Origin of the sequence: Nocardioides sp. NPDC101246 (assembly GCF_044767415.1) — a bacterium.
Taxonomy (GTDB): domain Bacteria; phylum Actinomycetota; class Actinomycetes; order Propionibacteriales; family Nocardioidaceae; genus Nocardioides.
Map to the genome: position 1 here is coordinate 1 of NZ_JBIWNX010000017.1, position 55909 is coordinate 55909.

Below are 55909 nucleotides of genomic sequence, written 5' to 3' on the forward strand. Positions count from 1 at the left end.
CCACACCCGGGCCGCCGCCCCGATAGCCAGCCAAATCTTTTCTCGATCTGGTCCGGAGTCCAGGACCGCGAAGCGGCCGGCGAAGCCGGCGCCCGCAGGGCGTCCTTGACGCCGGCCCAGATCGAGAACACCCTCCAAGCAAGGGTCGGCGGCCCACCTCAACCACGAAAACAGCCGCGCCTATGTAAGCGCCCGATCAAACTGCTCCTCAGTGATCGCCGGAGCCCCAAAGGCAGACGGCGCATCCCGCCGAGTCCGGAGCCCATCGAGCATGAGCGTGACGTAGCGCTGCCACAGATCAGGCGCGACGTCCCGGGTGTGATGAGTGACCGCGCCGAGCATGAGCTGGATGAGCGGGAAGTCGACAGGCGCGAGATCGTCCCGGAGTTCGCCGGCCTCCTGCGCGCGGCTGATGAGGGCGGTGGTGGCCGGGTGGAATCCGTTGCGGGCGTCGACGAACGCGTCAGCGGTGCCGCGGTCGCGCTCGAGGACCAGCTCGCGGAGGCCGCGGTTCTCGGCGAAGTCGCGGGCGGAGGCGACGAAGAACTCCTTGAAGCCTTCCCAGGGGTCGGGGTTGGTCAGGGCCTGCTCGGCATGGTCGGCGAGGCGGCGTACGGCCCCCATGAGCACGGCCTCGATGAGCTCCTCGCGGTTGGCGAAGCGGCGGTAGACGGTGCCGACGCCGACGCCGGCATGGCGGGCGACGTCGTCGAGCGTGACGTCGATGCCTCGGGACGCGAAGAGCTCCTGGGCGGCGGCGATGAGCCGCTGCCGGTTGCGCTCGGCGTCGGCGCGCAGGGGCCGGGTGCGCGGGGTCGGGGACGTACTCATGGCTTCATCCTAACAAAATGGAGGGGTCATCTCCGGTTAGTGCTACGCTCGAGGTTAACCGGAGAAAGCGTCTCCGCTTGGGAGGAGAGATGACCATGGCACCACGTGTGTTGATCGTCGGGATGGGCATCGCGGGGCTGGCGACCGCGATGCGGCTGCGCGAGATCGGCTGGGAGCCGGTGATCGTGGAACGTGCCCCGGAACGGAGGGAAGCCGGCTACTTCGTCGGACTGTTCGAGACCGGACGCGCGACCGCGCAGCGCATGGGTGTGCTCGACGCGATCGGGAACCGTACGGACCGGGACGGGATGACGTACAACGTCGACCGTTCCGGCACGAAGCGCCGGCCGGGAATGGGCTACGCCGACCTGCCCGGCGACCCGCGTCTCATCCTGAGAGGTGACATCGAGTCGGCGCTCTACGACCAGGCCGTCGAGACGACCGAGATCCGGTACGGCACCAGCCCCGCCGCCATCGACGAGCATGCCGACGGGGTCGAGGTGATCCTGCGGACCATCGACGGCCACGAGAGCACCGAACGCTTCGACCTCGTCGTGGGCGCAGACGGCCTCCGCTCGACCGTACGCCGCCTGGTCTTCGGCCCTGACGAGGAGCTGATGCGGCCGCTGAACCACATCATCGGCGTGGCTCTCCTCGAGGAGCAGGTGCCGGGCTTCGGTCCCTCCGACGGCCTCATCCTCGCCGAGGAGGGCCGCTCGGTGTGGGTGTTCGGCTTCGCCGACCACACGCCGACCGTGATGTTCTCCTACCGGACCGACGACGAGAACGCCCAGTTCCAGGGTGCCCCGATCGACCGGCTCCGGGACGCCTTCGGCCCCGAGCAGGCCGGACCGATCCTGGAGAATCTCTTCGATCAGTTCGAGGCCGCCGAGGACAGCCTGTTCGACTCGGTCCACCAGGTCGTGATGCCGACCTGGCACACCGACCGCGTCGTCCTGGTCGGCGACGCGGCGTGGTGCCTGACGCTCTACTCCGGGATGGGTGCCTCGACCGGCATCGCGGGTGCCGACCTGCTCGGCACGACGCTCGCCCGTAACCCCGGCAACACCGCGCGGGCGCTGCGGGAGTGGGAGCAGCGCCTGCGGCCGTTCATCGAGGTGCAGCAGCGCTCGGGACGTACCGACGGGTTGGCCATGTTCGTGCCCCAGACCCGGCGCGACCTGATGATGCGCAACACGATGTCGCTGATCGGCGGCAACAAGGTCACCAGGGGTGCGTTCCGGTCGATGATCGCCGGCAAGTTCAAGGAGAAGGCGCTCGACGTCGCCGCGCCGTGACGCGTCGGGGTCAGCTCTTCCTGAGGAGCGCGGCGAGCAGACCGACCCCACCACCGACGATCCACGGCAGCGGGAGGAGCCAGCGGAGGTCCTCGATGTCGTGGATGACGACGGTGCCGCTGACGATCAGCGCCCAGACGACGACGAAGACGAGGAAGGCGAGGCCCATCACCAGGTGGCCGATGTTGACCGGGTGGCGACCGGTCGGCTTCTCCGCGGCCGCCTGGTCCTCGAAGCGCGGCGGGGGAGCGTAGTCATAGCTCACCGGATGCTCCTCTCGGGAGTGTCGACGAAGCGTACGGCTCGGGGGTCGCTCTCCTCGTAGACGTTGATCGCGCCGAGCTCAGCGGTCGCCGTCAGCCGAAGGTCCGCGTCCTCGGCGAGACCGGGCTCGCTGCCTTCCTCACCGGCCACGTGCGAACGGGTCACGACGAAGCCGCCGACGTCGCTGCGGGTCTCGTCGAAGACCTTCGCCTCGCCCAGGGCACCCATGGTGGCCTCGACCGAGACGGTGGCGTCGTCAGGGACGATCACGGTGATCTCCCCGAACGTGCTGGTGATGTCCAGGTCGCGGCCCTCGAGCGTCTTCGGGTCGATGGCGCTCATGTCCAGGACGATCGCGCCGGCGTCGACCACGTAGGAGCTCTCCAGTGCGCCGACGGTCCGCGGATGGGCCTCGATGCTGCTGCCGGTCTCGAAGTTCGACGGGTCGATCATCGTGAGCGGCAGGGCGACCAGAGCCATCAGGCCGAGGAAGATCAGTCCGCCCGCCCGGCCCCAGAACGCGCCGAGCACGAGGAAGCCACCGAAGACGGCCAGCAGCGCCGCGGGGTAGGCGCTGGTCGGGACCGGCGCCCAGTCGGCGACGTCGACGAGCCCCAGGACCCCCACGACCAGCGCGGCGACCGCGATGGCGCGCCCGAACAGCAGCGGCGAACGCCGACGGCCGGTCCGGACGAGGGGCGCGTTGGGATCGTAGGATCCGGGCGGCCACGGCGCCGGAAGAGCACGTGTCGGAGCTGCGGGAACGTCCAAGCCCGTGGATGCCGCCGACGCGGCAGGAGTCGGGAGCGGTCCGCCGCGCTTGCGACCCCACTTGCCGCGGTTGGCGTACCAGAGCGCGACCACCCCGAGCACCGCGAGCCAGAACCAGGGGACGTCGGTGTCGCCGAACGCGTCGCCGAGCAGCGAGATCGCCGCGATCCCGCCGGCGATCCAGAGCAGGAGGTTGCGGGCGGGTGGCCCGACGGGGATCATCCCGTCCTCGGCACCGTCCTCGGGCACCAGCACCCAGGCCGCGACGTACACGATCCCGCCGGCGCCGCCGAAGAACACCGCGACCACCAGCACCACCCGCACCAGCAGCGGGTCGACGTCGAAGTGGCGTGCGATCCCACCCGCGACACCGGCGATGTGCCGTCCCTCCGGAGAGGCATGGGTCGTACGCCGCAGGCCACTGAGGTTGCGCAGCTGCTCGCCACTGGGGCGGGTGCGCTTCTCGGAGACAGGCGATGGCGGCTCCGGGGTGGGAGGCAGGGGTGCCTCGGGCGGGATCGTCACACCCCTACTCTGACTCCTTCGCACCCCGCAGACCATCAGGGACGGCCCTGAGTTCTCGATGAGCAAGGATCAGGGTGAATCCTCATGGCATGTGCCCGCGCCAGGTGTGACGATGGTTGTCATCATGACGACGACCCATGCGACGACGGAGCTGCCGCCACCGCCTCCAGTGGTACGCCGCGCCTACCGAGACACCGACGCCTCGGTGATCGGCGGCGTGGCCGCCGGCCTGGCCGAGCACCTCGGCCTGCCGGTCCTGGCCGTGCGTGCGTTCTTCGTGGTGACCGCGGTCTTCAGCGGCTTCGGCGTGCTGCTCTACGCCGCCCTGTGGATCTTCATCCCCGCCGCGCCCCACCTGGAGCAGTCCTCGCCGGGTGGCGAGAGCGCCACTCGCGGCGGCCGCCGGCCCTCCTCACGCCCCGGGGGCGTCGACAAGGGCCCGGCGATCGCGCTGCTCGCGCTCGGATTCGGTGCCATCGTGCTCTTCGACGCGGTGCTCGGCGCCGGTGCGCTGATCTGGCCGGCGATGCTCGGTGTCGCCGGCGTCGCACTGCTGTGGCGCCAGGCCGACGCCGCCCAGCGCGAGCGCTGGATCGACGGCACCGGCCGCCTCGACCTGGTGCGGATGGTCTTCGGCAAGGGCGGCTGGCGGGCGTACGTCCGGGTCGGAGTAGGTGTCGGGCTGATGCTCTTCGCGGTGATCCTCGCCGGCGGCCAGCTCGACCTCGGCAACGCCACCGCGCTGATCATCGCGGGCCTGATCGTGCTCGGTGCCGGCTTCCTGGTCGCCGGTCCCTGGGTGCGTCAGCTCGCGAGCGACCTGGGCAGTGAGCGGGAAGAACGGATCCGGAGCCAGGAGCGCGCCGACATGGCCGCCCACCTGCACGACTCCGTCCTCCAGACCCTCGCCCTGATCCAGCGCAACTCCGGTGATCCCGCGATGGTGCAGAAGCTGGCCCGCGCCCAGGAGCGCGACCTGCGCGAATGGCTCTTCTCGACCCCCGCCGAGGCCGACGAGACGTTCGCGGCCGCGCTGAAGGCGGCCTCCGCCGAGGTCGAGGACGCCCACGGCGTGACCGTCGACGTGGTGGTCGTCGGCGACGGTCCCTTCGACGAGACCGTGCGCCCGATCGTCGCCGCCACCCGCGAGGCCGTGACCAACGCCGCCAAGCACGCAGGCACCGGCCGCGTCGACGTCTATGCCGAGGCGACCGACGAGGCCTACGAGGTCTTCGTCCGCGACCGGGGTGAAGGCTTCGTCCTGGACGAGGTCTCTGCCGATCGGCACGGCGTACGAGACAGCATCATCGACCGGATGTCGCGCCACGGCGGGTCGGCTGTGGTGAGATCGTCTCCGGGAGAAGGAACCGAAGTGCGGCTGAAGCAGCCTCGCACGAAGGAGGCTGGGCATGAAGAAGGCTGAGCTTGAAGGAGAACGGGCATGAGTGAGGTCAAGGTCGTCATCGTCGACGACCACGCGATGTTCCGCACCGGCGTACGCGCCGAGCTGAGCCGGTCGCCGGTGATCCGGATCGTCGGGGAGGCCGAGGACGTCGACACCGCGGTCAAGACGATCGCCGAGGGCAAGCCCGACGTGGTGCTGCTCGACGTACACCTTCCCGGTGGCGGCGGCGTCGAGGTGATGCGCAAGGCGCCCGCCGTCGACGGCTCGCCGCGCTACCTCGCCCTGTCGGTCTCCGACGCGGCCGAGGACGTCATCGGCACCATCCGCGGCGGTGCCCGGGGCTACGTCACCAAGACCATCACCGGCGCCGAGCTGGTCGCCGCGATCCAGCGGGTGTCCGGGGGAGACGCGGTCTTCTCGCCGCGCCTGGCCGGCTTCGTGCTCGACGCCTTCGCCGGCACCATCGCCATCGCCGACATCGACGAGGATCTCGACCGTCTGACCGAACGAGAGCGCGAGGTGATGCGCCTCATCGCTCGCGGCTACTCCTACAAGGAGGTCGCCGGCGAGCTGTTCATCTCGATCAAGACGGTCGAGACCCACATGTCCAACGTGCTGCGCAAGCTGCAGCTGTCGAGCCGTCACGAGCTCACCCGCTGGGCCAACGACCGCCGCCTGCTCTAAGAGATCGCGTGCCTAGGCAGGCTCCGGCGGGCGGGCCTCCATCAGGTGGGCGAGCTCGTCGGTCTCGGCGTCGGTCAGCGTCGTGAAGCCGTCCCCGCGCAGGATCTGCAGCTTCCCGTCGGAGATGTCCAGGAACAGCCCCACCAGACGTACGTCCCGGCCTTCCAGGATCTCCCCGAGACGGTCGATCATCACCGCGACGTTGACCTGCGACAGCTGGTCGACCTCGCTCCGGCCGGCGGCGGCAGCGGCGGCGCCGACCGGATGTCCGGCCCGCCACTCCTGGATCGCCGGGGCCGCGTGGCGCAGCCAGTCACCGACGGGTCCCGCGGAGACCTCCCCGGCCCGGGTGCTCGCCAGCGCCGAGGTCATCGCGCCACAGCTGGAGTGACCGCAGACGACGACGGTGTTGATGCCGAGGTCGTCCACGCCGAACAGCATCGGCGCCGCGACCGAGCTGTCCGGGCTGCCGGGCTCGGGCACGAGGTTGCCCATGGTGCGCACCGTCAGCAGGTCGCCCGGGCCGCTCGAGGTGATCAGGTTCGGCACGACCCGGGAGTCGACGCAGGTCAGGAAGACCGCGTGCGGCTCCTGGCCGTCGGCCAGCCCCTCGTAGACCGGGCGCAGCGGTGCCGCGTGGCGGCGGTGGTACTCCCGGACGCCGAGGGCCAGCGGATGGTGCCGGTCGGTGCGGTCGGCACGTACGTCCTGCCAGGCGCCCCAGGGCAGGAGCCCGCGAGGGCTGATCGGAGGCGCCTTGAGCGCGCGCTCCTGGCGGGGCGCCTCGACGCCGTGAGGTCCGGAGTGCTCCACGAGCACGGTGCCACCGGCGGCCTCGTAGCGGGCGCGCCAGTGGTCGAGCTGGTCGCGCCCGGCTGGGTCGAGGTAGTCGACCAGGAGGTCGAGCTCGACGACCTGGCCCTCCGGGATCTCGTCGAGCCTGCTCACCAGCGTCGGCGTCGCCAGGAACGAGAGGCTGCCGTGCACCTCGACCAGCCACTTCTCACGGCCGTCGGTGGCCTGGCCGGCCGGACGTACGTCGATCCGCACGTGGACCAGGCGCCACAGCACCAGGACCAGCGCGGCGACCAGGCCGATCAGGACACCCTCGATCAGGTTGAGCGCGAGCACCCCGGTGATGGTGAGGGCGTAGATCCACAGCTCACCGCGGGCCCGCGCCTGGGAGATATCGGCGGGCCGGACCAGGCCGGTGCCCATCATGATCAGCAGCCCGGCCAGGGCCGCGAGCGGGATCTGCTCGACCAGGCCGACCAGGACCAGGGCGAAGAGGAGCACCCAGACGCCGTGCAGGATCGCAGAGACACGGGTGCGGGCTCCGGCGGCGACGTTGGTCGAGCTGCGCACGATGACGCCGGTGACGGGGAGGCCGCCGAGACCTCCCGAGACGGTGTTGGCGAGCCCCTGGCCGATCAGCTCGCGGTTCAGGTTGCTGCGCGGGCCACCGTGGAGCTTGTCGACGGCGACCGCCGAGAGCAGGCTCTCGACGCTCGCGATCAGAGCCATGGTGAGCACCGCGCCGGCCACGGCGAGAGGCGTGCCCTCCGGGAGCGCGATCGAGCCGATCTCGTCGAGCAGGTCAGGGCCGAGGTGGACGCGCTCGGCACCCGGGAGCCAGACGGCCGCGAGCAGGGTGATCGCGACGATGGCCACGAGCTGCCCGGGCACGGCGCGGACCCGCTGCGGCAGCCGCGGCCAGACGAGCAGGATGCCGATCACGCCGAGCCCGGCCAGGACGGCGTGGATGTTGGGGTTCAGGGCGTTGCCCACGATGTGCTTGATGTTCTCGATCGCGCTCGCCTGCGACCCGCCGCCGAGCGCGACGTTGAGCTGGCCGAGGACGATCGAGATGCCGATCGCGGCGAGCATCGCGCTGACGACGGTCGGCGAGATCGCCAGTGCGTAGCGTCCTAGCCGGCTGGCGCCGAGCACGATCTGGAGGAGGCCGGCCATCAGGGTGATCGCGCAGGTCGCCTCCCAGCCGAACTCGGCGACCGTCTCTGCGACGACGACGGTGAGACCTGCGGCCGGGCCGCTGACCTGTAGTGGTGAGCCGCCGAAGAGGCCGGCGACGATGCCACCCGCCACGGCGGCGATCAGGCCCGCGGCGACAGGAGCACCGGAGGCGACGGCGATGCCGAGCGAGAGCGGCACGGCGACGAGGAAGACGACCAGCGAGGCCGGTACGTCGAAGCGAATGGTCTGGCGGAGCCGATCGAGTGGTCTGGACCCGCCGGTGGGCAGGGTCGGGCGAGGTGATGACACGTCAGAATCCTCCTTGCGGAGCCGAGAGCGATGGTGGCGGTCACCGTGAGAGTAGGCAGACAACCGAACATTCCCCAAGGCGAACGTGACCAAAATCGTGTGATCGTTCGAATACGTGCCTCGAAGTGGTCCCGTCTGGCGGCCGCCGAGGCGGGGGATCTAGTCTGTGCGCATGGAGATCGTGCGGCACATCCTGCTCGTCATTCACCTGCTCGGCTTCGCCGCGCTCTTCGGCGGCCTGCTGGTGCAGATCAAGACCCCTGACAAGGTGTCCAACGGCCTCATGCGCGACGGCTCCGGCACCGCGTTCCTCGCCGGTCTGCTGCTCGTCGGCGTCCTCGAGATGGGCGACGCTCCGGTCGACCACGCCAAGGTCGGCGTGAAGCTCGTGATCGGCCTGGTCATCCTCGGCCTGGTGATGTCGCAGCTGCGCAAGCCCAAGATCTCCGACGGGCTCTACTGGACGATCTTCGGGCTGACGATCATCAACGTCTGCGTGGCGGTCTTCTGGTCCTCCGCGCACGTCGCTGCCTGATCCACCTTCCTGATCCGCGTCTTGTCGGTGCTGCGCTCTAGGCTGGAGGCAGCATGAGTACGCCTGACCAGACCCCTGTTGCCACCATCCCGGGCCTCGAGGCCTTCGCCTCGGCGCAGCCGGCCGACGAGCCGCGTACGAAACCACGCGGGCCGAGCACCGAGGAGCTCCTCGACGGGCTCAACGAGCCTCAGAAGGCGGCCGTGCAACACCAGGGCGCGCCCCTGTTGGTCGTCGCCGGTGCGGGCTCGGGCAAGACCCGGGTGCTGACCCGCCGGATCGCATGGCTGATCTCTCAGCGCGGTGCCCACCCCGGCAGCATCCTGGCGATCACCTTCACCAACAAGGCCGCCGCCGAGATGAAGGAGCGCGTCGAGGCCCTGGTCGGCAAGCGCGCCCGGATCATGTGGGTCTCCACCTTCCACAGCGCCTGCGTGCGGATCCTCCGCAAGGAGATCGACAAGGTGGGACTGAAGTCCAACTTCTCGATCTACGACGCCCAGGACCAGAAGCGGCTGATGCAGCTGGTGCTCACCGACCTCGACCTGGACCCGCGCCACTACCAGCCCGGCCAGGTGCTCAACTGGGTCAGCGACCAGAAGAACGAGCTGCGCGACGTCGAGGCGGCCGAGAAGGACGCGCGCAACCACCTCGAGCAGACCTATGTCGCGGCCTACAAGGAGTATCAGAAGCGCCTGCGGCAGGCGAACGCCTTCGACTTCGACGACCTGATCATGTCGACCGTCGAGCTCTTCCGGGCCTACCCGGAGGTGCGGGAGGTCTACCGGCGCCGGTTCCGGCATGTGCTGGTCGACGAATACCAGGACACCAACCACGCTCAGTACGCCCTGGTCCACGAGCTCTGCGCGGACCGGATGGACGACACCGCGCTGACCGACTCCTACGCCGACGACGCCCCGCGCAGCGACCCCGCCGAGCTGATGGTCGTCGGTGACGCCGACCAGTCGATCTACGCCTTCCGCGGCGCCAACATCCGCAACATCCTCGACTTCGAGCAGGACTTCCCCAACGCGACCACGATCCTGCTGGAGCAGAACTACCGCTCCACGCAGACGATCCTCACCGCCGCCAACGCGGTCATCAAGCACAACAAGGGTCGCAAGGAGAAGGCGCTGTGGAGCGACGCCGGCAACGGCGACCGCATCGTCGGCTACGTCGCCGACGACGAGCGTGACGAGGCCCGGTTCGTCTCCGACGAGATCGACAAGCTCGTCGACGGAGGCCTCAAGGCCGCCGACGTCGCCGTCTTCTACCGCACCAACGCCCAGTCGCGGGTCTTCGAGGAGGTGTTCATCCGCACCGGCCAGCCCTACAAGGTCGTCGGCGGTGTGCGCTTCTACGAGCGCAAGGAGGTACGCGACGCCCTGGCCTATCTGCGCACCCTGGCCAACCCCGACGACCAGGTCTCGCTGCGAAGGATCCTCAACACCCCCAAGCGGGGCATCGGCGACCGCGCCGTGGCCTGCGTCAACGCGCTCGCCGAGCGCGACGGCCTGACCTTCTGGGACGCGCTGCAGAAGGCCGAGGACGCTCCCGGTCTGGCCACCCGGAGCCTGACCAACATCAAGGCCTTCGTCGCGATGGTCGAGGAGCTGCTGCAGATGGTCGCCGCCGGTGAGCGGGCCGACGTCATCCTGGAGACGGTGCTCGACCGATCGGGCTACCTCGCCTCGCTCGAGGAGTCCGACGACCCGCAGGACGAGACCCGCGTGGAGAACCTCGCCGAGCTCGTCGCCGTGGCCCGTGAGTTCTCCGACGACCCGGTCGCGGCTCCCAGCGCCGACCCGGCCGATGTGGACGCCGGCACGGTCCAGCCCGGTCTGGCCGACTTCCTGGAGCGGGTCGCGCTCGTCGCCGACACCGACCAGATACCCGACGACGAGGACGGCGTGGTCACCCTGATGACCCTCCACACCGCCAAGGGTCTGGAGTTCCCCGCGGTCTTCCTCACCGGCATGGAGGACGGCGTCTTCCCGCACTCCCGGGCCCTCGGTGACGGCACCGAGCTCGAGGAGGAGCGCCGCCTGGCGTACGTCGGCATCACCCGCGCCGAGAAGCGGCTCTTCATCTCGCGTGCGGTCGTCCGGTCCGCGTGGGGCGCGCCCTCGCACAACCCCGGCAGCCGCTTCCTCGACGAGCTCCCGGTCGACCTGGTCGACTGGCGGCGTACGGAGAAGGAGATGTCCTCGTGGGGCCGGCCCAACTTCGCCAACGACAGCTGGGGCGGTGGCCAGCGTCTCGGCCAGCCCACGGCCGCTGGACGCCGCAACTTCTCCTCGGCCGCGCTCCGTGCCGACGTCGCCGCCAAGTCGAAGCCTGCCCGTGAGGTGCCCTCGCTCGACCCGGGCGACCGAGTCACCCACGACTCGTTCGGTCTCGGCACCGTCGTCACCATCGAGGGATCTGGCGACAAGCAGGTCGCGAGCATCGACTTCGGGGACACCGGGGTCAAACGGCTGCTGTTGCGCTACGCGCCTGTCGAGAAGCTCTAGTCACGCCGAGTCGGCTCGTTGTGACGGGCCGACTCGGGGGGATGTAGGTGACTACGCGCCGAGTCGGCGCAACCGCGTGCCTCGCTCGCTTCGCTTCGCTCCAAGGCGCGCAGTTGCGCCGACTCGGCTCTGTGCCGAGCTGACGCGCTGCGCGCGTCAGCTCGGGTCTACGCCGTGCTCGTTGAGGGCGGCGTCGGGGTCTACGGCGTCACCACCACCGGGGCGGACCTCCACGTGGAGGTGGTTGCCGGTGGAGTTACCGGTCGAGCCGACGTAGCCGATGACCTCGCCGGGGGAGACCGTCTGGCCGACGGAGACGCCGTAGTCGCTCTGGTGGCAGTACCAGATCTCGGTGCCGTCCTCGAGGGTGATGATCGTCCGGTTTCCGTACGCCCCGCCCCAGGCGGTCTCGGTGACCGTGCCGCGGGCGATCGCGTGGATCGGCGTGCCGTAGGGGGCCGCGAAGTCGAGACCCGTGTGGGTGCTGGACCAGTTGGAGCCCGAGGAGCCGAAGGTGCCGGTGATGCGGTAGACGCCCGCCGGGATCGGCAGCTCCCACATGTTCGACTTGAGGAACTTGTCCTGCTTGTCGGCCTGGACGTCGACGCCCTGGAGCGCCTTCTCGCGGTCGCTCGCCGCGGTGTCGGCCTCGGAGCGCTCGTCGTTGCGGGTGACGGTCGCGGAGCGGTCACCGACCACGACCATGTCGCTGTCGCCCCCGAGTGCGGTGGCTCCGACGAGGCGTACGTCATCGGCGGCGACCATCGTCGGACCGCCGGTCAGCGCGATGCCACCGATGGCGGCGGCGAGAGCGGCGGCGCCGGCGGTCAGCGGGACCGTCGGGCGGCCACCGGCCGCCGCGGCGGCGGCGCGCCGGGTGCGGGGACGGGTGGGGCCACCGATGCCGACCATCGTGCCGGTGGTCTCGACCGCCGGGAGGTCGTGCAGCTCGGGGCGGTAGGTCGCGATCTCGCTGATGCTCGGCAGGTCGATGCTGCCGGTGTCGGCGCGGAAGTAGGTCTCGGCCTGCTGCGGGTCGCGGTCGTAGCAGGCGGCGTAGTCGTCGGTGTAGTACGCCTCGTGAGCCTGCGGCTCCTCGTAGTAGGGCGCGTCGACGGTGTAGTTCTCGGCCGGGAGGTCGATCGCCATCGAGTCGAAGTCGATCTGCTGCGGCAGCGACACCGGCGGGGCCGGGAACGAGGTCGTGTCGATCTTGAACGACGTCGGCGGCGCGTCGAACGCCTCCTGGAACCCGCGGGGCTCCTGGATCTCCGGCTCGTAGGCCGGGGTCACCGGGGGAGCCGGGATCTGGCGGGCCTCGCGCACGGCGCGGATCTTGCCGGTCAGCGGCGCGAACGTGTTGGCCATCCGCAGCGGCTTCGGCGTGTGCGTCGGCTCGGGCGCCTGGAAGGTCGGCTCGGGAGCGACGGGAGCCACCGGCTCGGGAAGCGCGGGAGCCGCAGGAACAGCCGGAACACCGCGCGGAGGCGTCTTGGTCGAGACCGCCCTGCTCGACCTCGCCTTGCCGGGCACGGGCTTGGTCGGCTGGGTCAGGAACATGGTGAGCTCGGAGGTCGTCATGCCTCCGACGCCGAGGTCTTCGAGCACCTCGGGGGTGACCTTGTCCGGGTCGATGCCCATCGAGTGGAGCAGGTCGGCCAGGACCGGGTCGATCTGGTCCGCCCGGCGCTGCACGGGCACGATCGGGGTCGCCGCGGGAGGCGGCGGGGTCGGGAACGAGGCCGGGAAGGACGGGCCGTCGCCCTCGACGAGAGCACGCAGCTCGCTCGTCGAGATGCGGCCGTCGAGGGCCTCGTCGTCGCGCGGGGACCCGACGACCGGCAGCTTGCCGGTCTGCTCGAGCACCACGCGGTTGGGCCGGGCCTTGGCGACCGGCTCTTCGGGAGTCTCAGGGGCGGGGGATGGCTTCGCGGTCCCGACGGCGGGGGACGGCGCGGCGCGCCGCTTCCCGACGTAGGAGGTCGATCCGGTCGCTCGCGGGGCAGGCCTGGAGGCAGGGCTGTCGGTCGCCGGCGCTGCGCGCCGCTTCCCGACGTAGCTGCTGCTGCTCGTGGTTGCTCCGGGGGAAGGGGTGACCGAACGCGGACTGTCACTTGTGACGTCGGCTCGGTGGTTGCCCATCAGTTCATATCTCCGCTGTTCGGGGTCAGACGGCGAGCCATGACTGTAACGGACCGGAGGGCGCGGTCAAGAAATGTGGCACGCCCGTTTCGCTGATTTCACCTTCGGCGCCGGCCGAATCAGTCGCTGATCTGCGTATTTCCGCCAGATTCGGAACTCGATTGCGGAACATTCATGTCACCCGAAACGCGTGTCATCGGCCCATTTGGGCATCGATACGCCGTAGAAACCCGTCGGTCCTCGGACCGCGGGCAGCGTCGTACGGGGTCACACGGGGGTCGCTGCGTAGGGCTACGGACTGTTACCCGAGGTTGCCGATTTGTTGGTATGTGTCCGGTGTGTCCGGCCCCACGGCCCGCCAGTGGCGTACGTCACGTCGTGTGCCCTGGGCTCGTAACTCCGGCTCGGCGGGGTCTAAGGTGCTTGACGGACACATCTGAAGACGAGGGCGTCGACCGCTGATCCATGCGGTACGCCGCCCCGTACCGCAACACACAGACCAGGTGGATCAGTGGATCTCATGGAATACCAGGCGAAGGAACTCTTCGCCAAGCACGGCGTGGCGACCACCCTCGGTGTTGTCGTCGACTCGGCGGAGGCGGCCAAGGCCGCGGCCGAGGAGCTGGGTGGCGTGACCGTCATCAAGGCGCAGGTCAAGGCCGGTGGCCGCGGGAAGGCCGGCGGTGTCAAGATCGCCAAGACGCCTGAGGACGCTTTCGAGCACGCCACCAACATCCTCGACCTGACGATCAAGGACCTGCCGGTCAACCGCGTCCTCGTGACGCCCGCGACCCCGCCGGTGGAGGAGTACTACTTCTCCTTCCTGCTGGACCGGTCGAACCGGCAGTACCTCTGCATCGCGTCCGTCGAGGGTGGTGTGGAGATCGAGGAGGTCGCCAAGACCAACCCCGACGCCGTGAAGCAGATCGGCATCGACCCCGGCAAGGGTGTCGACGAAGCCAAGGCGCGCGAGATCGCGACCGAGTGCGGCTTCCCGGAGCCGGTCTTCGAGCAGGCCGTCGCGATGATCCAGAGCCTCTACACGGTGTTCACCGAGGAGGACGCGACGCTCGTCGAGGTCAACCCGCTGGCTCGCCTGGAGGGCGACAAGCTGGAGGCCCTGGACGGCAAGGTGTCGCTGGACGACAACGCCTCCGAGATCCGCCACGAGGACCACGAGGACTTCGTCATCCGTGACGAGGAGGACCCGCTCGAGGCGAAGGCCAAGGACAAGGGCCTCAACTACGTCAAGCTCGACGGCCAGGTCGGCATCATCGGCAACGGCGCGGGTCTGGTCATGTCGACCCTCGACGTCGTCGCGTACGCCGGTGAGGCTCACGGCGGCGTCAAGCCCGCCAACTTCCTCGACATCGGTGGCGGCGCCAACGCGCAGGTCATGGCCGACGGTCTCGACGTCATCCTGAACGACGAGCAGGTCAAGTCCGTGTTCGTGAACGTCTTCGGTGGCATCACCGCGTGTGACGAGGTCGCCAAGGGCATCGTCGGCGCGCTGGACATCCTCGGCAACGAGGCCACCAAGCCGCTCGTCGTGCGTCTGGACGGCAACAACGTGGACCTGGGTCGCCAGATCCTCAGTGAGGCCAACCACCCGCTGGTCACCATCGTCGACACCATGGACGGCGGCGCCGACAAGGCCGCCGAGCTGGCCAACGCCTGAGGCCGGGGAGAACTAACAATGAGTATTTACCTCAACAAGGACAGCAAGGTCATCGTCCAGGGCATCACCGGGGGCATGGGTGCGAAGCACACCGCTCTGATGCTCGACTCGGGTGCCCAGATCGTCGGTGGCGTCAACGCCCGTAAGGCCGGCACCACGGTCACCCACAAGGACCACGAGGGCAACGACGTCACCCTCCCGGTCTTCGGCACCGTCGAGGAGGCCATCAAGGAGACCGGCGCCAACGTGTCGGTCCTCTTCGTCCCGCCGGCCTTCACCAAGGCTGCCGCGATCGAGGCCATCGACGCCGAGATGCCGCTGATCGTGGTCATCACCGAGGGCGTCCCGGTCCAGGACACCGCGGAGGTGTGGTCCTACCTGCAGGGCAAGGCCACGCGGATGATCGGCCCGAACTGCCCCGGCATCATCACGCCGGGCGAGTCCCTGGCCGGCATCACCCCGCACACCATCACGGGCAAGGGCCCGGTCGGTCTCGTCTCCAAGTCGGGCACGCTGACCTACCAGATGATGTACGAGCTGAAGGACTTCGGCTTCTCCACCGCCATCGGCATCGGCGGTGACCCGATCATCGGCACCACCCACATCGACGCCCTCGAGGCGTTCGAGAAGGACGACGAGACCAAGCTCATCGTCATGATCGGTGAGATCGGTGGCGACGCCGAGGAGCGGGCCGCGGCCTACATCAAGGAGAACATCTCCAAGCCTGTCGTCGGCTACGTCGCCGGCTTCACCGCGCCGGAGGGTAAGACCATGGGTCACGCCGGTGCGATCGTGTCCGGCTCCGCCGGCACCGCGCAGGCGAAGAAGGAGGCCCTCGAGGCCGCCGGCGTCAAGGTCGGCAAGACCCCGTCGGAGACCGCTGCTCTCGCTCGCGAGATCCTGCAGTCCCTCTGACGTACGTCAGATCCAGACCGCCCCGCGACCGTCATGGTCGCGGGGCGGTCGTCGTCTTGGATGGGAATCGGTCCGAATACGCACGCCTGAGCGTCCGTACGGATTAATGTGACGACCATGGCCAAGCGAACGGCACGTTTGATCTCGGGTGCGGTCGTCATCGGAATCTCGGCTTCGGTCGTGTCGTTGGGCGCCGGTTTGAACACGGTCGCTGCGGCGTCGACCCACGGCGTGGATCGGAGCGTGGCTCACGCGGATCCCGCCCGGAAGACCCACACCGTCCAGCCGGGGGAGACGCTGTCGGGGATCGCCGGGAGGTACGGCGTCACGGTCACCGACCTCGCGACCTGGAACAAGATCGCCGACCCCGCCAAGATCCGGGCAGGCGCCGAGCTGGTGGTGAGCCCGCCCGCGAAGCCGGCCGAGAAGACCTACCTGGTGGTGCCCGGTGACACCTTCTCCGGCATCGCCGAGAAGTTCGGCGTCGAGGTGGGTGCGCTGATGGCCTACAACGGCTACGAGGATCCCACCAAGCTGCTGGCCGGGAGCAAGATCAAGATCCCCGAGGCCAAGCCGAAGCTGAAGAAGTACAAGGTCGTCGCCGGTGACACCTTCGTCAGCATCGGCAAGAAGTTCGGCGTCACCGCGGACGAGCTGATGAAGCACAACGGCTACGCGGACCCGACCAAGCTGCTCGCCGGCACGACGATCGAGATCCCGGCCGAGCCCGCCAAGCCGAAGCCCAAGCCGAAACCCGAGCCCGGCACCGGGGAGACGGTCTACACGACCGTCGCCGGCGACACCTACGCGAGCGTCGCCAAGAAGTTCCGCATCACCGAGGAGGAGCTGCGGATCTACAACGGCCACAGGGCACCCGACAAGCTGCCTGCGGGCTTCAAGCTCTACATCCCGCCGAGCTGACCTCAGACCGCACGCAGGGCGCCGGAGCGCCGGCGCCGCATCGCGTCGAGCGACTCGGCGGTCGCCGTGTCGGCCGGCATCAGCACCAGGATCTGCTGGTTGTCGGCGGCAGGGAGCTCGAGCTCCTCGACCTCGAAGCGCAGCTCGCCGGCGTCGGGATGCCGCCAGCGCCACACACCGCCGTGCGGCAGGTCGTGGCGGTTCAGGCGGTCGGTGAACTCTGGCCCCGCCTGGGGTGACAGCGCCTCGATCATCCGGCGCGAGGTGCCGGCGTTCGGCCCGCGGTAGAGGTTCGCGACCAGGTCGTCGGCGACGAGGTCCCAGTCGGGGAACGCTTCGCGGGCGCGCGGGTGGAGGAAGGCGTATGCGGTCAGGCTGGGCTCCGCGTGGTCGAGCAGCCCCAGGGGTCGGGCGAGCAGGTCGAAGGTCTCAGTGTGGGCGAGCAGGTCGCCGAGCCGGTTGGTGAGCACCGCGACCCCGGGTTCGAGCTGCTCGATGAGGGCGCGGGCGCCGGGGCGTACGTCACGACCCGATGAGTACGGCCCGACGCACTGTCCGCTCGAGGCCATCGCCAGGGTCCGCAGGTGCTCGTGGGCGGCGGCGTCGAAGCCGAGCGCGTCACCGATGGCCCGCAGGACCTGCGGTGAGGGGTGGCGGTCGCGGCCCTGCTCGATCCGCACCAGGTATTCCACGCTGATCCCGGCCAGCGTGGCCAGCTCGGAGCGCCGCAGACCGGGCGCCCGGCGGCGTACGCCCTCCGGCAGGCCGACGCTCTCGGGCGTGGTCCGGTCGCGGCGGTCCCGGATGAACGAGCCGAGGGCTCCCGCGTTGGCTGGCATGTCACCAACCCTACGGTCCGGCCGGGCGGTCATGGTGGCCCTGCTGGGGCCAGCCTCGGCTCGGTCTCCCGCCGGCTGCTGATCGGGACGAACCTGGCTGACATGAGCACACCACTACGTATCGCAGTCATCACCGCCAGCGTCCGGGAAGGCCGCGGTGGCCCGATCTTCGGCACCTGGATGGCCGAGCAGGCCGAGGCGTACGGCGGTCTCCAGGTCGAGCTGATCGATCTGGCCGACCATGAGATCCCGTTGTCCCTGCCCGCAGAGTCGCCGAAGGCCGCCGGCGCCGACTATCCGAGGCCCGACGGTCAGCGCGACCTGACCGAGGCGCTCGAGGCCGCCGACGGCTTCGTCGTCGTCACGCCCGAGTACAACCACAGCTATCCGGCCTCGCTGAAGTCGGCGCTGGACTGGCACTTCACCCAGTGGCAGGCCAAGCCGGTCGCGCTGGTCTCCTACGGTGGCGACAGCGGCGGCCGCCACGCCGCCCTTCACCTGGAGAACGTGCTCACCGAGCTGCACGCCCACCCGCTCCAGGCACGCCTCGCCTTCCCGCGCTACTGGGAGCGCCTCGACGAGAACGGCCGGCCAGACGACCCGGACTCGGTGGTCTACGCCAAGGGCATGCTCGCCCAGCTCACCTGGTGGGCCGAGGCGCTGCGCGCCGCGCGAGCGGACGCGGCCTACCCGGGGTGACATGTCACCCCGGATAGACGTCAGGCGGCGACCGTCTCCTTGACGGGCTCGTCGTCGGCGAGCAGCCCGGCCGCGGAGGCGGAGCGGTAGCGGTCGACGTCGAGGATGCTCTCGCGCTTGGCCACGATGGTCGGCACGAGCGCCTGCCCGGCGACGTTGACCGCGGTGCGACCCATGTCGAGGATCGGGTCGATCGCGAGCAGCAGGCCGACGCCGGCCAGCGGCAGGCCGAGGGTCGAGAGCGTGAGGGTCAGCATCACGACGGCGCCGGTGAGGCCGGCGGTGGCGGCCGAGCCGACGACCGAGACGAAGGCGATCAGCAGGTAGTCGGTGATGCCCAGGTCGATCCCGAAGATCTGGGCGACGAAGATCGCCGAGATCGCCGGGTAGATCGAGGCGCAGCCGTCCATCTTCGTGGTCGAGCCCAGCGGGACGGCGAACGAGGCGTACTCCTGGGGGACGCCGAGGTTCTTGACCGTCACCTGCTCGGTCACCGGCATGGTGCCCACCGAGGAGCGCGAGACGAAGGCGAGCTGGATCGCCGGCCAGGCACCGCGGAAGTACGCCAGCGGGTTGAGGCCGTTGACCCGCAGCAGCACCGGGTAGACGACGAACAGGACCAGTGCCAGGCCGACGTAGACGGCCACCGCGAACCAGGCCAGCGAGCTCAGCGAGTCCCAGCCGTAGGACGCGACCGCGTTGCCGATCAGGCCGAGGGTGCCGATCGGCGCCAGCCGGATGATCCACCACAGCACCTTCTGCACGATCGCGAGGAAGGAGCGGTTGAAGGCGAGGAACGGCTCGGCCTTCTCGCCGGTCTTGAGGGCCGCGATACCGATCGCGAGGGCCACCACGAGCACCTGGAGGACGTTGAAGCTCAGCGCGGTCTCCGCGAGCGGGCTCCCGCCGACCTGCTCGACGCTGGTCGATGCCTCGAGGCCGAGGAAGTTGCCGGGGATCAGGCCCTGGAGGAAGTCGAGCCACGAGGCGGAGGCGCCGGCCTCGGCCGCGTCGGCGGTGCTGACCGCGGTGTTGCTGCCGGGCCGGAAGACCAGGCCCAGACCGATGCCGATGGCGACCGAGATGGCCGCGGTGATGGCGAACCACAGCAGCGTCTGGCCCGCGAGCCGGGCCGCGTTGCTGACCGTACGCAGGTTGGCGATCGAGGCGATGATGGCGGTGAAGATCAGCGGTACGACGACGGCCTTGAGCAACGAGACGAACGAGCCGCCGATCGTGGCGAGCGTCGTCGTCAGCCAGTTGGCCTCGTCGCCGGCCCCGGGGCCGATCGCTCGCGCGACCGCACCGAGCGCGACGCCGAGGACGAGGCCCAGGATGATCTGGACCGAGAAGGACGGGAGCGGCAGGCGCCGTCGGGTGGCGGGGGCGGTGGACACGAGAGGGCTTCTCCAAGGTTGATGCGGGTCGGGGCTCTGTTGGGCCCGAACGTCCTGACCGGTACGTGTCTTCCCTGCGTGAGCGCGTTGTGACAGGAGTCTCCCCGCGCTAAGTCATAAAAGACGATCAACCATATCGTGTTTAAGTGGCGTCCGTCAGCGCAGGTCGCTGATCCCGGCGGTGACCGCCACCTTCTCGATGGCGAGGATCCGGCCGGGCCACGAGTCGGGCGTGAGTCGCTGGCCGGCATCACGCCGCACACCATCACGGGCAAGGGCCCGGTCGGTCTCGTCTCCAAGTCGGGGACGCTGACCTACCAGATGATGTACGAGCTGAAGGACTTCGGCTTCTCCACCGCCATCGGCATCGGTGGTGACCCCATCGTCGGCACCACCCACATCGACGCCCTCGAGGCGTTCGAGAAGGACGACGAGACCAAGCTCATCGTCATGATCGGTGAGATCGGTGGCGACGCCGAGGAGCGGGCCGCGGCCTACATCAAGGAGAACATCTCCAAGCCTGTCGTCGGCTACGTCGCCGGCTTCACCGCGCCGGAGGGTAAGACCATGGGTCACGCCGGTGCGATCGTGTCCGGCTCCGCCGGCACCGCGCAGGCGAAGAAGGAGGCCCTCGAGGCCGCCGGCGTCAAGGTCGGCAAGACCCCGTCGGAGACCGCTGCTCTCGCTCGCGAGATCCTGCAGTCCCTCTGACGTACGTCAGACCCTGACCGCCCCGCGACCGTCATGGTCGCGGGGCGGTCAGTCGTCTCTGGGGAATTCGTCCGAATGCGCGTTCATGCTCGCTGTACGTCTCCACCATGTCGGCGGAAGCGGTGAGCGCGGCCTCGTCGCCGCGCCACTGCTTCTCGGTTCCGAGCACGGCGCTCACGGTGGCGGGCAGCGGATCAACGGTGATCATCATTCATGTTCGGAGTGGTCACACGTGCTTCGTACCAAACAGTCTTTGCGAGCTTCGCAAGGTTGGATCAATCGACTGATTCCGCGGTCGGGAGTGCGATTCGATCGTATAGTCCGACTGAGCGAAACCAGCCACTTGCTTAAAAGGAGAGTCCAATGAGATGGAAGACAATCGTAGGCGGTGTAGCAATAGGTACGGGCGCAGCAATTGCGATGCCGCCACCGGCCTTGGCCAGTGACGGATACGCCTCGCACCATCCGCTCAACACTCCAGCCGACTACAGGTGGATCGCAACCTATGCCGATTCGACCGACAACCTATGCGTGCGAAAGAACTGGTCGACATCTTCCGGGTCTACGATCCGGGCGCGCTTGGTTCGCCAGAACGGTAGCTCCCCAAACTTCAGCGTCTCGACCAAGAACGGGCCGTCGGCGACATGCACCGGCAACTTGTCCATTCCGGAGGATCAGCCCTATGTGTTGTACCTCCAGTGGTATAACGACGGCTGGGAGACGGTTGCAAGCGACAGCCTCTACAGTTGAGAAGCCATGTCGACGGCGCGATAGCGAGAGTGTTGATCAGTTATCGCGGCGGCCTGATGCTTTCATAGCCGCGTTGCATTCATCCGCTACTGGGAGCGCCTCGACGAGACGGCTGCCCAGAGACCCGGACTCGGTCCTCTACGCTCGAGCAACTCACACGATGGGCTGAGGCCCTACGCTCCGCTCGAGCTACCGCGTCCTACCCGGGGTGGGGCCTGCCCCAGATGAGAATTGCGTCCCGGCGGCCTGCGGTTGCCGGGACGCAATTCGTTCACCGTCGCCCGAATCGAGTGGTTCAGCGGGCGGAGAGTCGGTCGGCCCGGTGATCTTTCAGGGCCGAACCACCAGAGTCGAGATCAACTGTAGAAGTTACCCGACTTCGCTAGGCGATAGGCGTCGCTGGTCCAGACGTATAGCTCCATGCGGTACTGCTTGTCCTCCGGGATGGAGAGGTTTCCGGTGCACGCCCAACTTCCCCAGTTGCCGCCCCCGCCGCTGGTAGTGGTCGCCGAATAAGTTGACCCAGATCCGTTGGTCGGGATCATCTTGACACGCGCCCGGTTTCCTTGCGTGCGGGCACAGAGATTGTCTGCTGAGTCGTCCCAGCCGCCCTGGTATTGCCATCCTGAGGCGGGGTTACTCCAGGTCAGCGTCAGATCAGCCGCGTGAGCGGGTGATGCGATGGCAAGCATTGTGCTCAAGGCTGCGATCATAAGTGATGCTCTTGCGACAATTCTACTCATTCTGCTGTGCTCGATTCTGTTACAGGCCTTCAATTACGTGGTCCTTGGGCGTGTGAGCGTAGCGGTTCGTGAAGGTGGGGGATGCTAATCAAGATTTTTGTTACCGACACTAGCGGTCTCGCCTGTCGATAGGTCGGGTTGGTGTCACCAAAGACCTTTGACCCCGGCAGTGACCGCCGCTTTCTCGATCGCGAGGATCCGGCCAGGCCACGAGTCGGGCTGGTCGGGCTGGTAGCACGGGTCATCCTTGTCGCCGGTGCTCGGCGGGCAAGGGCCGGCGAGCTCGGCGTAGCTAACCAGGACGAGCCGGGTCCCGTACTCCGCGACCAGCTCGGTCTCGAACCATATGCTGTCGCCGCCGTCCAGGCCCGGGTACGTCGCCTGTGATCGGGCCGCGCGCTTCGGCCCGGCGTCGAGGTCGTCGCTGACATCGGTGGGCAGCGAGGTGACGGTCGGGTCGACCCCGAGCTTGTTGGCCGGGCAGACCTCCATCCACTCCATGATCTCGTTGTACCCAGCACCGGCGGCGTTCTCGTCGGGGAAGTCCAGCACCGCGACGTGCACCTGGCCGACCATGGCGCGGTCGGTGTCCCAGCGGTAGTCGGAGGCAACCTTCGCCGTGGCGCCGAGCGAGGAGAGCCACTCCTTCTGGCAGGCAAGCGTCGGCACGTCGGGAGTGGGCGTGTACTGGTTCCAGCCGAGAGGGCTCTCGAAGCGGTCGAGCGGGGGGAGGGTGCTGCCATCGACCAGGTTGGCGGGGCTGAGACTGTCCGCGGGCGATCCCGTCTCCGTCGGGTCGGCGGACGGCTCGCCCGAAGGTGCGGCGCCGACCATCCGGTAGGCGGCGTTGACGGCGGAGGTCTGCAGATCAGTCGGCGGTACATAGTTCTGGACGCCGCGCTTCCGGGTCATCACCAGCACCCGGTCCTCTGCGGCGACGACGGCCGTCGCGGTCTCCCAGACCGCGTTCATGTCCGGGTCCTCAGGCTGGTACGTCACCACGTCGATGCGGCCGCTCGAGATGACGCGGCTCTCGATTGGGAGGGTGCCGGCCAGCTCCGCTCCGTCCACGCCGGAGCAGGAGATAGCGGCGTCGGAGAGGTTGACACTCACCTTCTCGGCCTCGGCGGCCGAGTCGAACTGGGCGACGACGGCGTTCAGTGTGCCTGCCGCGTCGGCCATCTCCTCCCCGGGCTTCGCGACGAAGTCGCGGCGGAACGTCGTCGTCGCGCCGGAGCCACCCAGAGTGTTGGTGAGGCAGTCGTTGTAGGCGTCGGTGCCCTCGCCGTCGTAGGTCTGCTCCTGGGTCCACGCCGGATAGGGGTCGTCGGCGACGAGGTCGTCCTCGGTCGGCAGGTTGGCCCGGCCGAGATCCGACGCCGAGGCGGATGCCGACGCGCTGGGCGCGGCGGCGCTGTCGCTCGGTGCCGGTGCGGGGTCGATGCCCTTGTCGCCGAGTCCGGCCGAGAGGAAGATGATCGGTCCGGCGACGACGGCGGCCACGGCCGCCGTACCCGCGGTCACGACGGCACGACGGCGGCGCCGGATCTGGTCGCCTCGGCTCCGTGCCTCGGCTGCGGAGCTCATCGGCGCTCCGGGGGCGTCGGCGCGGAACTGGTCCAGCCGCGAGATCGGGTCACTCATCTCAGGCCTCCTTCCAGACGGCGCCGGGGTCCTCGGCGAGCAGCTCCGCGAGCGCGGCTCGTCCTCGAGCCAGTCGGGCTTTGACCGTGCCGGTCGGGGCGCCGACCTCGGCGGCCACCTGGTGGACGGGCAGATCGGCGATGTGGTGCAGGACGATCGCCTGACGCTGAGCCTCGGGGAGCTTCTTCAGCGCCGCGACGAGAGCCACGTGGGACTCGTCGACCGCCGGCATCTCCGTGCGAGCGCCGACAGCTCGGTCCGCGGCCCGCGAGGCGTACTTCTTCCGGCGCCAGCGGCCCACCGCGAGACGGCAGGCGGTGGTGCGGACCCAGGCTTCGGGGTAGTCGACCGAGGACATCTTCCGACGGTGCGCCCACGCGCGGGCGAACGCCTCCTGGACGCACTCCGCGGCCTCGTCGAAGTCGCCGATCATGGCGTACAGCTGAGCACACAAGCGGCGGTAGGACGCGTTGTACAGCGCGTCGAACTCGTCCTCGTCCATCGTCTTGCCTCCCCGGCTGGCTTTCCCCGACCCTTGCAGGAGCGTCAGTGTCGCGGGTTGATACGTGCGAACGTCAACTTCGGTTGCATGCGCGCTCACTTGGCGGAGATCCGATCGGCCGCGGCGGGGAGCATCTGTTGCACCGGTGTGCCGCCGTCCTCTGCGGGCCAGTTGTAGTCCTGCCCGCTGACCAGCTGGCTCAGGACGGCGATCCGGGTGCCGCTGAGGACCACTCCCATCTCCAGGAACCACCCGTCGCCCTCATGGTCCGCGGGGTCGTACTGCGTCCCCGGGGCGGCCGTGATCGGGCCGTAGATGGCAAGCCCGGTCACGCCCTCGGCCGGCGCCGACATCGGCACGTCGCCGAACGGGTCGGGCTTGAAGCTGTCCGACCCTTCGGGGCTGCAGCCGTCGAACCAGGTGAGCACGTCCTCGTACGCCGCCTGGGCCTCCTCGTTGGACGGGAACTCGGCGATCGTCTCGTTGAGATAGACGTCGGAGTCGGAGTCGCCGCCTTCGGAGGTCTCCAGGAGGAAGTTCCGCTGCATGGTGGCGATCGCTCCGCGAGCCTTCATGGAGCCCTGCCAGCAGGCGTTGGCCGCGGGCACGGTCTCGCCGGTGGTCGTCGACTCGGAGCTCTCCACCCAGTCCAGCGCCCCTCCGTTGGGGTAGATCGCGTCCTCCCCGGTGAGCAGGTTGCGTGCCGACAGGCTCGGCTCTGGAGGCGTGCTGCTCGCCGGCGCCGAGGCCGGCGGGTTCGAGGACGGTTCGACCGGACTCTTCGCACCGACCATCCGGTGGGCGGCGTTGATAGCCGAGGTCTGCAGGTCGGTCGGGGAGACGTAGCTCTGTACGCCACGCTTCCGCGTCATCACCAGGACCCGGTCCTCGGCGGAGACGACTGCCGTCGCGACCTCCCAGACCGCATTCATGTCAGGGTCGTCAGGCTGGTACGCCACCACCTCGATGTCGCCACCGGAGATGACGCCGCCCTCGACAGGGAGCGAGCCGGCGGTCTCCGCGTCGGCCACGCCGGGACACGCGGCCGCCGCCTCCGAAAGATCGCCGCGCGCCTTCTCGGCCGCCTCGGGCGATTCGAACTCGGCGACGACGGCCTTCAGCGTCCCGGCCGAGGCCGACAGCTCGTCTCCGGGCTGGGGGACGAAGTCACGGCGCACGGTCGCCACCGCATCTGCGTCGGCAAGAGACGCGGTGAGGCACTCGTTGTGATCGCCCTGTCCCTCACCGTCATAGCTCCGCTCCTCGACCCAGGCCGGGAACGGATCGTCCGCGACCAGGTCTGCCGCGATCGGAAGGGCGGCGCGGGTGAGGTCCGAGGCCGGCGCGGAGGCCGAGGTCGACGGACTGGGGGCGACCGTGCTCGGAGTCTCGCTGGGCGCCGGCGCAGGATCGATGGCCCTGTCGCCGAACCCGGCGGAGAGGAAGATGATCGGTCCGGCGACGACCGCGGCCAGGGCCGCGGCTCCGGCGGCGACGAGGGTGCGCTGGCGGCGGCGGATCTGGTCACCCCGTCGGCGTACCTCGGCTGCGGACTTCATCGGTGCTCCAGGGGTAGTCGCGCGGAACTGGTCCAGGCGGGAGATCGGGTCACTCATCGCACGCCTCCTTCCAGTGCGGTGCCGGGCGCTTCGTCGGCCAGCAGAGCTGCCAGCGCGGTGCGCCCGCGGGAGAGGCGGGCCTTGATGGTTCCGGTCGGCACGCCGACCTCCGCGGCCACCTGGTGGACGGGCAGGTCGGCGATGTGGTGCAGGACGATGGCTTGGCGCTGGACCTCGGGGAGCTTCTTCAGTGCGTCGACGAGAGCGACATGGGTCTCGTCGACGGCGGGCATCTCCGTGCGGACGCCGACGGCCCTGTCGGTGACGCGGCCTGCGTACTTCTTCCTGCGCCAGCGGCCCACCGCGAGGCGGTAGGCGGTGGTGCGGACCCAGGCTTCGGGGTAGTCGACCGAGGACATCTTCCGTCGGTGCGCCCAGGCGCGGGCGAAGGCCTCCTGGACGCACTCGGCGGCCTCGTCGGAGTCGCCGATCATGGCGTACACCTGGGCGCACACGCGGCGGTAGGACGCGTTGTAGAACACGTCGAACTCGTCCTCGTCCATCGTTTGCCTCCCCGGACCGGCCGGACCCTGATCTGGCCCTGCGCCAGCCTCAGAGGTTCAGATGCCTGAGCGGCGGTTCCGGTTGCATCCGGAGGACAAAGAGTCAGCGAGTCTCAGAGATAGTCGAGGCGGTACGCGGCGCGTTTGGTGAGCGCGACGAAGTCGGAGTTGCTGATGTCGGCGTCGCCGTCGGGCACGAAGCTCATCTGGGCGACGCTGGCGCCACGCCGGATCGCGGCCATCCGGTAGTAGATCGAGGAGTTCTCGAGCTCTACCCGGATGTCCCACACCGTGATCGCGCCGTCTTTGATGGACTCGGTCGCGAGCTGGGTGACGTGGCTACCGAGCTGCTTGTCGCTGCACTTGTCCAGCCGGCCCTTGATCGCGACGTTGAAGGCCTGCGCCTCCTTGGCGGAGCCGAACTTGCCGACCGTCTCGGTGAGCCCGAAGGTCGGCGCGAGCTTCTTCTTCGTCTCGGGGATCACGAAGGAACGCGTCTGGGCGCCGGTCATGCCCTTGGCGTTGAACTCGGTGTTGTCGCAGCGGGTCTGGGCGGGGTTCGTCTTGGCGGCCTTCGCCTCGGTGCCCTCCCACGGGTCACCGACCCCGCTGACCGGCGGCAGATCGGTCTCGTTGATCAGCCCCGGGGCCTTGCCCGTGGCGATCGGGACCACCGTCGTCCGCGGCCGCTTGGTCTCCACGCACGCGCCCGCACCCGGCATCGAGCAGAGGTTGTGGACGGCGGTGCCGAGCATCGTCGAGGTCCTGGCCGCGGTCGTGCTGGACTTGCCCTCGGTCTTCACGGTGACCGCGGCGGTGTGCCTGCCGGTGCGCGCGACGCCGTAGGTGACCGCCCGGTTGTTCTCCCAGTCGCGGTAGGTGAAGAGGGTCGCCTGGTCGCCGATGCCGTCGACCGACTCGGTGAGGAGCAGCTGGTAGCGGGGCTCGGCGCACGCCGCGTACCACCCCTGCATCTTCTTGTACGCCGCAGCCGCCGCCGTCGCGTCGACCGATGACTCGATCGTGGTGCCGGCGCTGGTCGCCTTCGCCTTGGCGGTGAAGGTGCGCGCCATGCTCGCCGCCGGCCGCTTGTCGGCCGAGGTGTCGGCCTGGCAGGGGATGGTGAGGCCGGTGCCCTCGAGGTTGTCGGAGGAGATGTCGACGGCCCAGGTGCCGCCGTAGATCTTCGCGACCTCCTCCTCGGTCATCAGGTCCTTGGCGGTCAGCTTCTTGCCGGGGATCTGGCTGGGCTCGACCTCGAACTCCTCGGCCGCCGACTGCATCGAGAGCGTGTTGAGCCGCGGCGCGGTCTCGGCGCCCTGGGCGACGAAGAAGCCGGTGCCGACCAGGGCGGCGATGGCTGCGGCCGCGCCGATGGTGGTGTGCACCCGGCGGCGTACGGCGCCGGCGGTGGTGATCGTCGAGGTCTTCGGCCAGGGCTGCTCGGTGAGCACGTCGACGAGCGGGTCGAAGATCGACTGCAGCTGCTCCGGAGCGATCCCGAGCTCGGCGCAGATCGCAGCGTTGGCGGCCTGCAGGTCGGTCTCGGTGCGGCTGATCGGGGTGCCGACCTCGCGGGCCAGCTGAGCCAGGTCGACGCTGGTGAGGTGGCCGAGCAGGAAGACCTTGCGGTCGTGGAGCGGCAGGCCGCGCAGCGCGGAGAGGGCCTGGCGGGCCTCCGGCGCGATCGTCTGGTCGCGGTGGAGGAGGGGCACCGAGTGGTTGCGGATCGCCTTGGACCAGGCGATCGGGCGCACCCAGTCCTCGCGCTCGAAGTCGTCCATCGGCTTCACCTTGCGCCAGTGGTGCCAGGTGATGACCAGCGCGCCGCGCACGGCGGCCTTGGCGGCCTCCAGGTCCCCGGTCAGCGACCAGGTTTGGAGCAGGAGGCGTCCACGGACGTCCTGATAGAACGCCTCGAAGGTCTCGTGGTCTGCCGTGGTCATGCCCATGTCAGCGGTCAACTGTAGGTGATTCGGTCGAATGAACGGCAATAGCCGCAGATGCACAGGCGGGTATCAACCGCTGTGACCAACCCGGTGAACGTCCCTGGCGGCGCGTCGCCGAGATCGAGACGACACGGGTTGCGAGGATGAGACGCGATGTCCTCGCTGCTGCCTCCTCGCACCCCCGACCGCGGGCTCTCGGCGGATGATCTCCAGGATCTCCGCCACCGCCGCCCGCTGGTCGCGGTCGCCCTGCTCGGCGGCATCGGCACGGCCGCCGCCACGCTGGTCGTGTGCCTGGCGATCGGCATCCTCGGCTGGTTCATCAGCGACATGGGAGCCCACGGTGAGCCCTCGGACGCCCTGCGTGTCGCCGCGCTCGGATGGCTGCTCGGGCACGGTTCGGGTGTCTTCGTCTCCGGTGTCGCGATCACCGTCGTCCCGCTCGGGCTGACTCTCGTCCTCGCCTGGGCGATGTGGCAGGTCGCGGTCCGGGTCGGCGACTCGGTCTCGCTGCACGGCCCCGACGCCAACGCGCTCGCCGACGGCGAGCGTGACCTGACCGTCCCGGTCGTCGCCGGTCTCTTCACGCTCGGCTACGCCGGCACCGCGCTGGCCACCGCGATCATCGCCGGCACCCCGGCCACTTCGCCGAGCATCGCCGGTGTCTTCGCCTGGTCGGTCGGGCTCTGCGTGGTCGTGGCCCTGCCCGCGATCGCGGTCGGCTCCGGCCGTGCGGCGCTCTGGATCACGCTGCTGCCGCGCGCCGCCGTGGACGTACTGGTGATGGTCAGGTCGATCCTGCTCTGGTGGTTCGCGGTCAGCACGCTGGTGTTCTTCGCGGCCCTCTTCACCGACTTCACCACATCGGTCAACGTGGTCTCCCAGCTCCACCTCGACGTCGGCGGGATCATCCTCTACTCGCTGCTCGCCGTCTTCGTGCTCCCCAACGCGGTGCTCTTCTCCAGTGCGTACGTCCTGGGGCCGGGGTTCTCGGTCGGTGTCGGAACCACCGTCACCCCGACCGCGGTGACCCTCGGGCCGCTGCCGATGTTCCCGATGCTCGCCGCCCTGCCCGACAACGGCGCCCCGCCCGCCTGGGTCGCCGCGGTGATGGCGCTCGGCCCGCTCACCGCCTTCTGGGCCGTCTGCCGGGTCAGCCGGGTCCGGCCCACCCTGCGCTGGTCTGAGGGTGCGCTCCGCGGCGTCAGCGCCGGCGTCGTCGCCGGCCTGCTCCTCGCCATCCTGTCCGGTGTCGCCGGCGGCTCCGTCGGCCCCGGCCGGATGGCCGACATCGGGCCGTACGCCGGGCAGGTGCTCGTCAACGCCATCGCCTTCTTCGGTCTCGCCGGCCTCCTCGCCGGGCTCACGATGACCTGGTGGCACCGGCGTTCCCTGCCTGAGGACCGTGCGGCTTAGTCTCTACGCGTGGCTCTTCGTCTTGTCGTCCTCGTGTCCGGCTCGGGCACCAACCTTCAGGCCCTGCTGGACGCCTGCGCGTCCCCCGAGTACGGGGCCGAGGTCGTCGCGGTCGGTGCCGACCGCGACGGGATCCAGGGGCTGACCCGGGCGACCGATGCTGGGATCCCGACCTTCGTGCATCGGGTCAAGGACTTCGGGTCGCGCGAGGAGTGGGACGCGGCGCTGGCCGAGTCGGTGGCTGCGTACGAGCCTGATCTTGTCGTCTCTGCCGGGTTCATGAAGCTGGTGGGGGAGGCCTTCCTGGACCGGTTCGGCGGGAAGACGCTCAACACGCATCCGGCGCTGCTGCCGTCGTTCCCGGGGATGCACGGGGCGCGGGACGCGCTGGAGTACGGCGTGAAGGTGACCGGGGCGACGCTGTTCGTCGTCGACGCCGGGGTCGACACCGGGATGATCATGGCCCAGGTGACGGTGCCCGTGGAGGACGACGACACCGAGGAGACGCTGCACGAGCGGATCAAGGTCGTCGAGCGTTCGATGCTTGTCGAGACGGTCGGACGGATCGCCCACGAGGGCTACGTCGTGGACGGCCGGCGGGTTCGGTTCGGGCCCGCCTGAACGGTTAGAGTGACGAGCACACGACTGGCGCAGGTGGGGGACCACCGGGGAGTGTAAAGAGACGGCATCGACCGCCTGGGTGCCCCTCATCGAATTCATCGACCGATGGGGAGTATCGCTGTGCAGGACCAGATCACAATCAAGCGGGCGCTCGTGTCCGTCTACGACAAGACCGGTCTCGAGGACCTGGTCCGAGCGCTCCATGACGCCGGTGTCGAGCTCGTCTCGACCGGTGGCTCGGCGGCACTGATCGAGAAGCTCGGCCTGCCGGTGACCAAGGTCGAGGACCTGACCGGCTTCCCCGAGTGCCTCGACGGCCGGGTCAAGACGCTGCACCCGCGCGTGCACGCCGGCATCCTCGCCGACCGCCGCCTCGAGTCCCACGTCGAGCAGCTCAAGGAGCTCGAGGTCGAGCCGTTCGACCTGGTCGTCTCCAACCTCTACCCGTTCGTGCAGACCGTCGCCTCGGGTGCCGGCCCGGACGAGGTCGTCGAGCAGATCGACATCGGCGGTCCCTCGATGGTCCGCGCCGCCGCCAAGAACCACCCCTCGGTCGCGATCGTGACCTCGCCGGAGCAGTACGCCGAGACCCTTGCCGCTGTCGCCGCCGGTGGCTTCACCTACGACCAGCGCAAGGCGTTGGCCGCGGCCGCGTTCGTGCACACCGCGACGTACGACGTGGCCGTCGCCTCCTGGATGGGCTCCGTGCTCACGGACAGCACCGACGGCACCGGCTTCCCGGCGTGGGTCGGCGGGACGTACGAGAAGGCGACCGTCCTGCGCTACGGCGAGAACCCGCACCAGAAGGCCGCGCTCTACCTCAACGGGTTCGGTCCCGCCGGGCTCGCCCGTGCCGAGCAGCTGCACGGCAAGGAGATGTCCTACAACAACTACACCGACACCGACGCCGCCCGGCGTGCTGCCAACGACTTCGCCGAGCCGGCGGTCGCGATCATCAAGCACGCCAACCCGTGCGGCCTGGCGGTCGGTGCCGACATCGCCGAGGCCCACCGGCGCGCGCACGCCTGCGACCCGGTCTCCGCCTTCGGTGGCGTGATCGCCTCGAACCGGCCGGTGACGGTCGAGATGGCCCAGCAGGTCGCCGAGGTGTTCACCGAGGTCATCGTGGCGCCCGGCTACGAGGACGGCGCCGTCGAGATCCTGCAGGGCAAGAAGAACATCCGCATCCTGGTCGCACCGGCCGACGAGCGTGCCCCGGTCGAGACCCGCCCGATCTCCGGTGGCCTGCTGATGCAGCAGGTCGACCACGTCGACGCCGAGGGCGACGACCCGGCGTCGTGGACGCTGGCCACGGGCGAGGCCGCCGACGAGGCCACCCTCGCCGACCTGGCCTTCGCCTGGAAGGCGTGCCGCTCGGCCAAGTCCAACGCGATCCTGCTGGCCTCCGACGGTGCCTCGGTCGGCATCGGCATGGGCCAGGTCAACCGCGTCGACTCCTGCCGCCTGGCCGTCGAGCGCGCCAACACGCTCGCCGAGGACTCCGAGCGCGCCCGCGGCTCCGTCGCCGCCTCCGACGCCTTCTTCCCCTTCGAGGACGGCCCGCAGATCCTGATCGACGCCGGCGTCAAGGCGATCGTCCAGCCCGGTGGCTCCATCCGCGACGAGCTCACCATCAAGGCGTGCGAGGCGGCGGGCGTGACGATGTACTTCACCGGCACGCGGCATTTCGCCCACTGATCCGGAAACCCGTCGAGTCGGCTCGTCCTAACGCGCCGACTCGGCGGGAAATCGTGTCAGAACGCGCCGACTCGGGCCTTGATCTGGTCAAGATGCGCCGGGTCGGCGTCGCGTACAAGGAATACAGAGACTCGAGTGACAGGATTGACATCGTGACAGCACAGAAGCTGGACGGCACCGCGACGCTGAAGGCGATCAAGGCCGAGCTCGCAGAGCGGGTCGAGAAGCTGAAGGCCCAGGGCATCACCCCTGGCCTCGGCACGGTGCTGGTCGGCGACGACCCGGGGAGCCGGTGGTACGTCAACGCCAAGCACAAGGACTGCGCCGAGATCGGCATCGAGTCGATCCGCGTCGACCTGCCGGGGACCTCGACGCAGGAAGAGGTCGAGGCCGAGATCGACCGCCTCAACGCCGACCCGGCGTGCACCGGCTTCCTGGTGCAGCAGCCGACCGGCCTGGACGAGTTCGCGCTGCTCTCCCGCGTGGCTCCGGAGAAGGACGTCGACGGGCTGCACCCGGTCAACCTCGGCAAGCTGGTCCTCGGTGAGGACGGGCCGCTGCCGTGCACCCCGGTGGGCTGCATCGAGCTGCTGCGTCGTCACGGGGTCGAGATCAAGGGCGCCGAGGTCGTCGTGGTCGGCCGTGGGCTGACCGTCGGGCGTCCGCTGGGCCTGCTGCTCACCCGCCGTAGCGAGAACGCCACGGTCACCCTGTGCCACACCGGCACCCGCGACCTGGCCGCCCACACCCGCAACGCCGACATCGTGGTGGCTGCCGCGGGCGTGCCCGGGATCATCACCAAGGACATGGTCAAGCCTGGCGCGGCCCTGTTGGACGTCGGTGTCTCCCGGGTCGACGGTAAGATCGCAGGAGACCTGGCCGAGGACGTGTGGGACGTGGCTGGGTGGGTGTCGCCGAACCCGGGTGGGGTGGGTCCGATGACACGCGCCATGCTGCTCTCCAATATCGTCCTCAGCGCCGAGAAGGCTCTCGAAAGGCTCTGACACCGTGTCCGTCCACCCCCCGCTGACCCCCACGCCGGAGGCTCCCGCACCGGCGGCGGTGGCGCCTGAGCAGGAGAAGACGGCCCCCCAGGACGTACGCGGCTTCCCCTCGACCATCGGCGGGTTCGTCTACCTCGGGGTGCTGACGGCGGCGCTCGTCGGTCTCGGGCTGGTCGGCTTCGGTCACTGGCGGGTGGGGATCATCGTCCTCGCCGCCGGGGTGGGGGCCGCGTCGCTGGGTCGGGCGGTGCTGCGTACGAAGGATGCCGGGATGCTGGCGGTGCGCAACCGCTGGTTCGACGTTGCCCTGCTGGCGCTGACCGCGGGCGCGCTGTGGATCCTCGCGGTGACGGTTCCCGGAGAATGAAGACGTACGAATAGGACGAAGGCCGCCCCGAGGGGCGGCCTTCGTGCTTCTCGAGACTACTGCTCGATCGGGACCCATTCCTGCTTGGCGTAGTCCCAGCGCCAGCCGTCCTGCTCGTAGACCGGGAGGTCGCCCTCGCTGGTCTGGGTCGGCTGCTGCCAGGCCGGCTGGCCACCGCCACCGCCGGAGACGATGGTGCGGTCGCCGGTCTCTGCAGCCGGGGGTGTCGGGTTGGCAGCGGGCGCGGCAGGGGCCGCCGGAGCGGCTGCAGCGGCCGCCGGCGCTGCGGGTGCCGCCGGGGCGGCAGCCTGGGAGTCCCAGGTCGGGACGCTCTGAGCCGGGGCCATGCTGTCGCCGCCGAAGGCGAGGCCGGCCCCCGCGATCTCGGAGCCGTCCTTGTTGAAGAGCAGCGGGTAGACGAACCCGGCGAGGGCGCCACCGACAGCGGGGATGATCAGGAAGACCGGGAGGTCGATCAGTGCGTCGGTGCCCGAGAAGAGTGCCGGTCCGAACGAGCGAGCGGGGTTGACCGAGGTGCCGGTCAGCGGGATGCCGACGAAGTGGATCGCGGCGAGCGAGAGACCGATGGCCAACGGCGCTGCGGTGGCGTTGGTCCCGGCACGCTTGTCGGTGACACCGAGGATGATGAAGACGAAGATGAAGGTGAGCACGAGCTCGACCAGGATCGCGCCGATGAGTCCGGTGCCGGCTCCCTCACCGTAGCTGTTGGCGGCGAGGCCGCCGTCGTTCCAGGAGTTGTAGCCCGATGAGATCGCGACGAGGAACAGTACGAGCGCGCCGAGGGTCGCGCCGACGAACTGAGCGGCGATGTAGGTGCCCGCTTCTTTCCAGCTGATCCGGCCGGCGGAGGCGACGCCGAGGGTCACGGCCGGGTTGAAGTGGGCGCCGGAGATGCGGCCGAAGGTGTAGGCGCCGATGACGACGGCGATACCGAAGGCCAGGCCGACCGCCGCGACCTCGAGGCGCCAGGGCGAGTTGCGCAGTCCGGCGTGGGTGAGGCCCGCGAAGATCGCGACGACTGAACCGCAGCCGAGGAACACGAGGATGAATGTCCCGATGACTTCGGCTGTGAGCTTCTGGATGATGGTCGGCTCAGCTGCCGACAGTGATTCCTCAGTCATGTCCCCTTTTACCCTTCAATGTCTATTGACGTCGGTCAGACCCATCGACACCCGAGAAGCACTCAGGTATCAGCAGTCACCTGAACAACATGAGGTGTTGACACACAGTAACTCTTTTGCGACGGCGCATCGTGGTGCTTAGGTGGGGCGGGGCGGTGTTGCGCCACCCTCTCTGTTATCTTGATGTCAAGACACTTTCGTTTCGTCAGGAGTAGCCACAGCAATGGCCGCACGAATCATCTACACCCACACCGACGAGGCGCCGCTGCTGGCGACGTACTCCTTCCTTCCGATCGTCTCGGCCTACGCGGCCAAGGCGGGCGTCGAGGTCGAGACGCGTGACATCTCCGTGGCCTCGCGCATCCTGGCCCAGTTCGGCCTGGCCGACGACGCGCTCGGCGAGCTCGGTGAGCTGGCGAAGACGCCGGAAGCCAACATCGTCAAGCTGCCCAACATCTCCGCCTCCATCCCGCAGCTCAAGGCCGCGATCAAGGAGCTGCAGACCCAGGGCTACCAGATCCCCGACTACCCCGAGGCGCCCAGCACGCCCGAGGAGGAGGAGATCCGGGCCAAGTACGACAAGGTCAAGGGCTCCGCGGTGAACCCGGTCCTGCGTGAGGGCAACTCCGACCGGCGCGCGCCGGGCTCGGTCAAGGCGTACGCCAAGGCCCACCCGCACACCAACAAGCCGTTCTCCGACGACTCCCAGACGACCGTCGCCACGATGGGTGCGCGCGACTTCAAGTCCAACGAGAAGTCCGTGACCATCCCGGCCGAAGACACGCTCTCCATCGTGCTCGAGAAGGCCGACGGCGAGACGGTGACGCTGCTCGCCGAGCTGCCGGTGCTCGAGGGCGAGATCGTCGACGCGACGTACATGTCCGTCGCCAACCTGCACGCCTTCCTCGAGAACGCGCTCGCCAAGGCCAAGGCCGACGACGTGCTCTTCTCGCTGCACCTGAAGGCCACGATGATGAAGGTCTCGGACCCGATCATCTTCGGCCACGTCGTGAAGGCCTACTTCAAGGACGTCTTCGAGAAGTACGGCGCCGACCTCCAGGCCGCCGGCCTGTCCGCCAACGACGGCCTCGGTGCGATCCTCTCGGGCCTCTCCGGCCTGGAGAACGGCGCCGAGATCGAGAAGGCCATCGAGGCTGCCATCGCCGCGGGCCCGCGCCTGTCCTACGTCAACTCCGACAAGGGCATCACCAACCTGCACGTTCCTTCCGACGTCATCATCGACGCCTCCATCCCGGCCCTGGTCCGCAACGGCGGCAAGCTCTGGGGCGTCGACGGCGGCGAGGACGACACCCTCGCGGTGATCCCGGACTCCTCCTACGCCGGGGTCTACCAGACCGTCATCGACGACGTGAAGAAGAACGGCCCGCTCGACCCGGCCACGATCGGCACCGTCCCCAACGTGGGTCTGATGGCGCAGAAGGCCGAGGAGTACGGCTCCCACGACAAGACCTTCGAGATCTCGGCCGCCGGCACCGTGCGGGTGCTGAACAAGGCCGGCGACGTGCTCATCGAGCACGACGTCGAGGTCGGCGACATCTGGCGCGCCTGCCAGACCAAGGACATCCCGGTCCGCGACTGGGTCAAGCTCGCCGTCAGCCGCGCCCGGGACTCCAAGACCCCGGCGATCTTCTGGCTCGACGAGTCGCGCGCCCACGACGCCTCGCTGATCGCCAAGGTCACCAAGTACCTCGCCGACGCGTCCATCGTCGGCGACACCGAGGGTGCGGACATCAAGATCCTCTCGCCCGAGCTCGCCACCGCGTACTCCCTCGAGCGCCTGCGCAACGGTGAGGACACCATCTCGGTCACCGGCAACGTGCTGCGTGACTACAACACCGACCTGTTCCCGATCCTCGAGGTCGGTACGTCGGCGAAGATGCTCTCCATCGTCCCGCTGATCGCCGGCGGCGGTCTGTTCGAGACCGGTGCGGGCGGCTCGGCGCCGAAGCACGTGCAGCAGCTGGTCGAGGAGGACTACCTCCGCTGGGACTCGCTGGGTGAGTTCTTCGCGCTGGTTCCTGCGTTCGAGAAGTACGCCGAGCAGGCCTCCGCCCCGGCGGCGAAGGTGCTCGCCGGTGCGCTCGACCGGGCGACCGCGACCTTCCTCGAGAACGACCGCTCCCCGGGTCGCAAGCTCGGCACCACCGACAACCGCGGCTCCCACTTCTACCTGGGCCTCTACTGGGCCCAGGAGCTCGCCGCGCAGACCGAGGACACCGAGCTCGCGGCTGCGTTCAAGGGTCTCGCCGAGACCCTCGCCGCCAACGAGGCCAAGATCGTCGAGGAGCTCCTCGCGGTCCAGGGCAAGCCCGCCGACATCGGCGGCTACTACCTGCCTGAGCCTGCGAAGGTCACCGCCGTGATGCGTCCGTCCGCGACGCTCAACGAGGCGATCGACTCTCTCTGATCCACCTGACGACGGCCCGGCACGGACTCGTGCCGGGCCATCGTGCTCTGTCAGGACACCTTCCCGGCGTACGTGACCTTCCTCTCCAGATCTTTCTTCTGATTCCTATAGGTGCAGGTCAGCATCGTGTTTGCCCTCGGGTGAGGGCGGAAAACCTTTAGGTGGGTGTCGGTGGTCACGCATACCGTGATCTTCTGATGACTGCGACGCTCTCGACTCCGCCCGTGCCGGCCTCAGGCAAGGCTCTCGGAGTTCCCACCGACCCTGCCGACCCGAGCCGGCAGGTCGACTGGCGACGCCTGAAGGGGCCGGTGACGGTCGCCGCGCTGATCGCGCTGGCGGTCGCCATGGTCGGTCAGTCGATCGGCACCGTCGTGGCCGGACGGCTGGCCGAGAACCCGACCGCGAGCCTGGTCGGCTGGTTGGCGCTGTGCGTGATCGGCGCCTCGCTGGTCGACTCGACCGCGAAGATCGCCTGGGTCGGGGTCTCCGACCGGGTCGAGGGCAAGCTGCGCGAGGACGTGCTCCAGGCTGCCATGCGACAGCCGCTCTCGGAGCTGAGCGAGCAGGCCGTCGGGGAGATCCTCGACCGGGTCGACGACGACTCCCACGAGGTCGGCAACCTGCTGCGCTGGCAGCTGTGGATGCTGTTCCGCTCGGTCTTCGCGGCGCTGCCGATGTGGATCGTGGCCAGCTTCACCTGGTGGCCGTCGGCGATCCTGTTCCCGCTGCTCGCCGTGGTGACCTGGTTCGTCATCCGTCGGCTGCTGGGCAAGATCTCCGAGCTCAAGGTCATCGAGGAGGCGTCCTGGACCGACCATGCCGCCGTGCTCGAGGAGGGCATCGCGGGGCGTGACGACCTGCGCACGAGCCTGGGCCAGGACCACGTGGTCGCCCGGGTGGCGCGGCTCTCGGCGACGGTGCACGAGAAGTTCCGTGCCGTGGTCACGGTCGAGGCCAAGGTCGGCCGTCGGGCCGGCCTGCTGTTGCACTCCCTGCTGGCCGGCATCGGTCTCGCCGGGATCGCGCTCGCCGCGACCGACCGGCTCGGGATCAGCGCGCTGGTGACGTTGTTCCTGGTCACGAGCACGTTCGTGGGTCAGATCGCGATGCTCGCCAACCACCTGCCCGACATCCAGGCCGGCCTCGGTGCGGTCATCCGGCTGCGTCAGATGATGGGCTCCGAGCCGGAGCCCGAAGGCGGCGCGCCCGTGCCCGACGGTGGAGCGCTGGAGGTCGACCTGCGCGACCTGAGCTTCTCCTACGCCGAGGGCACCTTCGCCCTCCAGGGCATCTCGCTCACGGTTCCGGCCGGCGACACCATCGCCCTGGTCGGCCGCACCGGCTCGGGCAAGTCGACGCTCGCCTCGCTGCTCTCCCGGGCCGTCGAGCCGCCGCGCGGCTCGGTGTTCCTGGGTGGCGTGGACGTGCGCGACCTCGACCTGCAGCAGCTGCGCGCCTCCGTGGGGGTGGTGACCCAGCGCACCGAGATCCTGGCCGGCACGCTCGCGGAGAACATCGCGCTCTTCGACGACGAGCGTCCGCGCGAGGACATCGAGCAGGCGGTCGCCCGGCTCGGGCTCTCCGAGTGGGTCGGGGGCCTGCCCGACGGGCTCGACACCCTGCTCGGCCCCGGCGGCACCTCGTTGTCGGCGGGGGAGGAGCAGCTGGTCGCCTTCGCGCGACTGCTGGTGCGTGACGTACGGGTGGTCGTGCTGGACGAGGCGACCGCGCGGATGGACCCGCTCACCGAGCGCCGGGTGGTCGCGGCCGCCGACCGGCTGCTGACCGGGCGCACGGGCATCCTGATCGCCCACCGGCTCTCCACCATCGAGCGGGCGCCTCATGTGGCCGTGCTCGACCACGGCCGGGTGATCCAGCACGGCCTGCGGGCCTCGCTGGCGACCACGCCCGGGCCGTTCCGTGACCTGTTGGAAGCCAGCCGCACCGATCACCACGATTCACCGTCGCCGGACGGCAAGCCTGTCGACCACTCCACGCTCGACCATGTCGCGGCGGGCAACGTGGGCGGCAAGCGTCGCTCGGGCGCCCCGCCGGACGTCCCCGAGGTCGGCACCGGGCCGTCTCTCGCCCGCGGGATCGTGCACGCCCTGTTCCTGCGCCCCGAATGGGGCGTCGCGGGTGCGCTGCTCTTCCTGTTCGCTTCGATGACCGGTGCGCAGGGTGCCTTCACCGGGCTCCTGTGGGGCCGGATCGTCGAGTCGCTGCAGGCCGGCGGCAGGCCGACGGTGATGTCAGTGCTGCTCGTGGTCAGCCTGCTGGCCGCGCCGCTGATGCTCGCCGACGCCTTCTACCGCTACCCGCGCTGGTGGATCGAGGTCATGCTGCGAGCCCGGATGGCCGTGCTCTACGGTCAGACCCGCCAGCACCGCCTGACGCGTACGCCGGCGGGCGAGGTCGTCGCCCGCTCGATGGACGCGGACCGCTACGCCCGCTACGCCGACCGCTGGGTCGACTTCGTCAACGGTCTCGTCATCGCGACGATCACCGCCCTGCTTGCCGGCACCGCGCTCGCGGGTGCCGTGCTCCTGGTCGTCATGATCGCCTCGGCGCTGGCCTCCGCGGTCGGCCGGCCGATCGCCGGCCGCTCGGCCGCGGCCTCCTCCGCCGCTCGCGCTCGGTTCGGCCGCGCGGTCGTCTCGGCGCTGGAGTCGGTACGCACCGTGAAGCTGGCCGCGGCCACGCCGCAGGTCCACGCCCATCTGCAGCACGTCGACTCCGGCCGGGTCGAGGCAGCGGTGAAGGAACACCGGGTGCAGGCATTCCTCGACGGGGTCCCCGCGCTCATGGTGCAGTGCGGCGTCGTGGCTGCCTGGGGGATCTACTTCGGCGGCGGCTGGGGTCTGGCCACCGCACTGCTGGTGGCCAACGCGGTCTCGGGCTTCGATTGGTTCGGCCGGGTGGCCGGCATGGTCGTCACCGAGGCTCCGGGCACGCGTGCGTGGCAGAAGGAGACCAGCCGGTTCGCCGGTGGTCGTGACCTGATGGATCTGCCGCCGGGCGTCGACCTGGTCTCCGGTGACGCGCCGGATCCGGGTCCGGTCGACCAGGTGCCGCTCGACTCCCTCGAGCTCTCGGCCCTCTCAGCGGTCCACGACGACGGCACGATCGGTGTCTCCGACGTCTCGCTCACGATCTCGCGCGGCGAGCTGGTCCTGCTCGTGGGGCAGGTCGGCTCCGGGAAGTCGTCCCTGCTGGCGTCGCTGGCCGGCCTCATCGAGCACACCGGCACCATCCGGTGGAACGACGAGCTGGTCCAGGACCCGCAGTCCTTCCTGAGGCCGGGGCAGGTGGCGTACGTCGCCCAGGTGCCACGGGTGCTCTCCGGCACCTTCGCCGACAACATCCGCCTGGGCCACGACCGGCCCTTCGACAGCCCGGTCGCCGACGCGCGGCTCGAGCTCGACGTCAAGGAGGCGGGCGGCGCGGACGCGATCGTCGGTCACCGTGGCGTACGGCTCTCCGGGGGGCAGGTCCAGCGCCTCGCCCTGGCGCGAGCGCTGGCCGCCGACACCGAGCTGCTCCTGGCCGACGACGTCTCCAGTGCGCTTGACGCGGCCACGGAGATCGAGCTCTGGCGGGCGCTGCGTGACCGGCACACGACGGTCATCGGAGCCACCTCCAAGCGGGCCGCGCTCGCCCAGGCCGACCGGGTCGTCGTCATGGTCGACGGAGAGATCGCCGCGGTAGGCCCCTGGTCCGACCTCGCACCCTCCTGGTCGCACCTCGCCGGCTAACCCCCTGCCGAGGCGTCACTGCCGTCGTTCGAGTGGGCACTTCGGTGCCGTCTCGGCCGACCGGGGTGACGCCTCGGTCGACGGGGGTGACGCCTCGGCGTCAGGCGGCCTCGCCGTGCTCGAGCGTGCGGCGCAGCGCAGCAGCATCCACGCCGAGGGCCTGTAGGGCAGCATGTCCTTCCCCCTCTGCGCGAAGGATGCCGAGCAGGAGGTGCTCGGTGCCGATCGAGCGGTCCTTGAGCCGGATCGCCTCGCGCAGCGAGAGCTCGAGGACCTTCTTCGCGTCCTTGGTGAAGGGGATGTGCCCGCCGAGACGGCGGCGTGGCTTCCCGCTGTCCAGGGCGCCGGCGCCGAAGACCTCCTCCACCTTGGAGCGCACCGCGTCCAGGTCGATCCCGAGCGAGGACAGCGCGTCGGCGTCGTCGTCGCCGAGGCGCCCGTGGGCCCGTTCGACCTCGGCCCGCAGCGCTCCTGCGTCGACCCCGGCCTCGGTGAGCGCCCGGGCGGCGGGCGAGTCGGCACCGGAGGCGATCGCCAGCAGCAGGTGGTCGTCGCCGATGCGCTCGTGACCGAGCTCGGTGGCGTACGTCTGAGCCTCGGTCACCGCATCGCGGGCGGGCTTCGTGAACCTCTCGAACATCACATCTCCTTCGAGTACTTCTTGTGGACCGCCTGCCGGCTGACCTCCAGCGCGTCGGCGATCTCCTGCCAGGCCCATCCCTGTCGGCGGGCGTTCGCCACCTGCAGCCGCTCCAGCGAGTCGGCGAGGCGACGCAGCGCGAGCGCGGCTCGCAACCCCGTGCTCGGGTCGGCGCTCGCGGCCGACTCGGCGAGATCCTTCGCATCCGTCATGCTGTCAATATAGGTTGACAGGCCAACGCATGTCAACCATGGTTGACGGGATCGCCGGGTCGGCGGGACCGGGGTCACACCGATTCACGGAATAGCCCACAAATCGCTGAAGGTTAGGCAGTAGTGACCGACACCGCCAGCCCCGAGACCGCCGTGAGACCGGTCACCCCCGTCCAGTTCGTGATCGCCATGCTCGCCCTCGCGACGGGCGGGTTCGCGATCGGTACGACCGAGTTCGTCACGATGGGTGTGCTGCCCGAGATCGCCGAGGGCGTCGGTGTCGGAACCTCCACGGCCGGCCACCTGATCAGCGCCTACGCGGTCGGGGTGGTGGTCGGCGTACCGATCCTCTCGTTCTTCGTCGCCCATCTTCCGCGCAAGGGACTGCTGCTGTCGCTGATGGCGGCGTACGCCCTGTTCAACGTGCTCAGCGCGGTGGCGGTCGACTTCCACATGCTGCTGATCGCGCGGTTCCTCGACGGGCTCCCGCACGGCGCCTACTTCGGCGTCGCGACCATCGTCGCGACATCGATGGCCGCACCGAAGCACCGCGGCCGGGCGGTCGCGCTGGTGATGCTCGGGCTCTCGGTCGCCAACGTGATCGGTGTCCCGTTCGCGACCTGGCTCGGTCAGACCGCCGGCTGGCGGGCGCCGTACGCAGCCGCAGCCGGCCTCGCCCTGCTGACCGTGGTGTTGGTGCAGCTCTCGGTGCCCCACTTCCCGGGCGACCCGAACGCGACCGGCCGCAGCGAGGCCGGCCGGTTCTTCACCAACAAGCAGGTCTGGCTGACGATGCTCGCGGGCGCGATCGGGTTCGGCGGCATGTTCGCGGCGTACTCCTACATCTCCCCGATCGTCACCGACACCGCCGGGCTGGCCGAGGGAGCGGTGCCGTGGTTCGTGTTCGCGTTCGGCACCGGGATGGTCGTCGGCACCTGGGTCGCGGGGGAGCTGGCCCGCTGGTCGGTGATGGGATCGCTGCTCGCGAGCAGCCTCGGGATGGTGGCGGTGCTGACCCTCTTCTGGCTGGTCGCCCCGGCCGGGTGGTGGCTTGCGCCGGTCGCCTTCCTGACCACCGCGATCGCCTCGGTGCTGGTGATCAACCTGCAGGTGCGCCTGATGGACGTCGCCGATGACGCGGTGACCCTCGGCGCGGCGATGAACCACGCGAGCCTCAACATCGCCAACGCCCTCGGCGCCTTCGCCGGTGGCCTGGCCCTCGACGTCTGGAGCGTCCGGGAGGCGCCGTTGGTCGGCGCCGGCCTGGCCGCCGCCGGGATGCTGGTGCTGCTGTGGAGCACCAGCATCCACCGGCGGAGGGTCTAGAAGGCCTCCTCGTTGCCGTCCGAGGCGGTGGCCGCCTCGATCGCCGCGAGGAATCCGTCGGCCCAGGCCTTGGAGTCGTGGTGGCGGACGGTGTCCCACAACCCGCGCATCCGGTCCTTGGCCTCGGCCTCGTCCATGTCGACGGCCTGCAGGAAGACCCGGACCATGTCGGAGACGTCGTGGGGGTTGGTCAGCACCGCGCCACGTAGCTCGGCGGCCGCCCCGGCGAACTCGGAGAGCACCAGCCTGCCGTTGGTGCCGAGGAGACCGTGGACCGCGGCGTACTCCTTCGCCACCAGGTTCAGGCCGTCTCGCAGCGGGGTGATCCACATGATGTCGGCGTTGGCGTAGTAGGCCAGCAGCTCGTCGAACGGGATCGGCCGGAAGAAGAAGTGCACCGGCGTCCAGCCCATCCGCGAGAACCGGCCGTTGATCCGCCCGACCGCCTGCTCGATCTGGTTCTGCAGCGTCTTGTAGACGGTCATCTCGCCGGCAGCAGGAACGCACACCAGCACCAGCGACAGCTCACCCAGCAACGACGGGTCCTCGAGCAGTGCCCGCTCGAAGGCCTCGAGCTGCTGCAGCACGCCCTTGGTGTAGTCGAGCCGGGATACGGCCAGCGCGATCCGCTGGCCCTCGAACTCCTCCTTCACCCGAGCGATCGAGTCTTGCACCGCCGAGGAGGCCAGCGTCTGCTCGATCCGCGTCGTGTCGACGCTGACGGGGTTGGCGCCCAGGTGCACCCGACGTCCACCGACATCGATCACCGAGGGCATGGTGTCCAGGCCGAGGGCGAAGCCGTACGTCCGGAACCGCGGCGCCGAGTCCTCCGTCTCGACGACCTCGACCGGCGCCACGCCGCGGGCCACGTCGACGAAGTTCTCGACCTGTCGGGGGATGTGGAACGAGATGTAGTCGCACTGCAGCAGCGAGCCGATGATCTCGCGGCGCCACGGCACCACGTTGAACACGTCCGCGCCGGGGAAGTGGGTGTGGTGCAGGAACGCGATCTTCACGTCCGGCCGCATCTCGCGTAGGTAGGCCGGCACCATCCACAGGTTGTAGTCATGGATCCAGACGATGCCTCCGTACGCCACCTCGGCAGCCGCCTGCTCGGCGAAGGCCCGGTTGACCCGGCAGTAGACCTTCCAGTCGTCCTCCTTGAACTTCGCGCGTTCCCAGAAGGTGTGCAGCAGCGGCCAGAACGCTTCCTTGGAGAAGCGTTTGTAGAAGACGTCGACGTCCTTCTTCGACAGCGGCAGCCGGGAGGCCACCAGGCCCGGGTAGAGCTTGGGGTCGACGACCGTGTGGGTGGCGAACTTGCCGCGCTTGGGGTCGTCGATGGACCAGGCGACCCAGGACCCGGTGCGCTCGGTGAAGAAGGAGAGCAGCGTCGGGATGATGCCGTTGGGGGACTTCGGGCGCCGGCGCTTGACCTCCCCGTCCTCGATCACCTCGTCGTAGGGAAGCCGGTGGTAGACCATCACGAGGTCGGACTTCCCCGGGTCGTCGGCGTCGTTCTCCGGGTCGTAGATGTGCTCGTCGTCGAGCAGGTTGAAGTGCCTGATCGCCTGCAGGATCCCGCCGGTGCCGGGGGAGGTGGCGTGGAACGTACGCTCCTTGCCGCGGGTCGCGTCCAGGAGCAGGTCCTCGGCCTCGCCCACGCAGACTCCCGGGAACCCGATGTCGTACATCGACAGGTCGTTGAGGGTGTCACCGGCAACCAGCACGCGGTCCTTGGGGATGCCGAGGTGCTCGACGAGCTTGGTGACGGTGTAGCCCTTGTTGATCCCGGCGGGCAGCACGTCGAGGTAGTGGCTGGCGGAGTAGAGCAGGTCGCAGCCGATCTCCGCCACCAGCGGGGCGAGGTCGTCGGTGACGGCCTCGGGGTCGCAGAAGTAAGAGACCCGGCGATCCTGCGGCACGTTCTGCCGGACCAGTCCGGGGCGGTCGCCGATCTTCTCGAGCACGGTCAGCTCGCCCGGCCACTTGGCGGAGATCTCCTGCTGGATGGGCTCGACGGCGAGCAGGTCGTGTCCGGTCACGATGGTCGCGCCGACATCGCAGATGATGAAGTCGGGCGTCGGGATGGTCGGGTCCGCGAGCAGCGGCAGCACCGACTCCAGCCCACGACCGGTGACGAAGGACAGCAGTACGTCCTCGCGGCGGCTCAGCGTCTGGTACAGCTTGACCTTCGCCTCGGGGTCGCCGGCCAGGAAGGTTCCGTCCAGATCGGTCGCAAGCAGCATGCGTGCGTTGGCAGCGGACGTGTCGTTCACAAATCTCCTCGAGGGTCGCCTGGCCTCGAGGCCGATTCGGCAGCTGGCCCGAGGCTGCGGACCCCTTGGAGGATCCGCGGGTCGACCAACCAGGCTAACAGGGGCAGGTTTCAGACCCGGAACGGGCAGTTGACGCAGCATCGAATCTGCGCTGAGCAAAGCCTCTCAGGAGGTCCACAAACTCGTAAGAAATTGGATGCACCTGGTCGATAACTCCGTGGATGATCGGTCGTTGATGTGGCATGCGGATCCTGCCCGCGGCCTTCAACAAGACCGCGGGCGACCACGGTCCTCGACGTTGATCACGGGGGGCGCCGAGGCTCATGGCCGGCACGCAGATCAGTGCCGCGGGCAGGGTCCACAGCTCGTACGGATCGGTTCTCGATCCTCTTCCTCCCACCATTTCGAGCCTTTCGGCGGGTGGCTGACAGAATGCGCACATGACCGGCAGCACTGCTCCTACGACTAGGCCCAGGGTCCTTTCCGGCATCCAGCCGACGGCGGACTCCTACCACCTCGGCAACTATCTCGGCGCGGTCCGGCAGTGGGTGAGCCTGCAGGAGGAGCACGAGCCGTTCTTCTTCATCGCCGACCTGCACGCGATCACGGTCGAGCAGGACCCGAAGGTGCTCCGGGAGCGTACGCGGCGTGCCGCCGCCCAGCTCCTGGCCGCCGGTGTCGACCCGGAGCGATCCGCGATCTTCGTCCAGTCACACCTCCCCGAGCACGCCCAGCTCGGCTGGGTGATGCAGTGCATCACCTCGTTCGGCGAGGCCCGGCGGATGACCCAGTTCAAGGACAAGTCCGCCAAGGGTGGTGAGGGCGCGGCCTCCGTCGGCCTCTTCTCCTACCCGATGCTGATGGCCGCCGACATCCTGCTCTACCGCCCGGCGTACGTCCCGGTCGGCGAGGACCAGCGACAGCACCTCGAGCTGACCCGCGACCTCGCACAGCGGTTCAACAGCCGTTACAAGAAGACGTTCCGGCTGCCCGAGCCCTACATCCTCAAGGAGGTCGCGAAGATCTATGACCTCCAGGACCCGGCGATCAAGATGTCGAAGTCGGCCTCGAGCCCGAACGGCCTGATCGACATGCTCGACGACCCGAAGGTCTCGGCCAAGAAGATCCGCTCCGCGGTCACCGACTCGGAGATGGAGATCCGCTTCGACGAGGAGGCCAAGCCGGGCGTCTCCAACCTGCTCCGGATCTACTCCGCGCTGACCGGCACCGAGATCGAGACCCTGGTCGGCAAGTACGCAGGAAAGGGCTACGGCGATCTGAAGAAGGATCTCGCCGAGGTCGTCGTCGACTACGTCACCCCGTTCCGGGAGAGGACCTTCGAGGTCCTCGAGGACCGGGCGTACCTCGACGGCATCTTGCAGCAGGGTGCGGAGAAGGCAGGCGTGGTCGCCCGCAAGACTCTGGCCGACGTCTACGAGCGGGTTGGCCTAGTGCCCCCCGCGTCGCCGCTCGGCTAGTAAGGTCGGCGCATGCGCACCATCGGTGTTGCCATCGCTATCCCGGAGCCGTGGGCGAGCCAGCTCCAGGACTACCGGACGTCTCTCGGGGACGCGACGGCGACCATGATCCCGACGCACATCACTCTTGTGCCACCGACGGAGATCCACGACGACCTGCTGCCGGACGTCGAGAGCCATCTCGAGTCCGCGGCCTCGCGGGTCGCCCCGTTCAGCGTGCACCTGCGTGGCACCGGCACCTTCCGGCCGGTCTCGCCGGTGGTGTTCGTGGCGGTCGTGCAGGGCATCTCGGGCTGTGAGCAGCTGGCCAACGCGGTCCGGCAGGGCCCGCTCGACCAGAAGCTCTCGTTTCCCTATCACCCGCATGTCACGATCGCTCACGACCTTCCCGACGCTAGCCTCGACAAGGCTTTCGGTGAGCTCGCCGACTTCGAGTGCGAGTGGTCGGTCGAGGCGTTCCACCTCTATGTCCACGACGACACGGACGGCTGGCGCCCGACGCGGGAGTTCGCGCTGAGAGCAGCACTGACTGGCTGAGGCGGGCTCGGGTCCGCTCACGAAACGACGGACGGGGACCTCGGGATGCTCAAGGAGAAGGTCAAGGCGAAGATCGCCGAGCTGCGCGAGCGCTTCCCTGCGCTGGACCGGGTGGTACGTACGCAGGAGCACTACGGCGAGGTGGGTGCCGCCCAGCAGGCCGGCGCGATCACCTACTTCGGCTTCCTGTCGACCTTCCCGATCCTCGCGCTCGCGTTCTTCGCCGTGGGCCAGATCGCCAAGGTCTACTCCGGCGCCGAGAGCGACCTCGTCGAGGCGATCGACCATGTCCTGCCCGGGCTGGTCGGCGACAGCCCAGGACAGCTGAAGATCGCCGACATCGAGAGTGCGGCCAGAACGGTCGGGATCATCGGTGTCATCGGTCTGCTCTACGCCGGCCTCGGATTCATCGACGGGCTGCGCAAGGCGCTCGACGCGGTCTTCCTGGTGCCCGAGGAGGAACAGCCGGGATTCCTGGCGGCCAAGGCCCGTGACCTGGCCGCACTCATCGGGCTCGGCCTGATCCTGCTGGTGGCGGTGGCGTTCACCGGCCTCGTACGCACCTTCTCGGTCAACGTCCTGGACTGGATCGGCCTCGACGAAGGCTTCGGCTGGCTGATCGTCCTCCTCACCCTGGTGCTCGGCCTCGCCGCCAACACGGTGCTCTTCTTCGCGATGTTCCACCTGGCTCCCCAGAACGACACCCCGAAGCTTCCCCTGTGGGCCGGGGCCGTGCTCGGCGCGATCGGCTTCGAGATCCTCAAGCAGGCCTCGACCCTCCTGCTCCAGGCCACTCAGGGGCAGCCCGCCTTCCAGGCCTTCGGGATCGCACTCATCCTGGTCGTCTGGATCCACTACACCTCGATGGTGATCCTGTACGCCGCCTCCTACGCCCACGTCCGCGCGACGCCCGAACATCAGGGTGTGGTCGGCGGATGAGAGAGTCGTACCCATGAAGCTCAAGAAGACTGACGGCGCTCTCCTCCTGGTCATCGGGGTCTGGACGATCGTGATCTGGACCAACTTCGGCCGCAACCTCGTCAAGACCGCCAAGGACCCGGAGCAGACCCGTCCGAAGCCCTACTACATCGCCCACGCGGTGCTCGTGGTCGTCGACGTCCTTCTCGGCGGCCTGCTGATCAAGCTCGGCGTGCAGCGGCTGCTGACCAGGGGATAGCCCTCAGGAGGACTCAGCCGTGTCGAGGTGGTCGACCAGGTCGGTGAGCTGGTCGCGCAGCGCGAGCGCCTCGTCACGGGTGATCCCCATCGAGGTGCCGAGCTGCTGAGGTACGCCGGAGACCTGCTCCTCCAGGGCCCGGCCGTCGTCGGTGAGGCTGACCAGCACCCGGCGCTCGTCGCCGGGATCGCGGTCGCGCCGCACCAGGCCGGCGGCCTCGAGCCGCTTGAGCAGCGGCGTCAGGGTGCCGGAGTCGAGCCGTAGCCGCTGGCCGAGGGAGGTCACCGAGCGCGGCTCCTCGCTTTCCCAGAGCACCAGCATCACCAGATACTGCGGATAGGTCAGCCCGGTCCCCTTGAGCAGCGTCACGTAGCGCTTCGTAACGGCTCGGGTTGCTGCGTACAACGGGAAGCAGAGCTGCAGGTCGAGCGCGAGCTGCGGATAGGTACGTCCGGACACATCCATCAGTCTACTCCCTTGCGCTATTGAGTTGTGCGCAATATAGTTGTGCACATGACACCGATCTACACAGCCACCGCAGTCAGCACCGGCGACGCCCGCAACGGCCACGTCCAGTCCACCGACGGTCTCATCGACGCCGACGTCCGCATCCCCAAGGAGATGGGTGGTGAGGGCGGTGCCACCAACCCCGAGCAGCTCTTCGCCGCCGGGTACGCCGCCTGCTTCCACTCCGCGCTCAAGCTGGTCGCCGGCAAGGCCAAGGTCGACATGACCGACTCCGAGGTCGTCGCCGACGTGAGCATCGGCGACAACGGCCAGGGCGGCTTCGGCCTCGCCGTGCAGCTCGAGGTCACCATCCCCGGCGCCGACGCCACCACCGCCCAGCAGCTCGCCGAGCAGGCCCACCAGGTCTGCCCGTACTCCAACGCCACCCGCGGCAACATCGAGGTCAAGCTCACCGTCGCCTGACCCGCGATGGCCGAGGCGTCACCTAGGGCGGCCGAGATGGCACGACGGTGACTTCTCGGCCGACGCGCGTGACGCTTCGGCCGACGTACCTGACGCCTCGGCAGATGCTAGAAGGGCCGCTCTCCCGGAGGAGGGCGGCCCTTCTGACGTGTGGCGACCAGACGGTCAGCCGAGGATCAGCGACTTGCGCAGGTCCTTGTTGAGCTGCGAGATCACGTCGAGCGGGATCTCCTTGGGGCAGGCGGCGGCGCACTCACCGATGTTGGTGCAGCCACCGAAGCCCTCGGCGTCGTGCTGGCCGACCATGGACTGCACGCGCGAGTAGCGCTCCGGCTGGCCCTGCGGCAGCTCACCGAGGTGGGTGATCTTCGCGCCGAGGAACAGCGAGGCGGAGCCGTTGGGGCAGGCTGCGACGCAGGCGCCGCAGCCGATGCAGGTGGCCGTGTTGAAGGCACGCTGGGCCTTGTCACGCGGCGCGGGCACCGAGTTGGCCTCGGGGGCCGAGCCGGTGTTGGCCGAGATGTAGCCGCCGTTCTGGATGATCCGGTCGAACGCGGAGCGGTCGACGATCAGGTCCTTGACGATCGGGAACGACGAGGCGCGCCACGGCTCGATGGTGATGGTGTCACCGTCGTTGAACGAGCGCATGTGCAGCTGGCAGGTCGTGGTGACCTCCGGGCCGTGTGCCTCGCCGTTGATCATCAGCGAACACATGCCGCAGATGCCCTCGCGACAGTCGGAGTCGAACGCGATCGGCTCCTCGTCGTTGTGCAGGAGCTGCTCGTTGAGCAGGTCGAGCATCTCGAGGAACGACATGTCCGAGGACACCCCGTCCAGCTCGTACGTCTTGAGCGCACCCTTGTCGGACGCGTCGGCCTGCCGCCAGATCTTCAGCGTCAGCTTCACTTGTAGGACCTCTGCTTCATCTCGATGGCGGTGTAGATCAGGTCTTCCTTGTGGAGGATCGGGGCGCCGTCCTCGCCGCCGAACTCCCAGGCCGCGACGTAGGAGAACTCGTCGTCGTGACGCATCGCCTCGCCCTCCTCGGTCTGGGACTCGCCACGGAAGTGGCCGCCGCAGGACTCGCGGCGGTTGAGCGCGTCGATGCACATGAGCTCGCCGAGCTCGATGAAGTCCGCGACGCGGTTGGCCTTCTCGAGGTCCTGGTTGAGGGAGTCGGCGGAGCCGAGGACCTTGACGTTGGTCCAGAACTCCTTCTTGAGCTCCCGGATCAGGCCGATGGCCGTCTTGAGACCCTCCTCGCGGCGGTCCATCCCGCAGTATTCCCACATGATCTGACCGAGCTCCTTGTGGATGGACTCCACGGAGCGCTCGCCGTTGATGCTCATCAGCTTCTCGACCCGGGAGGTGACCCCTTCGAGAGCCTCGACCACGGCCGGGTGGGACTCGTCGATCTTGTCGAACGGCCCGTCGGCGAGGTAGTCGGTGATGGTGTTCGGCAGCACGAAGTAGCCGTCGGCCAGGCCCTGCATCAGCGCCGAGGCGCCGAGGCGGTTCGCGCCGTGGTCGGAGAAGTTCGCCTCGCCGGTGCAGAACAGACCGGTGATGCTGGTCTGGAGCTCGTAGTCGACCCAGAGCCCACCCATGACGTAGTGCACCGCGGGGTAGATCCGCATCGGCACCTCGTAGGGGTTCTCGCCGGTGATCCGCTCGTACATGTCGAGGAGGTTGTCGTACTTCTCCTCGATCTTGTCCTTGCCGAGCCGCTCGATCGCGGCACCGAGGTCGAGGTAGACGCCGCGGCGGAACTTCTTCACCGTGCCGTCGGCCTGGGTCTCGTCGACCTCCGGTCCGACACCGCGGCCCTCGTCGCACATGTACTTCGCGGCACGCGAGGCGATGTCGCGGGGGACCAGGTTGCCGAACGCCGGGTAGATCCGCTCCAGGAAGTAGTCGCGGTCGTCCTCGGGGATCTCGCGCGGGTCCTTGGTGCAGTCCTCGGCCTTCTTCGGCACCCAGATGCGGCCGTCGTTACGCAGCGACTCCGACATCAGCGTCAGCTTCGACTGGTGCGCGCCGGTGACCGGGATGCAGGTCGGGTGGATCTGCGTGTAGCAGGGGTTGGCCATGTAGGCGCCCTTGCGGTGCGCGCGCCATGCGGCCATGACGTTCGACCCCATCGCGTTGGTCGAGAGGTAGAAGACGTTGCCGTAGCCGCCGGTGGCGAGCACGACGGCGTCGGCCAGGTGGGTCTCGATCTCACCGGTGACCATGTCGCGGGCCACGATGCCGCGGGCACGGTCGTCGACGATGATCACGTCGAGCATCTCGTGCCGGGTGAACTGCTCGACGGTGCCGGCGGCCACCTGACGCTCCATGGCCTGGTAGGCGCCGAGCAGCAGCTGCTGGCCGGTCTGACCGCGGGCGTAGAACGTACGCGAGACCTGGACGCCACCGAAGGAGCGGTTGTCCAGCAGGCCGCCGTACTCGCGGGCGAAGGGCACGCCCTGCGCCACGCACTGGTCGATGATGTTGGTCGAGACCTCGGCGAGGCGGTAGACGTTCGACTCGCGCGAGCGGTAGTCGCCGCCCTTGACCGTGTCGTAGAAGAGTCGGTAGTCCGAGTCGCCGTCCGACTTGTAGTTCTTGGAGGCGTTGATGCCGCCCTGGGCGGCGATCGAGTGGGCACGACGCGGGGAGTCCTGGTAGCAGAAGGACTTCACGTTGTAGCCGGCCTCGCCGAGGGTGGCAGCCGCGGCGCCACCGGCCAGGCCGGTGCCGACGATGATGACGTCGAGCTTGCGTCGGTTGGCCGGGTTGACCAGACGGTTCTCGAACTTGCGGGTGGTCCAGCGGTCCGCGATCGGCCCGGTGGGCGTCTTCGGGTCGACCAGCTTGTCGCCGAGGACGTAGTAGCCAGCGGCGTCGTCGGATTTCTGGACCGAGGCCTCGTTGGTCGGGGTGAGGCCGGGCAGGTAGTGGGTTCCAGCAGCCATGTGTCAGATGTCCTTACGAGATGACGCCGAAGACGGTGAACAGGGGGACCAGCGAGAAGCCGCCGGCGATCACGATCGCGACGACCCAGCCGGCGACGCGGGCCCTGGCACGCGACTCAGCGGTGTTGGTGAACCCGAGCGTCTGGATGGCGCTGAAGGTGCCGTGGTGCAGGTGGAACGCGAGCGCGAGCATGGCGAACAGGTAGATGAGGACCATCCACCACTGCTCCGGCTGGAACGCCGCGGTCAACAGCCGGTACGGGTTCTCGGTGATGCCCGCGGCCTGTCCGCCCTCGCCCACGTTGATCTTGACGATGGTGAACTGGAGCAGGTGCCAGACGACGAAGAGGAGCAGGGCCACGCCGCCCCAGCGCATGGTGCGCGAGGAGAGCGACGAAGCCTTGTTCTTCTTCACCGCGTACTTCACCGGGCGCTGCGCGTGAGCGCGCATCGAGAGCGCCACCGCCGAGCCGACGTGAGCCACCAGCGACGCCAGGAGCACCACTCGCAGGATCCAGAGGAGGCCGCCGTACGGCAGCATCGGCTCCCCGAACGTACGCAGGTGCTCGGCATACTCGTTGTAGGCCAGCTCGCCGCTGAACGCTTTGAGGTTGCCGTACATGTGCAGGAGCACAAACAGGATGAAGACGATGCCGCTGGCCGCCATAAGGAGCTTCAGGGCGATCGTCGAGCGCGTCGACCGCGCGCCTTTGATCAGAGTCGTGGTTGCCACGGCACGCACGCTACTACCCCTCATACCCGAACTTGAACGCAGGGAGTATGTGACATTTTCGTCGCTGCGGGGGCGGGTGGGGTTACTGATGAGTATCTTTGTAACGGGTTAGGCAAGCCTAACAGCAGGGTGCGCATTCTCCGTGGCGATGGCGTGAGATCGTGAGGACCGGGCCTCGCGCAGCGCGACCAGACGGGCCAGCAGATCGTCGGCCGCATCGGTCCACGGGCGCGTCGCGACCAGCTCCCGACCGCGGTCGCCGAGCAGGTGTCGCCGGGGGTCGGAGACGACCGAGGCGACGGCGTCCGCGAGCTCGCGGGCGCGGGCCGGGTTGTAGAGGATCCCGGTCTCCATGTGCTGGACGATCTCAGCGGCCGCGCCGGCCCGCGGGGCGACCGCCGGGAGGGCGCTGGCCGCGGCCTCACGCAGGATGTGGCCACATCCCTCCTCCTCGCCGGGGTGGACGAGGACGTCGAGCGAGGCCAGTGCGATGGCCAGGTCGCCGGTGCCGAGCGGGCCGGTCAGCTTCGCCTGCGGGACCCGCTGCTTGAGCCATCCGCGCTGGGGTCCGTCGCCGATGATGACGAGGCGGATCCCGGGCACCACGGTGAGCTCGGCGAGGCGGCGTACGCCATGGCTCTTGGCGAGGTTGCCCGCGTAGCCGACCACGACCAGAGGTGTCGGGCGGGACTTCGACCTGGACCAGCGGCGGTGGAGCCAGCCGTCGCGCAGACTGGGCGAGAACGCGGCCGCGTCGACCCCCGGCTCCCACACCTCGGAGGCGACGTCGATCGTCGCGAGCATGCGGCGCAGGAACTCGCTTGTGACAAAGATCTCATCGGCGTACGCGGCGATCGAGGCGCTCCAGGTGAGCGCCGTCTTCGGGGAGAGCGGGGACTGCTGGACGACCAGGGTGGTCGCCGTGGCAGCCGTCGGCGAGGAGAGCGCCTTGCGGCCCAGGCGGCCCGGATCGAAGGTGACCACGACGTCCGGCTCGAAGGCCTCCAGGGCGCTGCGTACCTGACGGCCGGTCTTGGCGATCGGCGAGACGCGGACGACCCGGCTGTTGCGATAGACCGGGAGACCGGGGCCGGGTGCGATGAACCGCACCTCGTGGCCCGACTCGATCATGCGGTCGGCGATGGCCTTCACCGTGGTTGTGACACCATCGATGGTAGGAAAGAAGCTCTCGGTGACCAGCGCCATCTTCATAGGACCAGCGTCCTGCCCGGGGATGGCGAGAGCACGACGCGTGCGTTGATCTGGGATGAACCATCGGCATAGTGGCAGGCTTTCCGCGCGGCCGGGCGGGCGCCAGCGACGACGACCAGCGACGAACAGTGTGATGAGGACGATCAGTGGCGGTAACCAGACGGGTGCGAACGCTCTCGGCGGCACTCGCGGTGGCCGGGCTCGTGGGGATGTCGGGCTGTGGCAGGGCGCCGACCCAGCAGCCGTCTGCCGAGCACGTCTCTGAGCAGCCCTCGACGGCGACGCCGGCCTTCGAGATGCCGGTCGAGAAGCCCAACCTGCTGATGATCACGGTCGATGACCTCTCCGCCCTCGACATGGACTACCTGCCGAGTGTGAAGAAGCTGGTCGGCGAGAGCGGGGTGACCTTCACCGACGCGGTCGCGCCGACGCCGATCTGTGTGCCGGCCCGCGCCTCGCTGCTCTCGGGGCAGTACGCCCACAACCACGGTGCCCACACCATCCACGGTCCCGAGGGCGGCTATCCGTCCTTCGACGACTCCGCGACCCTGGCCACCTCGTTGCAGGAGGCGGGCTACGCGACCGTGTTCACCGGGAAGTACCTCAACGAGTACGGCGAGGCGGGGAGCGAGCGCGACCTGCCACCGGGGTGGGACGAGTGGCGCGCGACCGTCGACCCCTCGACGTACAACTACCTGGGCGCCAAGTTCAACGTCAGCGGACGCCTGGTCAAGCCGAAGGGCTACTCGACCACCGTCATCACCAAGCAGGCGCAGGCGGCGCTGAAGGCTGTGCTCAAGGATGGGCGGAAGAAGCCGGGGGCCGCGGGGAAGCCGTGGTTCCAGTGGGTCAACTACGTGGCACCGCACATCGGCGGCCCGACCGAGAAGGGCGACCCCAAGCAGCGCTTCCCGGGCACCAAGGGCGCGATCGGCGTGCCGGTGCCGGACGAGCAGGATCGGGACGCGTACGCCGACAAGCCCATCCCGCAGCAGCCCAACCTGTTCCCGGAGGCGCGCAAGAAGTTCCCGAAGGGGTCGCCGTCGCGGAAGAACCCCTCGCAGATCGAGAAGGACGCCTACCGGCTCTCCTATCAGCGGCGGATCGAGTCGGCACGCAGCCTGGACCGCAACATCGCCTCCCTGCTCGGCGGGCTGAAGAAGAGCGGCGACCTGGCGCGCACGCTGGTCGTGTTCACCTCCGACAACGGCTTCTCGAGCGGCTACCACAACTTCAACGGCAAGCTCTGGTACTACGAGGAGTCGCTGCGGATCCCGGTGCTGATGAGCGGACCCGGCGTACCGAAGGGGCGCGAGGTCGCGACCACGCTGACCAACCCGGACATCGCCACGACGCTGCTCGCGGCGGCCGGCGCGGGTGACCCGCACGAGCCCGACGGCATCGACATCATGCCGTGGCTGCGCGCGCCCGAGCAGACCCGCGTCGTCCCGATCGAGGCGTGGCCGACCACCGACGGCACCTCGCGGCTCTGGTCCGGCGTGCGCGTGGGACCGTGGACCTATGTAGAGCTCGACAACGGCGAGGTCGAGCTCTACGACCGCGCCACCGATCCGTACGAGATGACCAACCTCGCCGACGACCCGAGCCACGCCGAGACGGTCTCGCAGCTGGCCGACCTGACCGAGAAGTACCGCGACTGCTCCGGCGACAGCTGCCCCAAGAAGATGTACGCCGCGGGTGGACCGCTTGATCTGGCGGGGCTCTGAGGCTGCCGGATCGGGGTAGTGGGGGGGGGGCCGGGCCCCCGGATGGCCCGGCCCACGACCGAGCGGCGCTCCCCAACCAGCCCCCCCGGGGGAAGAGAAAGAAAAATCAAAAAAAATAAAAAGAGGGTTTGTTTTAGTGGACGGCG

At 69.0% G+C, this 55909-nt stretch carries 46 protein-coding genes, 1 pseudogene and 1 riboswitch; of the genes and pseudogenes, 24 read left to right on the forward strand and 23 right to left on the reverse strand.

Features of this window, described 5'->3' with window-relative positions; translation table 11 throughout:
* Nucleotides 1-180: 180 nt before the first annotated feature.
* Entirely contained in the window at nt 181-831 is a 651-nt protein-coding gene (locus tag ACIRON_RS25655; protein WP_402996771.1) for a TetR/AcrR family transcriptional regulator, read from the reverse strand.
* 95 nt (nt 832-926) lie between these two features.
* On the opposite strand from ACIRON_RS25655, the gene ACIRON_RS25660 reads away from it, so the two are divergent.
* On the forward strand, nt 927-2129 hold the full coding sequence (locus ACIRON_RS25660) for an FAD-dependent monooxygenase (RefSeq protein WP_402996773.1): 1203 nt from the start codon (nt 927-929) through the stop codon (nt 2127-2129).
* Between the two features lie 10 nt (nt 2130-2139).
* On the opposite strand, the gene ACIRON_RS25665 is transcribed toward ACIRON_RS25660, so the two are convergent.
* Both ACIRON_RS25665 and ACIRON_RS25670 read right to left on the reverse strand, forming a co-directional pair.
* Entirely contained in the window at nt 2140-2394 is a 255-nt protein-coding gene (locus tag ACIRON_RS25665) for a hypothetical protein (protein ID WP_091052912.1), read from the reverse strand.
* Nucleotides 2391-3689, reverse strand: coding sequence for a PspC domain-containing protein (locus tag ACIRON_RS25670; RefSeq protein ID WP_402996776.1), 1299 nt, complete (start codon nt 3687-3689; stop codon nt 2391-2393). The genes ACIRON_RS25665 and ACIRON_RS25670 overlap by 4 nt, the downstream gene beginning before the upstream one ends.
* A 124-nt stretch (nt 3690-3813) precedes the next feature.
* Between ACIRON_RS25670 and ACIRON_RS25675 the strand changes: the two genes are divergently transcribed.
* The gene (locus ACIRON_RS25675) at nt 3814-5112 is read left to right on the forward strand and encodes a PspC domain-containing protein (RefSeq protein WP_402996778.1); all 1299 of its coding nucleotides are present in this window, start codon (nt 3814-3816) and stop codon (nt 5110-5112) included.
* A gap of 18 nt (nt 5113-5130) precedes the next feature.
* Nucleotides 5131-5778: a LuxR C-terminal-related transcriptional regulator gene (locus tag ACIRON_RS25680; protein ID WP_402996780.1), complete on the forward strand. Its 648-nt coding sequence runs from the start codon at nt 5131-5133 to the stop codon at nt 5776-5778.
* Between the two features lie 12 nt (nt 5779-5790).
* Here ACIRON_RS25680 and ACIRON_RS25685 read toward each other — a convergent pair whose 3' ends face one another.
* Nucleotides 5791-8061: a SulP family inorganic anion transporter gene (locus ACIRON_RS25685; protein WP_402996782.1), complete on the reverse strand. Its 2271-nt coding sequence runs from the start codon at nt 8059-8061 to the stop codon at nt 5791-5793.
* 172 nt (nt 8062-8233) lie between these two features.
* Between ACIRON_RS25685 and ACIRON_RS25690 the strand changes: the two genes are divergently transcribed.
* Nucleotides 8234-8596, forward strand: a complete 363-nt coding sequence (locus ACIRON_RS25690; RefSeq protein ID WP_402996784.1) for a hypothetical protein — start codon at nt 8234-8236, stop codon at nt 8594-8596.
* Nucleotides 8597-8649: 53 nt separating this feature from the next.
* Nucleotides 8650-11109: a DNA helicase PcrA gene (pcrA, locus tag ACIRON_RS25695; RefSeq protein ID WP_402996786.1), complete on the forward strand. Its 2460-nt coding sequence runs from the start codon at nt 8650-8652 to the stop codon at nt 11107-11109.
* A 156-nt stretch (nt 11110-11265) separates the two neighbouring features.
* Here the strand turns inward: pcrA and ACIRON_RS25700 are convergent, their stop codons facing one another.
* Complete coding sequence (locus ACIRON_RS25700) at nt 11266-13251, reverse strand: peptidoglycan DD-metalloendopeptidase family protein (protein WP_402996788.1); 1986 nt, start codon at nt 13249-13251, stop codon at nt 11266-11268.
* A gap of 511 nt (nt 13252-13762) precedes the next feature.
* Between ACIRON_RS25700 and sucC the strand changes: the two genes are divergently transcribed.
* From sucC to ACIRON_RS25715, 3 genes are all read left to right on the forward strand, one after another.
* On the forward strand, nt 13763-14929 hold the full coding sequence (sucC, locus tag ACIRON_RS25705) for an ADP-forming succinate--CoA ligase subunit beta (protein ID WP_402996790.1): 1167 nt from the start codon (nt 13763-13765) through the stop codon (nt 14927-14929).
* A gap of 18 nt (nt 14930-14947) precedes the next feature.
* Nucleotides 14948-15844, forward strand: coding sequence for a succinate--CoA ligase subunit alpha (sucD, locus tag ACIRON_RS25710; protein ID WP_402996792.1), 897 nt, complete (start codon nt 14948-14950; stop codon nt 15842-15844).
* 243 nt (nt 15845-16087) lie between these two features.
* Nucleotides 16088-16765 (forward strand): LysM peptidoglycan-binding domain-containing protein, encoded by a 678-nt coding sequence (locus ACIRON_RS25715; protein WP_402996794.1) that lies wholly within the window; start codon nt 16088-16090, stop codon nt 16763-16765.
* Nucleotides 16766-16767: 2 nt separating this feature from the next.
* Here ACIRON_RS25715 and ACIRON_RS25720 read toward each other — a convergent pair whose 3' ends face one another.
* Nucleotides 16768-17604 (reverse strand): helix-turn-helix domain-containing protein, encoded by an 837-nt coding sequence (locus tag ACIRON_RS25720; RefSeq protein WP_402996796.1) that lies wholly within the window; start codon nt 17602-17604, stop codon nt 16768-16770.
* A gap of 102 nt (nt 17605-17706) precedes the next feature.
* Here ACIRON_RS25720 and ACIRON_RS25725 point away from each other — a divergent pair, with 102 nt between their 5' ends.
* Nucleotides 17707-18303, forward strand: a complete 597-nt coding sequence (locus ACIRON_RS25725) for an NADPH-dependent FMN reductase (RefSeq protein ID WP_402996798.1) — start codon at nt 17707-17709, stop codon at nt 18301-18303.
* 20 nt (nt 18304-18323) lie between these two features.
* Here ACIRON_RS25725 and ACIRON_RS25730 read toward each other — a convergent pair whose 3' ends face one another.
* On the reverse strand, nt 18324-19700 hold the full coding sequence (locus ACIRON_RS25730) for a dicarboxylate/amino acid:cation symporter (RefSeq protein ID WP_402996800.1): 1377 nt from the start codon (nt 19698-19700) through the stop codon (nt 18324-18326).
* Nucleotides 19701-19934: 234 nt separating this feature from the next.
* Between ACIRON_RS25730 and ACIRON_RS25735 the strand changes: the two are divergent.
* Nucleotides 19935-20411, forward strand: a pseudogene (locus tag ACIRON_RS25735) (succinate--CoA ligase subunit alpha); the annotation flags it as partial.
* Between the two features lie 31 nt (nt 20412-20442).
* Here the strand turns inward: ACIRON_RS25735 and ACIRON_RS25740 are convergent.
* The 7 genes from ACIRON_RS25740 to ACIRON_RS25770 form a co-directional block, all read right to left on the reverse strand.
* A complete protein-coding gene (locus ACIRON_RS25740; RefSeq protein WP_402996804.1) occupies nt 20443-20622 on the reverse strand; it encodes a hypothetical protein in 180 nt (59 codons plus the stop codon).
* Between the two features lie 895 nt (nt 20623-21517).
* Nucleotides 21518-21853 (reverse strand): hypothetical protein, encoded by a 336-nt coding sequence (locus tag ACIRON_RS25745; protein WP_402996806.1) that lies wholly within the window; start codon nt 21851-21853, stop codon nt 21518-21520.
* 195 nt (nt 21854-22048) lie between these two features.
* Nucleotides 22049-23548 carry a hypothetical protein gene (locus tag ACIRON_RS25750; RefSeq protein ID WP_402996807.1) on the reverse strand — a complete coding sequence of 500 codons (1500 nt, stop codon included), beginning with the start codon at nt 23546-23548 and terminating at the stop codon, nt 22049-22051.
* Between the two features lies 1 nt (nt 23549).
* Complete coding sequence (locus ACIRON_RS25755) at nt 23550-24050, reverse strand: SigE family RNA polymerase sigma factor (RefSeq protein ID WP_402996809.1); 501 nt, start codon at nt 24048-24050, stop codon at nt 23550-23552.
* A 95-nt stretch (nt 24051-24145) separates the two neighbouring features.
* Nucleotides 24146-25666, reverse strand: a complete 1521-nt coding sequence (locus ACIRON_RS25760) for a hypothetical protein (protein WP_402996811.1) — start codon at nt 25664-25666, stop codon at nt 24146-24148.
* Nucleotides 25663-26172 (reverse strand): SigE family RNA polymerase sigma factor, encoded by a 510-nt coding sequence (locus ACIRON_RS25765; protein WP_402996813.1) that lies wholly within the window; start codon nt 26170-26172, stop codon nt 25663-25665. The genes ACIRON_RS25760 and ACIRON_RS25765 overlap by 4 nt, the downstream gene beginning before the upstream one ends.
* 113 nt (nt 26173-26285) lie before the next feature.
* Entirely contained in the window at nt 26286-28118 is a 1833-nt protein-coding gene (locus ACIRON_RS25770) for a hypothetical protein (protein ID WP_402996815.1), read from the reverse strand.
* Between the two features lie 156 nt (nt 28119-28274).
* On the opposite strand from ACIRON_RS25770, the gene ACIRON_RS25775 reads away from it, so the two are divergent.
* The 5 genes from ACIRON_RS25775 (at nt 28275) to ACIRON_RS25795 (ending at nt 33227) form a co-directional block, all read left to right on the forward strand.
* Entirely contained in the window at nt 28275-29537 is a 1263-nt protein-coding gene (locus tag ACIRON_RS25775) for a DUF6350 family protein (RefSeq protein WP_402996817.1), read from the forward strand.
* Nucleotides 29538-29546: 9 nt separating this feature from the next.
* A complete protein-coding gene (gene purN / locus ACIRON_RS25780; RefSeq protein WP_402996819.1) occupies nt 29547-30158 on the forward strand; it encodes a phosphoribosylglycinamide formyltransferase in 612 nt (203 codons plus the stop codon).
* Nucleotides 30159-30168: 10 nt separating this feature from the next.
* A riboswitch (ZMP/ZTP riboswitch) is annotated at nt 30169-30246 on the forward strand.
* Between the two features lie 17 nt (nt 30247-30263).
* Complete coding sequence (gene purH / locus ACIRON_RS25785; RefSeq protein WP_402996821.1) at nt 30264-31856, forward strand: bifunctional phosphoribosylaminoimidazolecarboxamide formyltransferase/IMP cyclohydrolase; 1593 nt, start codon at nt 30264-30266, stop codon at nt 31854-31856.
* A 152-nt stretch (nt 31857-32008) separates the two neighbouring features.
* A complete protein-coding gene (locus ACIRON_RS25790; RefSeq protein WP_402996823.1) occupies nt 32009-32860 on the forward strand; it encodes a bifunctional methylenetetrahydrofolate dehydrogenase/methenyltetrahydrofolate cyclohydrolase in 852 nt (283 codons plus the stop codon).
* A gap of 4 nt (nt 32861-32864) precedes the next feature.
* Nucleotides 32865-33227 (forward strand): DUF3017 domain-containing protein, encoded by a 363-nt coding sequence (locus tag ACIRON_RS25795; protein WP_402996825.1) that lies wholly within the window; start codon nt 32865-32867, stop codon nt 33225-33227.
* A 56-nt stretch (nt 33228-33283) separates the two neighbouring features.
* On the opposite strand, the gene ACIRON_RS25800 is transcribed toward ACIRON_RS25795, so the two are convergent.
* Nucleotides 33284-34369, reverse strand: a complete 1086-nt coding sequence (locus ACIRON_RS25800) for an MIP/aquaporin family protein (protein ID WP_402996827.1) — start codon at nt 34367-34369, stop codon at nt 33284-33286.
* A gap of 223 nt (nt 34370-34592) precedes the next feature.
* Here ACIRON_RS25800 and ACIRON_RS25805 point away from each other — a divergent pair, with 223 nt between their 5' ends.
* Together ACIRON_RS25805 and ACIRON_RS25810 are read left to right on the forward strand one after the other, a co-directional pair.
* Nucleotides 34593-36797: an NADP-dependent isocitrate dehydrogenase gene (locus tag ACIRON_RS25805; protein WP_402996829.1), complete on the forward strand. Its 2205-nt coding sequence runs from the start codon at nt 34593-34595 to the stop codon at nt 36795-36797.
* Nucleotides 36798-36994: 197 nt separating this feature from the next.
* The gene (locus ACIRON_RS25810) at nt 36995-40555 is read left to right on the forward strand and encodes an ATP-binding cassette domain-containing protein (RefSeq protein WP_402996831.1); all 3561 of its coding nucleotides are present in this window, start codon (nt 36995-36997) and stop codon (nt 40553-40555) included.
* Nucleotides 40556-40655: 100 nt separating this feature from the next.
* On the opposite strand, the gene ACIRON_RS25815 is transcribed toward ACIRON_RS25810, so the two are convergent.
* Nucleotides 40656-41195, reverse strand: coding sequence for a Clp protease N-terminal domain-containing protein (locus ACIRON_RS25815; RefSeq protein ID WP_402996833.1), 540 nt, complete (start codon nt 41193-41195; stop codon nt 40656-40658).
* Nucleotides 41195-41407, reverse strand: a complete 213-nt coding sequence (locus ACIRON_RS25820) for a helix-turn-helix domain-containing protein (protein WP_091052828.1) — start codon at nt 41405-41407, stop codon at nt 41195-41197. Before ACIRON_RS25820 ends, ACIRON_RS25815 begins: the two co-directional genes overlap by 1 nt.
* A gap of 123 nt (nt 41408-41530) precedes the next feature.
* On the opposite strand from ACIRON_RS25820, the gene ACIRON_RS25825 reads away from it, so the two are divergent.
* A complete protein-coding gene (locus tag ACIRON_RS25825) occupies nt 41531-42733 on the forward strand; it encodes an MFS transporter (RefSeq protein WP_402996836.1) in 1203 nt (400 codons plus the stop codon).
* Here the strand turns inward: ACIRON_RS25825 and ggpS are convergent.
* On the reverse strand, nt 42730-45012 hold the full coding sequence (gene ggpS / locus ACIRON_RS25830) for a glucosylglycerol-phosphate synthase (RefSeq protein ID WP_402996838.1): 2283 nt from the start codon (nt 45010-45012) through the stop codon (nt 42730-42732). The two genes, ACIRON_RS25825 and ggpS, sit on opposite strands and share 4 nt — an antisense overlap.
* A gap of 440 nt (nt 45013-45452) precedes the next feature.
* Here ggpS and trpS point away from each other — a divergent pair, with 440 nt between their 5' ends.
* From trpS to ACIRON_RS25850, 4 genes are read left to right on the forward strand one after another with little or no spacing between them, the layout of a single operon-like run.
* Entirely contained in the window at nt 45453-46490 is a 1038-nt protein-coding gene (trpS, locus tag ACIRON_RS25835) for a tryptophan--tRNA ligase (RefSeq protein WP_402996840.1), read from the forward strand.
* A gap of 12 nt (nt 46491-46502) precedes the next feature.
* Complete coding sequence (locus tag ACIRON_RS25840) at nt 46503-47027, forward strand: 2'-5' RNA ligase family protein (RefSeq protein ID WP_402996842.1); 525 nt, start codon at nt 46503-46505, stop codon at nt 47025-47027.
* Nucleotides 47028-47072: 45 nt separating this feature from the next.
* Nucleotides 47073-47966: a YihY/virulence factor BrkB family protein gene (locus tag ACIRON_RS25845; protein WP_402996844.1), complete on the forward strand. Its 894-nt coding sequence runs from the start codon at nt 47073-47075 to the stop codon at nt 47964-47966.
* Nucleotides 47967-47979: 13 nt separating this feature from the next.
* Nucleotides 47980-48204 (forward strand): SCO4848 family membrane protein, encoded by a 225-nt coding sequence (locus ACIRON_RS25850; RefSeq protein ID WP_402996846.1) that lies wholly within the window; start codon nt 47980-47982, stop codon nt 48202-48204.
* A gap of 3 nt (nt 48205-48207) precedes the next feature.
* On the opposite strand, the gene ACIRON_RS25855 is transcribed toward ACIRON_RS25850, so the two are convergent.
* The gene (locus ACIRON_RS25855; RefSeq protein ID WP_402996848.1) at nt 48208-48669 is read right to left on the reverse strand and encodes a MarR family winged helix-turn-helix transcriptional regulator; all 462 of its coding nucleotides are present in this window, start codon (nt 48667-48669) and stop codon (nt 48208-48210) included.
* A gap of 48 nt (nt 48670-48717) precedes the next feature.
* Between ACIRON_RS25855 and ACIRON_RS25860 the strand changes: the two genes are divergently transcribed.
* Nucleotides 48718-49134, forward strand: coding sequence for an organic hydroperoxide resistance protein (locus ACIRON_RS25860; RefSeq protein WP_402996850.1), 417 nt, complete (start codon nt 48718-48720; stop codon nt 49132-49134).
* Nucleotides 49135-49299: 165 nt separating this feature from the next.
* On the opposite strand, the gene ACIRON_RS25865 is transcribed toward ACIRON_RS25860, so the two are convergent.
* The 4 genes from ACIRON_RS25865 to ACIRON_RS25880 all read right to left on the reverse strand — a co-directional run bounded on the left by ACIRON_RS25865 (nt 49300) and on the right by ACIRON_RS25880 (nt 54036).
* On the reverse strand, nt 49300-50040 hold the full coding sequence (locus ACIRON_RS25865; RefSeq protein WP_402996852.1) for a succinate dehydrogenase/fumarate reductase iron-sulfur subunit: 741 nt from the start codon (nt 50038-50040) through the stop codon (nt 49300-49302).
* Nucleotides 50037-52091 (reverse strand): fumarate reductase/succinate dehydrogenase flavoprotein subunit, encoded by a 2055-nt coding sequence (locus tag ACIRON_RS25870; RefSeq protein WP_402996854.1) that lies wholly within the window; start codon nt 52089-52091, stop codon nt 50037-50039. The genes ACIRON_RS25865 and ACIRON_RS25870 overlap by 4 nt, the downstream gene beginning before the upstream one ends.
* Nucleotides 52092-52104: 13 nt before the next feature.
* Nucleotides 52105-52824, reverse strand: a complete 720-nt coding sequence (locus tag ACIRON_RS25875; RefSeq protein WP_402996856.1) for a succinate dehydrogenase cytochrome b subunit — start codon at nt 52822-52824, stop codon at nt 52105-52107.
* Between the two features lie 108 nt (nt 52825-52932).
* Nucleotides 52933-54036 (reverse strand): glycosyltransferase, encoded by a 1104-nt coding sequence (locus ACIRON_RS25880; protein ID WP_402996858.1) that lies wholly within the window; start codon nt 54034-54036, stop codon nt 52933-52935.
* A 146-nt stretch (nt 54037-54182) separates the two neighbouring features.
* Between ACIRON_RS25880 and ACIRON_RS25885 the strand changes: the two genes are divergently transcribed.
* The gene (locus tag ACIRON_RS25885; protein ID WP_402996860.1) at nt 54183-55763 is read left to right on the forward strand and encodes a sulfatase-like hydrolase/transferase; all 1581 of its coding nucleotides are present in this window, start codon (nt 54183-54185) and stop codon (nt 55761-55763) included.
* Nucleotides 55764-55909 lie beyond the last annotated feature (146 nt).

Bases quoted from the DNA above. Each gene is read 5' to 3' on its own strand.
- ACIRON_RS25655 (WP_402996771.1), bottom strand. From the start codon at position 831: ATGAGTACGTCCCCGACCCCGCGCACCCGGCCCCTGCGCGCCGACGCC.
- ACIRON_RS25660 (WP_402996773.1), top strand. From the start codon at position 927: ATGGCACCACGTGTGTTGATCGTCGGGATGGGCATCGCGGGGCTGGCG.
- ACIRON_RS25675 (WP_402996778.1), top strand. From the start codon at position 3,814: ATGACGACGACCCATGCGACGACGGAGCTGCCGCCACCGCCTCCAGTG.
- ACIRON_RS25680 (WP_402996780.1), top strand. From the start codon at position 5,131: ATGAGTGAGGTCAAGGTCGTCATCGTCGACGACCACGCGATGTTCCGC.
- ACIRON_RS25690 (WP_402996784.1), top strand. From the start codon at position 8,234: ATGGAGATCGTGCGGCACATCCTGCTCGTCATTCACCTGCTCGGCTTC.
- pcrA (WP_402996786.1), top strand. From the start codon at position 8,650: ATGAGTACGCCTGACCAGACCCCTGTTGCCACCATCCCGGGCCTCGAG.
- ACIRON_RS25700 (WP_402996788.1), bottom strand. From the start codon at position 13,251: ATGGGCAACCACCGAGCCGACGTCACAAGTGACAGTCCGCGTTCGGTC.
- sucD (WP_402996792.1), top strand. From the start codon at position 14,948: ATGAGTATTTACCTCAACAAGGACAGCAAGGTCATCGTCCAGGGCATC.
- ACIRON_RS25720 (WP_402996796.1), bottom strand. From the start codon at position 17,604: ATGCCAGCCAACGCGGGAGCCCTCGGCTCGTTCATCCGGGACCGCCGC.
- ACIRON_RS25725 (WP_402996798.1), top strand. From the start codon at position 17,707: ATGAGCACACCACTACGTATCGCAGTCATCACCGCCAGCGTCCGGGAA.
- ACIRON_RS25740 (WP_402996804.1), bottom strand. From the start codon at position 20,622: ATGATGATCACCGTTGATCCGCTGCCCGCCACCGTGAGCGCCGTGCTC.
- ACIRON_RS25745 (WP_402996806.1), bottom strand. From the start codon at position 21,853: ATGCTTGCCATCGCATCACCCGCTCACGCGGCTGATCTGACGCTGACC.
- ACIRON_RS25750 (WP_402996807.1), bottom strand. From the start codon at position 23,548: ATGAGTGACCCGATCTCGCGGCTGGACCAGTTCCGCGCCGACGCCCCC.
- ACIRON_RS25755 (WP_402996809.1), bottom strand. From the start codon at position 24,050: ATGGACGAGGACGAGTTCGACGCGCTGTACAACGCGTCCTACCGCCGC.
- ACIRON_RS25760 (WP_402996811.1), bottom strand. From the start codon at position 25,666: ATGAGTGACCCGATCTCCCGCCTGGACCAGTTCCGCGCGACTACCCCT.
- ACIRON_RS25765 (WP_402996813.1), bottom strand. From the start codon at position 26,172: ATGGACGAGGACGAGTTCGACGTGTTCTACAACGCGTCCTACCGCCGC.
- ACIRON_RS25770 (WP_402996815.1), bottom strand. From the start codon at position 28,118: ATGACCACGGCAGACCACGAGACCTTCGAGGCGTTCTATCAGGACGTC.
- ACIRON_RS25775 (WP_402996817.1), top strand. From the start codon at position 28,275: ATGTCCTCGCTGCTGCCTCCTCGCACCCCCGACCGCGGGCTCTCGGCG.
- purH (WP_402996821.1), top strand. From the start codon at position 30,264: ATGGGGAGTATCGCTGTGCAGGACCAGATCACAATCAAGCGGGCGCTC.
- ACIRON_RS25800 (WP_402996827.1), bottom strand. From the start codon at position 34,369: ATGACTGAGGAATCACTGTCGGCAGCTGAGCCGACCATCATCCAGAAG.
- ACIRON_RS25805 (WP_402996829.1), top strand. From the start codon at position 34,593: ATGGCCGCACGAATCATCTACACCCACACCGACGAGGCGCCGCTGCTG.
- ACIRON_RS25810 (WP_402996831.1), top strand. From the start codon at position 36,995: ATGACTGCGACGCTCTCGACTCCGCCCGTGCCGGCCTCAGGCAAGGCT.
- ACIRON_RS25815 (WP_402996833.1), bottom strand. From the start codon at position 41,195: ATGTTCGAGAGGTTCACGAAGCCCGCCCGCGATGCGGTGACCGAGGCT.
- ACIRON_RS25820 (WP_091052828.1), bottom strand. From the start codon at position 41,407: ATGACGGATGCGAAGGATCTCGCCGAGTCGGCCGCGAGCGCCGACCCG.
- trpS (WP_402996840.1), top strand. From the start codon at position 45,453: ATGACCGGCAGCACTGCTCCTACGACTAGGCCCAGGGTCCTTTCCGGC.
- ACIRON_RS25840 (WP_402996842.1), top strand. From the start codon at position 46,503: ATGCGCACCATCGGTGTTGCCATCGCTATCCCGGAGCCGTGGGCGAGC.
- ACIRON_RS25845 (WP_402996844.1), top strand. From the start codon at position 47,073: ATGCTCAAGGAGAAGGTCAAGGCGAAGATCGCCGAGCTGCGCGAGCGC.
- ACIRON_RS25850 (WP_402996846.1), top strand. From the start codon at position 47,980: ATGAAGCTCAAGAAGACTGACGGCGCTCTCCTCCTGGTCATCGGGGTC.
- ACIRON_RS25855 (WP_402996848.1), bottom strand. From the start codon at position 48,669: ATGGATGTGTCCGGACGTACCTATCCGCAGCTCGCGCTCGACCTGCAG.
- ACIRON_RS25860 (WP_402996850.1), top strand. From the start codon at position 48,718: ATGACACCGATCTACACAGCCACCGCAGTCAGCACCGGCGACGCCCGC.
- ACIRON_RS25870 (WP_402996854.1), bottom strand. From the start codon at position 52,091: ATGGCTGCTGGAACCCACTACCTGCCCGGCCTCACCCCGACCAACGAG.
- ACIRON_RS25880 (WP_402996858.1), bottom strand. From the start codon at position 54,036: ATGAAGATGGCGCTGGTCACCGAGAGCTTCTTTCCTACCATCGATGGT.